52 protein-coding genes and 1 tRNA gene (2 of these 53 cut by a window edge) are annotated in these 56,072 nt (G+C 70.8%); 24 read left to right on the top strand and 29 right to left on the bottom strand.

Annotation, left to right across the window (positions count from 1 at the left end; all coding sequences use genetic code 11):
• Positions 1 to 57, bottom strand: partial view of an NHL domain-containing thioredoxin family protein gene (locus tag OIU81_RS18375; protein WP_329149232.1) — the 5' portion only. It extends 1,752 nt beyond the left edge of the window; only the first 57 of its 1,809 coding nucleotides appear in the window; it begins with the start codon at positions 55 to 57; the stop codon falls past the left edge of the window.
• Positions 58 to 121: 64 nt separating this feature from the next.
• On the opposite strand from OIU81_RS18375, the gene OIU81_RS18370 reads away from it, so the two are divergent.
• Both OIU81_RS18370 and OIU81_RS18365 read left to right on the top strand, forming a co-directional pair.
• Positions 122 to 652, top strand: coding sequence for an LURP-one-related/scramblase family protein (locus OIU81_RS18370; protein WP_329149229.1), 531 nt, complete (start codon positions 122 to 124; stop codon positions 650 to 652).
• 150 nt (positions 653 to 802) lie between these two features.
• Positions 803 to 1,627 (top strand): maleylpyruvate isomerase family mycothiol-dependent enzyme, encoded by an 825-nt coding sequence (locus OIU81_RS18365; protein WP_329149226.1) that lies wholly within the window; start codon positions 803 to 805, stop codon positions 1,625 to 1,627.
• Between the two features lie 157 nt (positions 1,628 to 1,784).
• Here OIU81_RS18365 and OIU81_RS18360 read toward each other — a convergent pair whose 3' ends face one another.
• Together OIU81_RS18360 and OIU81_RS18355 are read right to left on the bottom strand one after the other, a co-directional pair.
• Positions 1,785 to 3,038, bottom strand: a complete 1,254-nt coding sequence (locus OIU81_RS18360) for an MFS transporter (protein ID WP_329155213.1) — start codon at positions 3,036 to 3,038, stop codon at positions 1,785 to 1,787.
• A 95-nt stretch (positions 3,039 to 3,133) separates the two neighbouring features.
• Complete coding sequence (locus OIU81_RS18355; protein WP_329149224.1) at positions 3,134 to 3,817, bottom strand: GntR family transcriptional regulator; 684 nt, start codon at positions 3,815 to 3,817, stop codon at positions 3,134 to 3,136.
• Between the two features lie 495 nt (positions 3,818 to 4,312).
• Between OIU81_RS18355 and OIU81_RS18350 the strand changes: the two genes are divergently transcribed.
• On the top strand, positions 4,313 to 4,489 hold the full coding sequence (locus OIU81_RS18350) for a hypothetical protein (protein WP_329149222.1): 177 nt from the start codon (positions 4,313 to 4,315) through the stop codon (positions 4,487 to 4,489).
• Positions 4,490 to 4,509: 20 nt separating this feature from the next.
• On the opposite strand, the gene OIU81_RS18345 is transcribed toward OIU81_RS18350, so the two are convergent.
• The 4 genes from OIU81_RS18345 to pdhA (OIU81_RS18330) form a co-directional block, all read right to left on the bottom strand.
• Positions 4,510 to 4,923, bottom strand: coding sequence for a VOC family protein (locus tag OIU81_RS18345; protein ID WP_329149220.1), 414 nt, complete (start codon positions 4,921 to 4,923; stop codon positions 4,510 to 4,512).
• A gap of 196 nt (positions 4,924 to 5,119) precedes the next feature.
• Positions 5,120 to 6,592: a dihydrolipoamide acetyltransferase family protein gene (locus OIU81_RS18340; protein ID WP_329149218.1), complete on the bottom strand. Its 1,473-nt coding sequence runs from the start codon at positions 6,590 to 6,592 to the stop codon at positions 5,120 to 5,122.
• Positions 6,593 to 6,615: 23 nt separating this feature from the next.
• Entirely contained in the window at positions 6,616 to 7,599 is a 984-nt protein-coding gene (locus OIU81_RS18335; RefSeq protein ID WP_329149216.1) for an alpha-ketoacid dehydrogenase subunit beta, read from the bottom strand.
• A 2-nt stretch (positions 7,600 to 7,601) separates the two neighbouring features.
• On the bottom strand, positions 7,602 to 8,819 hold the full coding sequence (gene pdhA / locus OIU81_RS18330; protein WP_329149214.1) for a pyruvate dehydrogenase (acetyl-transferring) E1 component subunit alpha: 1,218 nt from the start codon (positions 8,817 to 8,819) through the stop codon (positions 7,602 to 7,604).
• 328 nt (positions 8,820 to 9,147) lie between these two features.
• Between pdhA (OIU81_RS18330) and OIU81_RS18325 the strand changes: the two genes are divergently transcribed.
• From OIU81_RS18325 to OIU81_RS18315, 3 genes are all read left to right on the top strand, one after another.
• The gene (locus OIU81_RS18325) at positions 9,148 to 9,807 is read left to right on the top strand and encodes a response regulator transcription factor (RefSeq protein ID WP_329149211.1); all 660 of its coding nucleotides are present in this window, start codon (positions 9,148 to 9,150) and stop codon (positions 9,805 to 9,807) included.
• Between the two features lie 121 nt (positions 9,808 to 9,928).
• A complete protein-coding gene (locus OIU81_RS18320; protein ID WP_329149209.1) occupies positions 9,929 to 10,345 on the top strand; it encodes a pyridoxamine 5'-phosphate oxidase family protein in 417 nt (138 codons plus the stop codon).
• Between the two features lie 52 nt (positions 10,346 to 10,397).
• Positions 10,398 to 11,441 (top strand): phosphotransferase, encoded by a 1,044-nt coding sequence (locus OIU81_RS18315; protein WP_329149207.1) that lies wholly within the window; start codon positions 10,398 to 10,400, stop codon positions 11,439 to 11,441.
• An 18-nt stretch (positions 11,442 to 11,459) separates the two neighbouring features.
• Here OIU81_RS18315 and OIU81_RS18310 read toward each other — a convergent pair whose 3' ends face one another.
• Positions 11,460 to 13,079 (bottom strand): protein kinase domain-containing protein, encoded by a 1,620-nt coding sequence (locus tag OIU81_RS18310; RefSeq protein WP_329149204.1) that lies wholly within the window; start codon positions 13,077 to 13,079, stop codon positions 11,460 to 11,462.
• A gap of 317 nt (positions 13,080 to 13,396) precedes the next feature.
• On the opposite strand from OIU81_RS18310, the gene OIU81_RS18305 reads away from it, so the two are divergent.
• Positions 13,397 to 15,058 (top strand): protein kinase domain-containing protein, encoded by a 1,662-nt coding sequence (locus tag OIU81_RS18305; RefSeq protein WP_329149202.1) that lies wholly within the window; start codon positions 13,397 to 13,399, stop codon positions 15,056 to 15,058.
• A 122-nt stretch (positions 15,059 to 15,180) separates the two neighbouring features.
• Here OIU81_RS18305 and OIU81_RS18300 read toward each other — a convergent pair whose 3' ends face one another.
• The 3 genes from OIU81_RS18300 to OIU81_RS18290 form a co-directional block, all read right to left on the bottom strand.
• Complete coding sequence (locus tag OIU81_RS18300; RefSeq protein WP_329149199.1) at positions 15,181 to 15,744, bottom strand: bacterial proteasome activator family protein; 564 nt, start codon at positions 15,742 to 15,744, stop codon at positions 15,181 to 15,183.
• Between the two features lie 138 nt (positions 15,745 to 15,882).
• Positions 15,883 to 16,782 carry a hypothetical protein gene (locus tag OIU81_RS18295; protein WP_329149197.1) on the bottom strand — a complete coding sequence of 300 codons (900 nt, stop codon included), beginning with the start codon at positions 16,780 to 16,782 and terminating at the stop codon, positions 15,883 to 15,885.
• Positions 16,783 to 16,924: 142 nt separating this feature from the next.
• Entirely contained in the window at positions 16,925 to 17,902 is a 978-nt protein-coding gene (locus OIU81_RS18290; protein ID WP_329149195.1) for an NAD(P)H-quinone oxidoreductase, read from the bottom strand.
• 506 nt (positions 17,903 to 18,408) lie between these two features.
• On the opposite strand from OIU81_RS18290, the gene OIU81_RS18285 reads away from it, so the two are divergent.
• The gene (locus OIU81_RS18285; RefSeq protein ID WP_329149193.1) at positions 18,409 to 19,518 is read left to right on the top strand and encodes a potassium channel family protein; all 1,110 of its coding nucleotides are present in this window, start codon (positions 18,409 to 18,411) and stop codon (positions 19,516 to 19,518) included.
• A 50-nt stretch (positions 19,519 to 19,568) separates the two neighbouring features.
• Here the strand turns inward: OIU81_RS18285 and OIU81_RS18280 are convergent, their stop codons facing one another.
• The 5 genes from OIU81_RS18280 to pdhA (OIU81_RS18260) form a co-directional block, all read right to left on the bottom strand.
• A complete protein-coding gene (locus tag OIU81_RS18280; RefSeq protein WP_329149191.1) occupies positions 19,569 to 21,245 on the bottom strand; it encodes a molybdopterin molybdotransferase MoeA in 1,677 nt (558 codons plus the stop codon).
• Positions 21,242 to 22,180: an NTP transferase domain-containing protein gene (locus OIU81_RS18275; RefSeq protein WP_329149189.1), complete on the bottom strand. Its 939-nt coding sequence runs from the start codon at positions 22,178 to 22,180 to the stop codon at positions 21,242 to 21,244. Before OIU81_RS18275 ends, OIU81_RS18280 begins: the two co-directional genes overlap by 4 nt.
• Positions 22,181 to 22,407: 227 nt before the next feature.
• On the bottom strand, positions 22,408 to 23,991 hold the full coding sequence (locus tag OIU81_RS18270) for a dihydrolipoamide acetyltransferase family protein (RefSeq protein WP_329149187.1): 1,584 nt from the start codon (positions 23,989 to 23,991) through the stop codon (positions 22,408 to 22,410).
• Positions 23,991 to 25,025 carry an alpha-ketoacid dehydrogenase subunit beta gene (locus tag OIU81_RS18265; protein ID WP_329149186.1) on the bottom strand — a complete coding sequence of 345 codons (1,035 nt, stop codon included), beginning with the start codon at positions 25,023 to 25,025 and terminating at the stop codon, positions 23,991 to 23,993. Before OIU81_RS18265 ends, OIU81_RS18270 begins: the two co-directional genes overlap by 1 nt.
• On the bottom strand, positions 25,022 to 26,215 hold the full coding sequence (gene pdhA / locus OIU81_RS18260; RefSeq protein WP_329149184.1) for a pyruvate dehydrogenase (acetyl-transferring) E1 component subunit alpha: 1,194 nt from the start codon (positions 26,213 to 26,215) through the stop codon (positions 25,022 to 25,024). The genes OIU81_RS18265 and pdhA (OIU81_RS18260) overlap by 4 nt, the downstream gene beginning before the upstream one ends.
• 227 nt (positions 26,216 to 26,442) lie before the next feature.
• Between pdhA (OIU81_RS18260) and OIU81_RS18255 the strand changes: the two genes are divergently transcribed.
• A complete protein-coding gene (locus tag OIU81_RS18255; RefSeq protein ID WP_329149182.1) occupies positions 26,443 to 26,979 on the top strand; it encodes an Lrp/AsnC family transcriptional regulator in 537 nt (178 codons plus the stop codon).
• Positions 26,980 to 27,050: 71 nt separating this feature from the next.
• On the opposite strand, the gene OIU81_RS18250 is transcribed toward OIU81_RS18255, so the two are convergent.
• On the bottom strand, positions 27,051 to 27,641 hold the full coding sequence (locus OIU81_RS18250; protein ID WP_249634294.1) for a TetR/AcrR family transcriptional regulator: 591 nt from the start codon (positions 27,639 to 27,641) through the stop codon (positions 27,051 to 27,053).
• Positions 27,642 to 27,652: 11 nt separating this feature from the next.
• Positions 27,653 to 29,164: a 3-hydroxyacyl-CoA dehydrogenase gene (locus OIU81_RS18245; RefSeq protein WP_329149179.1), complete on the bottom strand. Its 1,512-nt coding sequence runs from the start codon at positions 29,162 to 29,164 to the stop codon at positions 27,653 to 27,655.
• A gap of 147 nt (positions 29,165 to 29,311) precedes the next feature.
• On the opposite strand from OIU81_RS18245, the gene paaN reads away from it, so the two are divergent.
• Positions 29,312 to 30,994, top strand: coding sequence for a phenylacetic acid degradation protein PaaN (gene paaN, locus OIU81_RS18240; RefSeq protein ID WP_329149176.1), 1,683 nt, complete (start codon positions 29,312 to 29,314; stop codon positions 30,992 to 30,994).
• 57 nt (positions 30,995 to 31,051) lie between these two features.
• On the opposite strand, the gene OIU81_RS18235 is transcribed toward paaN, so the two are convergent.
• The 3 genes from OIU81_RS18235 to OIU81_RS18225 are packed head-to-tail and all read right to left on the bottom strand — an operon-like array spanning position 31,052 to position 33,803.
• Positions 31,052 to 31,726 (bottom strand): TrmH family RNA methyltransferase, encoded by a 675-nt coding sequence (locus OIU81_RS18235; protein WP_329149174.1) that lies wholly within the window; start codon positions 31,724 to 31,726, stop codon positions 31,052 to 31,054.
• Positions 31,723 to 33,135, bottom strand: a complete 1,413-nt coding sequence (locus OIU81_RS18230) for an HTTM domain-containing protein (RefSeq protein WP_329149172.1) — start codon at positions 33,133 to 33,135, stop codon at positions 31,723 to 31,725. The genes OIU81_RS18235 and OIU81_RS18230 overlap by 4 nt, the downstream gene beginning before the upstream one ends.
• A complete protein-coding gene (locus tag OIU81_RS18225) occupies positions 33,132 to 33,803 on the bottom strand; it encodes a DUF5819 family protein (protein ID WP_329155210.1) in 672 nt (223 codons plus the stop codon). The genes OIU81_RS18230 and OIU81_RS18225 overlap by 4 nt, the downstream gene beginning before the upstream one ends.
• A 170-nt stretch (positions 33,804 to 33,973) precedes the next feature.
• Here OIU81_RS18225 and paaA point away from each other — a divergent pair, with 170 nt between their 5' ends.
• The 6 genes from paaA (at position 33,974) to OIU81_RS18195 (ending at position 38,813) form a co-directional block, all read left to right on the top strand.
• Complete coding sequence (gene paaA / locus OIU81_RS18220) at positions 33,974 to 34,924, top strand: 1,2-phenylacetyl-CoA epoxidase subunit PaaA (RefSeq protein ID WP_329149171.1); 951 nt, start codon at positions 33,974 to 33,976, stop codon at positions 34,922 to 34,924.
• Entirely contained in the window at positions 34,921 to 35,259 is a 339-nt protein-coding gene (gene paaB, locus OIU81_RS18215) for a 1,2-phenylacetyl-CoA epoxidase subunit PaaB (protein ID WP_329149169.1), read from the top strand. Before paaA ends, paaB begins: the two co-directional genes overlap by 4 nt.
• Positions 35,256 to 35,975: a 1,2-phenylacetyl-CoA epoxidase subunit PaaC gene (paaC, locus tag OIU81_RS18210; protein ID WP_329149167.1), complete on the top strand. Its 720-nt coding sequence runs from the start codon at positions 35,256 to 35,258 to the stop codon at positions 35,973 to 35,975. Before paaB ends, paaC begins: the two co-directional genes overlap by 4 nt.
• Positions 35,969 to 36,466: a 1,2-phenylacetyl-CoA epoxidase subunit PaaD gene (gene paaD / locus OIU81_RS18205; RefSeq protein ID WP_329149165.1), complete on the top strand. Its 498-nt coding sequence runs from the start codon at positions 35,969 to 35,971 to the stop codon at positions 36,464 to 36,466. The genes paaC and paaD overlap by 7 nt, the downstream gene beginning before the upstream one ends.
• Entirely contained in the window at positions 36,466 to 37,509 is a 1,044-nt protein-coding gene (paaE, locus tag OIU81_RS18200) for a 1,2-phenylacetyl-CoA epoxidase subunit PaaE (RefSeq protein WP_329149163.1), read from the top strand. Before paaD ends, paaE begins: the two co-directional genes overlap by 1 nt.
• 170 nt (positions 37,510 to 37,679) lie before the next feature.
• Positions 37,680 to 38,813 (top strand): acyl-CoA dehydrogenase family protein, encoded by a 1,134-nt coding sequence (locus OIU81_RS18195; protein WP_329149161.1) that lies wholly within the window; start codon positions 37,680 to 37,682, stop codon positions 38,811 to 38,813.
• A gap of 372 nt (positions 38,814 to 39,185) precedes the next feature.
• Here the strand turns inward: OIU81_RS18195 and OIU81_RS18190 are convergent, their stop codons facing one another.
• The 4 genes from OIU81_RS18190 to OIU81_RS18175 all read right to left on the bottom strand — a co-directional run bounded on the left by OIU81_RS18190 (position 39,186) and on the right by OIU81_RS18175 (position 44,297).
• On the bottom strand, positions 39,186 to 39,530 hold the full coding sequence (locus OIU81_RS18190) for a rhodanese-like domain-containing protein (RefSeq protein ID WP_329149159.1): 345 nt from the start codon (positions 39,528 to 39,530) through the stop codon (positions 39,186 to 39,188).
• 10 nt (positions 39,531 to 39,540) lie between these two features.
• Positions 39,541 to 40,650, bottom strand: coding sequence for a hypothetical protein (locus OIU81_RS18185; protein WP_329149157.1), 1,110 nt, complete (start codon positions 40,648 to 40,650; stop codon positions 39,541 to 39,543).
• Between the two features lie 421 nt (positions 40,651 to 41,071).
• Positions 41,072 to 42,514, bottom strand: a complete 1,443-nt coding sequence (locus OIU81_RS18180) for a DUF2252 domain-containing protein (protein WP_329149155.1) — start codon at positions 42,512 to 42,514, stop codon at positions 41,072 to 41,074.
• 337 nt (positions 42,515 to 42,851) lie between these two features.
• On the bottom strand, positions 42,852 to 44,297 hold the full coding sequence (locus OIU81_RS18175; protein ID WP_329149153.1) for an ABC transporter permease: 1,446 nt from the start codon (positions 44,295 to 44,297) through the stop codon (positions 42,852 to 42,854).
• Between the two features lie 120 nt (positions 44,298 to 44,417).
• Between OIU81_RS18175 and OIU81_RS18170 the strand changes: the two genes are divergently transcribed.
• The gene (locus OIU81_RS18170; RefSeq protein WP_329149151.1) at positions 44,418 to 44,852 is read left to right on the top strand and encodes a MarR family winged helix-turn-helix transcriptional regulator; all 435 of its coding nucleotides are present in this window, start codon (positions 44,418 to 44,420) and stop codon (positions 44,850 to 44,852) included.
• A gap of 58 nt (positions 44,853 to 44,910) precedes the next feature.
• Here OIU81_RS18170 and OIU81_RS18165 read toward each other — a convergent pair whose 3' ends face one another.
• The gene (locus tag OIU81_RS18165; protein WP_329149150.1) at positions 44,911 to 45,273 is read right to left on the bottom strand and encodes a winged helix-turn-helix transcriptional regulator; all 363 of its coding nucleotides are present in this window, start codon (positions 45,271 to 45,273) and stop codon (positions 44,911 to 44,913) included.
• 126 nt (positions 45,274 to 45,399) lie between these two features.
• Between OIU81_RS18165 and OIU81_RS18160 the strand changes: the two genes are divergently transcribed.
• Positions 45,400 to 46,050 carry an FMN-dependent NADH-azoreductase gene (locus OIU81_RS18160; protein WP_329149148.1) on the top strand — a complete coding sequence of 217 codons (651 nt, stop codon included), beginning with the start codon at positions 45,400 to 45,402 and terminating at the stop codon, positions 46,048 to 46,050.
• Between the two features lie 355 nt (positions 46,051 to 46,405).
• Here the strand turns inward: OIU81_RS18160 and OIU81_RS18155 are convergent.
• Positions 46,406 to 46,489, bottom strand: a tRNA-Leu gene (locus tag OIU81_RS18155).
• 533 nt (positions 46,490 to 47,022) lie between these two features.
• Here OIU81_RS18155 and OIU81_RS18150 point away from each other — a divergent pair.
• From OIU81_RS18150 to pknB, 6 genes are all read left to right on the top strand, one after another.
• On the top strand, positions 47,023 to 47,856 hold the full coding sequence (locus OIU81_RS18150) for a DUF3662 and FHA domain-containing protein (protein ID WP_329149146.1): 834 nt from the start codon (positions 47,023 to 47,025) through the stop codon (positions 47,854 to 47,856).
• Between the two features lie 10 nt (positions 47,857 to 47,866).
• On the top strand, positions 47,867 to 48,397 hold the full coding sequence (locus tag OIU81_RS18145) for an FHA domain-containing protein FhaB/FipA (RefSeq protein WP_249634310.1): 531 nt from the start codon (positions 47,867 to 47,869) through the stop codon (positions 48,395 to 48,397).
• A gap of 132 nt (positions 48,398 to 48,529) precedes the next feature.
• Positions 48,530 to 50,101 (top strand): PP2C family protein-serine/threonine phosphatase, encoded by a 1,572-nt coding sequence (locus OIU81_RS18140; RefSeq protein WP_329149142.1) that lies wholly within the window; start codon positions 48,530 to 48,532, stop codon positions 50,099 to 50,101.
• Positions 50,102 to 50,124: 23 nt separating this feature from the next.
• The gene (locus tag OIU81_RS18135) at positions 50,125 to 51,510 is read left to right on the top strand and encodes an FtsW/RodA/SpoVE family cell cycle protein (RefSeq protein ID WP_329149140.1); all 1,386 of its coding nucleotides are present in this window, start codon (positions 50,125 to 50,127) and stop codon (positions 51,508 to 51,510) included.
• On the top strand, positions 51,507 to 52,976 hold the full coding sequence (locus OIU81_RS18130; RefSeq protein WP_329149138.1) for a peptidoglycan D,D-transpeptidase FtsI family protein: 1,470 nt from the start codon (positions 51,507 to 51,509) through the stop codon (positions 52,974 to 52,976). Before OIU81_RS18135 ends, OIU81_RS18130 begins: the two co-directional genes overlap by 4 nt.
• A gap of 146 nt (positions 52,977 to 53,122) precedes the next feature.
• The gene (pknB, locus tag OIU81_RS18125; protein WP_329149136.1) at positions 53,123 to 55,123 is read left to right on the top strand and encodes a Stk1 family PASTA domain-containing Ser/Thr kinase; all 2,001 of its coding nucleotides are present in this window, start codon (positions 53,123 to 53,125) and stop codon (positions 55,121 to 55,123) included.
• A 97-nt stretch (positions 55,124 to 55,220) separates the two neighbouring features.
• Here pknB and OIU81_RS18120 read toward each other — a convergent pair whose 3' ends face one another.
• Together OIU81_RS18120 and OIU81_RS18115 are read right to left on the bottom strand one after the other, a co-directional pair.
• Positions 55,221 to 55,961 (bottom strand): class E sortase, encoded by a 741-nt coding sequence (locus OIU81_RS18120; RefSeq protein WP_329149134.1) that lies wholly within the window; start codon positions 55,959 to 55,961, stop codon positions 55,221 to 55,223.
• 25 nt (positions 55,962 to 55,986) lie between these two features.
• Positions 55,987 to 56,072 carry the 3' portion of a class E sortase gene (locus tag OIU81_RS18115; protein ID WP_329149132.1) on the bottom strand. 1,375 nt of this gene lie beyond the right edge of the window, so the window shows 86 of its 1,461 coding nt (coding positions 1,376–1,461); the start codon falls outside the window, past its right edge; the stop codon is at positions 55,987 to 55,989.

Raw genomic sequence — 56,072 nt, 5'->3', positions numbered from 1 at the left:
CAGCCAGCCGCCCTTGCCGATCAGCTCGGGGGCGCGGACGCGTGCACGGGAAGCCATGGAGACATTCAACGTCACTCCGGTGCGTGCGCATTCCGCAGGTCCCGGGGGGAACACGTCACCCATGCTGCAATCTCCCGGGGAGCCGGCCCCGCCTTCGCGTAAGTACCTGGTCCGCGATCGCATCTTCGGCATCGGTGACGACTACTGGATCGAGGACGAGCACGGGCGGCACGCCTTCCTCGTCGACGGCAAGGCGCTGCGGCTGCGGGAGACCTTCGAGCTGAAGGACCCCGAGCGGCGGGTGCTGATCACCATCCGCAAGAAGATGCTCAGCCTGCGCGACACGATGACCATCGAGCGGGACGACCGGCCGCTGGCCACGATCAAGCGCAAGCGGCTCTCGCTGCTGCGCAACCACTATCGCGTCGAGCTGGTGGACGGCACCGAACTCGATGTCAGCGGCAAGATCCTCGACCGGGAGTTCGCGGTCGAGTACGAGGGGGAGCTGCTCGCCGACATCTCACGTCGCTGGCTGACCGTGCGGGACACCTATGCGGTCAGCGTCGTGCGGGAGGACGCGGATCCGGCGCTGCTCATCGCCATCGCGGTCTGTGTGATCCGGCTGGCGGAGCGGGAGCGCGGCGAGGACTGAGAAGCGGGCGTTCCGCCCCGCGGTGCACCCCTCTGCGGCCGGGGCACATCGGCCTACGATGGTCACCCGAAAGCACTGCCGGGGTGCCCGTGCGCAGCGTAACTTAACTGCACAGACAGCAGCCCGCGTACGAACCGTCCGAGGGGTCCCGTGACCGTCCATCCCAGCCTTCAGTCCTCCGTCGATGCCTGGACTCACTCCATAGAAGCGATAACCGAGCTGGTGACTCCGCTCGTCGAGGGCGAGTGGAACCGGGCGACGGGCCTGCCAGGATGGTCCGTGCGCGATGTCGTCTCCCATGTCATCGGCCTGGAATGCGAAATGCTGGGCGACCCGCGACCGATCCACACGCTGCCGCGCGATCTCTACCACGTCCGCAGCGAGTCGGCGCGGCGTATGGAGGTGCAGGTCGACGTCCGCCGGCACCACACCGCGCCGGAGATGCTCAGCGAACTCGAGTACACCGTCATCCGCCGCTCCCGGCAGCTGCGTAACGAGTCCCGTCAGCCGGACGCCGTGGTGCGCAGCCCGCTCGGTGAGGACCGTTCCCTGGAATTCGTCCTCCAGCAGCGGGCATTCGATGTCTGGGTACATGAGCAGGACCTGCGCCGGGTGCTCGGCAAGCCCGGCAACCTCGACTCCCCCGGCGCCCATGTGACGCGCGATCTGCTGGTGAAGGCGCTGCCCGGCATCGTCGCCAAGAGGGCCCAGGCACCGGCCGATTCGGCAGTGGTCTTCGACATCAGCGGGGCACTGGAGTTCCTGCGCACGGTCCGTCTCGACGCCCAGGGCAACGCCACGATCGACGGCAGTGTCTCGCTCGGCCCGACCGTGACGCTCGCCCTGGACTGGGACACCTTCCACCAGCTGGCCTGTGGCCGGGTCCGTGCGGCGGCCGTCGCCGAGCAGATCAAGATCGACGGGGACCGCGAGCTGGCCGACGCGGTCCTGGCCAACTTCGCCGTCACGCCGTAGCGGCGGCCCGGCCGGCGAAGAACCGGCCGACTTCCCTCACCCCCACCGGCCGGCCGGCGCGCGGGGAGTGGGTCCCGGAGCGAGCTGTTTCACGTGAAGCCGCGCTGTCCGTTTCACGTGAAACGGGCCCGCCCGACGGCCAGTTGACCGTCCGGCGTCACGCCGGAACGTGCACCGCCTCGACCCGGCTGACCACCAGCCGTTCGCGCTCGCGGCGTACCGCACGCCGGCGCAGCCGCAGCATCTGCGAGACACCGAGCGCCTCCACCACGAAGAGCGAGGCGAAGGCGATCCGGTAGTTGTCGCCGGTGGCGTCCAGCAGGACCCCGATGGCGAACAGGGTCGTCATCGAGGCGGTGAAGCCGCCCATGTTGACGATGCCGGAGGCGGTGCCCAGGCGCTCGGGCGGATTGGCGGGCCGCGCGAAATCGAAGCCGATCATCGAGGCGGGACCGCAGGCACCCAGCACCGCGCAGAGCGCGATCAGCAGCCCCATCGGCGCATGGTCGCCCGGCCAGCTCAGGACGATCGCCCACATCAGCGCCGTGGCGAGGACCGTGCTCAGGGCCAGCGGCATCCGGGCCGCGTGATGGCGGGCGATGACCTGGCCGTAGATCAGACCCACCGCCATGTTGGAGAGCACCACCAGGGTGAGCAGTTCACCGGCGGTGCCGCGGGACAGCCCCTCGGCCTCGACGAGGAACGGCAGGCCCCAGAGCAGCAGGAACACCATCGCGGGGAACTGGGTGGTGAAGTGCACCCACATGCCCAGCCGGGTGCCGGGCTCACGCCAGGACTCGGCGATCTGCCGGCGGACGAAGCCCGGACCGGAGTGCTCGGCGGAGGGTGGCGGCGGGGCGAAGCCCTCCGGGTGGTCCTTGAGGAACACCAGCAGCACGATCAGCACGACGATGCCGCCGGCGGCACTGGAGAGAAAGGTCGGGGTCCAGCCGAAGCTGTGCAGGAACCGGGCGAGGACGAGCGTGGAGACCAGGTTGCCCGCCATGCCGACCAGCGCGGCGATCTGCGCGATCATCGGGCCGCGGCGGGCCGGGAACCACCGGGAACCCAGCCGCAGCACGCTGATGAACGTCATGGCGTCCCCGCAGCCGAGCAGCGCACGGGAGCCGAGCGCCATGGCGTACGACGAGGAGAGCGCGAAGCCGAACTGGCCGACGGTGTAGAGCACCACGCCGAGGGTCAGCACCTTCTTGGCACCGAGGCGGTCGACCAGCAGCCCGACGGGAATCTGCATCCCCGCGTACACCAGCAGCTGCAGGATGGAGAAGGTCGACAGCGCCGAGGCGTTGATGTGGAAGCGCTCGGCGGCGTCCAGACCGGCCACACCGAGGCTGGTGCGGTAGGTGATGGCGACGAAGTAGACCGCGACGCCGATGCCCCAGACGGCTATGGCCCTGGAGCCGCCGGGCGGGTCCGCGGGCAGCAACCGGGCGCCGCCGCCTATGCCGGAACCGCCGGCCCCGTCGGCACCCCCCGTGCCGGCGCTCATCGCACATCCCCCTGCGCGAGGTGACGGACCCAGCTGACGTGGCGCTGCACGACGTCGGTCGCGGCCTCCGCGTCCCCGGCCCGCAGCGCCTCCAGGATCTCCGCATGCTCGGAGATGTTCTTGGCGATCCGGTCCGGGTGGGCATGCATCACCGCGACGCCCATCCGCAACTGCCGGTCGCGCAGCTGCTCATAGAGACGGTCCAGGATCTGATTGCCGGCGCTGCGCACGATGGCGGCGTGGAAGGCACGGTCGGTGACGGAGACGGCGGCCAGATCGCCGGCGGCGGCCTGCTCCCGCATCGTCTCCAGCAGCTCGGTCAGCTCGCCGATCAGTGCCTCGTTCGCGGGCACCGCCTTGGCCGCGGCGTGCTTCTCCACCAGCAGCCGGGTCTCGACGACATCGGCGATCTCCTGCGCGGAGACCGGCAGCACCAGCGCACCCTTCTTGGGATAGAGCTTGATCAGCCCCTCGACCTCCAGCCGCAGCAGCGCCTCCCGCACCGGGGTCCGTGAGACCCCGACGGCCTCGGCCAGTTCGCCCTCGGTGAGCAGCATCCCGCCCTCGTAGCGGCGGTCCAGGACGGCGTCCTTGATATGCGCATAGACCCGCTCGGCGGCGGGCGGCTGTTTGGCGGCGGACTCCCGGACAGGGGCGGTGGGCGCGGAGGCGGAAGGCATGCACACATGATAGATACAACAGGTATACGTGCGAAACCTCGGTCCGCGATACGGACATGTCCTGCCTGGCCGGGCGGACCGGTCCCCGCAGCCACCCGCCGCCCCCGCTCCGCACCCCGGTCCTCCGCCTGGGCGGGGTACACCTCATGACGGACCGGGCCCGTTCGCCTCCGCCCTCCCCCGCAAGAAACGGGGGCGCCTGCCACACCGCCCGGGACCACCCCCAGGCCGGGGACGATGTCCTGGTCAGCGGCCCGGCTGCGCCTGGCTATCCGGTCGTGGACCGAGGTGCCGACCGTGAGCGGCGCGCGGTCGGCGGCATTCCGCTTTCCCCTGGCGGGCCCGGCCCCTGCCGGAAGGCAGACCACAGGCGGATGCCGTGTCCACCTCAGGACTGACACGAGTCCGTACCTGCCGCGTACGGAGGGGCGCGCATCTCATGGGTGAATAGAGGCAGGGAGCCGGGGAGGCTCCGACAGCCAAGGGGAGTGGACCATGCAGCCCAGGACGAACGCCGGCCGCCGTACGCGGAACACCGTCGTCGTGGCCCTGATCGTGGCCGGCCTGTGGGCCGGCGTCACCCTGACCCGCGGCGCCGCCCGCGCCGAGGAATCCGGCACGAACGGCCCGGTGGGACACTTCAGCCGCGCGGTCCAGCTCATCCACGGCTGACCACCGGCCCGGACCGCTCGCTACCCCGTCCGCGGCTCCCCGCGATAGGTCCCGAACGACCAGCGGTTGCCCTCGGGATCGCGCGCGCCGAAGCCCCGTGAGCCGTAGTCGGTGACCGCCGGCTCATCGGTGATCTCCGCGCCGGCCGCGGTGGCGCGGGCGTACAGCTCGTCGGGGTGATCGGTGACGACATAGGCCCCGAAGGTCCCCGGCCGCAGCGGCCAGTGGTCATCCTTCTCGTCCCCGGCGGAGCCGAGCATGATGCCGCCGCCCTCCGGCCAGGAGAGCTGGGCGTGCGCGATGCGCTCACCCTCGCCGGGGATGACCTCGGTCTCCTCGAAGCCGAACGCATCGACCAGGAACCGGATCAGCGCACGGGCATCGCGAGCCCGCAGCGTCGGCCATACCTGCGGCGCGGGTGTGGTGTCGGACATGATCGCCGGACCTCCTGCCTCGGATGGGCGGCCCCTGGCAGGCCACTGACCTCAGCTTCCTCGCAGCGCCCCGGCTGGAACCTTTCGGAACTCCTCGGCGAGCCTTTCGCGGACGTGCGGCCGCGGAGCCCGGACGGGGCCCGGGCGGCGTTTCACGTGAAACGCCGCGTCGCACCGCCCGGCCCCGCGTCTCGGCTCATCCCCAGGTGATCAGCCGCTTGGGCCGTTCCAGCACCGCGGCGATATCGGCGAGCAGCTTGGAGCCCAGCTCGCCGTCGATGAGGCGATGGTCGAAGGACAGCGCGAGGGTGGTGACCTGACGCGCCTTCACCTTGCCCTTGTGGACCCACGGCTGGAGCTTGACCGCGCCGAAGGCGAGGATCGCCGACTCCCCCGGGTTGAGGATCGGCGTACCGGTGTCGACGCCGAAGACGCCGACGTTGGTGATGGTGACCGTGCCGCCGGACATCGCCGCAGGGGAGGTCTTGCCGTCGCGGGCGGTGGCGACCAGGTCGCCCAGTTCCGCGGCGAGCTGGGGGAGCGTCTTGGATCCGGCGTCCTTGATGTTCGGGACGATCAGCCCGCGCGGGGTGGCCGCCGCGATCCCGAGATTGACGCCGTCCTTGTAGACGATCTCCTGGTTCACCTCGTCCCAGGCCGCGTTGACCTCCGGGTGGCGCCTGAGGGCGACCAGGAGGGCCTTGGCGACGAGCAGCAGGGGGTTGACCCGCAGCCCCGCCATGTCCGGGTCCTGCTTGAGCTCCTGGACGAGCTTCATCGTGCGGGTCACATCGACGGTGATGAACTCCGTGACATGCGGCGCGGTGAAGGCGCTGGCGACCATCGCCTGTGCGGTGGCCTTGCGTACGCCCTTGACCGGCACCCGCCGCTCGCCGCCGGCGGTCCCGGCCGGGACCGCAGCCGGGGCCACGGCCACCGGCCCGGGGGTGGCGGCCACGGACGGCGCCGCTGCCGGTGCGGCGGCGGCATGCACATCCTCGCGGGTGATGATGCCCTCCGGCCCGGTCGGCGCGATCGTCGCCAGGTCGATACCGAGGTCCTTGGCGAGCTTGCGCACCGGCGGCTTGGCCAGCGGACGGCCGCCGGCCACCGCTCCTGCGACCGGGACCACGGGAGCGGGAGGTGCGGCGGGCACGGGCACCGGGGTGACCATCGGCACGGGCGTGGCCCGCCCGTTCAGCTCCGCCTGGAGCGCGGCGCCCGCGGACTCCGGCTGGGCCGGCACCGCGGGCTGCTTGCGTGCCCGGCGCTTGGTCGAGGACGGCGCGGCGCCGTAGCCGACCAGCACCGCCTGACGGCCCTGCGGCTCGGCGTCCTCCTCGGCGGACGGCGCGGCCTCCTGCGGTGCGTCCGCCGCCGGCGCCGCGGCGGGCCCGGCTCCGGGGTCGGTGTCCACCGAGATGATGACGGTGCCGACATCGACGGTGACGCCCTCGCCGAAGTTCAGCTCGTGCACCACCCCGTCGTAGGGAATGGGCAGTTCGACGGCCGCCTTGGCGGTCTCGACCTCACAGACGACCTGGCCGTCGGCGACGGTGTCGCCCGGCTGGACGTACCACTTGAGGATCTCGGCCTCGGTGAGCCCCTCGCCCACGTCGGGCATCTTGAACTCGCGGAAGCGCTGAGTGCGGGCGGGACTTGCAGTCATGGTCACGAACTCTCCTCAAACCCTCAGTACGCCAACGCACGGTCAACGGCGTCGAGCACCCGGTCCAGCCCCGGAAGGTACTCGTCCTCCAGACGGGAGGGCGGATACGGGGAGTGGAAACCGCCGACCCGCAGAACCGGAGCCTCCAGGTGGTAGAAGCACCGCTCGGTGATCCGGGCGGCGATCTCCGCACCTGCGCCGAAGAAGACCGGGGCCTCGTGGACGACGACCAGCCGGCCGGTCTTCTCCACCGACGACTGCACGGTGTCGAAGTCGATCGGGGAGAGCGAGCGCAGGTCGACGACCTCGACCGACTTGCCCTCCTCCGACGCGACCTTGGCGACGTCCAGGCAGACCTTCACCATCGGGCCGTAGGCGGCCAGCGTGAGGTCGGCGCCGCTCTGCGCGATCCGGGCCTTGTGCAGCGGGTCCGGGATCGACTCGGTGTCCAGCCGCGACTTGTCGTGGTAGCGGCGCTTGGGCTCGAAGTAGATGACCGGGTCGTCTCCGGCGATGGCCTGCTGGAGCATCCAGTAGGCATCGGAGGAGTTCGAGGGGGTGACGATCTTGAGGCCCGCGACATGCGCGAACAGCGCCTCGGGGGACTCGGAGTGGTGCTCGACCGCGCCGATGCCGCCCGCGTACGGGATGCGGATGACGACCGGCACCTTGACCTTGCCCAGCGCGCGGGCGTGCATCTTCGCGAGCTGGGTGACGATCTGGTCGTAGGCGGGGAAGACGAAGCCGTCGAACTGGATCTCGACGACCGGGCGGTAGCCGCGCAGGGCCATGCCGATCGCGGTGCCGACGATGCCGGACTCGGCGAGCGGGGTGTCGATCACCCGGTCGTCGCCGAAGTCCTTCTGCAGGCCGTCGGTGACGCGGAAGACGCCGCCGAGCTTGCCGACGTCCTCACCCATGACGAGGACCTTGGGGTCGGCCTCCATGGAGGCACGCAGCGATTCATTGATCGCCTTGGCAATGGTGATCTTCTCGAAGACGGCCATGGTCAGTTCCCCTCCGCGGCGGCGTCGGCATCGACGAACGACGCCTGGTAGGCGGCGAACTGCGCGCGCTCCTCATCGACGAGCGCATGCCCGTCGGCATAGACATTCTCGAAGATCGCCATGTCGTCCGGGTCGGGCATGGCACGGACCGCGTCGCGGACCCGCTTGCCCAGGGCGTCGCTCTCCTTGTCGATCGAGGCGAGGTAGGCCTCGTCGACGATGCCCTCGGACTCCAGGTAGGTCCGCAGCCGCAGGATCGGGTCCTTGGCCTCCCAGGCCTCCCGCTCCTCGTCCGCCCGGTACTTCGTCGGGTCGTCGGAGGTGGTGTGGGCACCCATGCGGTAGGTGAACGCCTCGATGAGCATCGGGCCCTGGCCGGTGCGCGCCCGCTCCAGCGCCGCCCGGGTCACCGCCAGACAGGCCAGTACGTCATTGCCGTCGACCCGTACACCGGGGAATCCGAAGCCGCGGGCGCGCTGGTAGAGCGGCACCCGGGTCTGCTTCTCGGTGGGCTCGGAAATCGCCCACTGGTTGTTCTGGCAGAAGAACACGACCGGGGCGTTGTAGACCGCGGAGAACGTGAAGGATTCCGCGACATCTCCCTGGCTGGACGCACCGTCACCGAAATACGCGATGACCGCGGAATCCGCGCCGTCCTTCTGCACCCCCATCGCATAGCCGGTCGCGTGCAGCGTCTGCGAACCGATGACGATGGTGTAGAGGTGGAAGTTGTTGGTGTTGGGGTCCCAGCCGCCGTGATTGACGCCGCGGAACATGCCCAGCAGATTCGTCGGGTCGACGCCGCGGCACCAGGCCACGCCGTGCTCCCGGTAGGTCGGGAAGACGTAGTCGTCGTCGCGCAGCGCGCGGCCGGAGCCGATCTGGGCGGCCTCCTGGCCCAGCAGCGAGGCCCACAGGCCCAGCTCGCCCTGGCGCTGGAGGGTGGTCGCCTCGGCGTCGAACTTCCGCGTCAGCACCATGTCGCGGTAGAGACCGCGCAGCTCGTCGGGGGACAGGTCGATCGAGTAATCGGGATGCTCGACCCGCTCCCCTTCGGGGGTCAGCAGTTGTACGAGCTGATCCTGCTCCGCCTGCTCGGTCCGGCCGGAATTCCGGTCCTGGGCCGGGGACGCCTTCTTGGCCGGCGTCGCCTTTTTGGCGGCGGTGCGCTTGCTGCTGCCGCGGGTGTTTTTCCGCTGCGCAGTGCCTTCCACGGTCACGTGCTGCTCCTCCGTCTGTCCGGCCCCCGGGGTCCGCCGGTGGCCGTATTGCGGCTCACCCGGTATCCGATACGGCGCACGGGGTGTGTGCGATCGCGGCCCGGCTCCGGGTGGAACAAAGCTCCCGGACAGTGGCCTGCTCATTGCACGTTACCCATTGTCAAAGCCGAAGTGGAAACGGCGCTGACCTGCGATTTTGCTTGGATTTCCAAGTAAATCGCTAAGGCTTGGAACAACTCCTGGTCACAGCGTTGCAGGCCGCCGGGACAACGGCACGTTATATCGGTGACCTGGAGCACGGGAAGACTTGATGTGTGAGACTGGGGTCGTGCGCGAAGACGGAAAAATCACGGTATTCCTGCTCGATGACCACGAAGTTGTCCGGCGTGGCGTCCACGAAATGCTCTCGGTCGAGGACGACATCGAGGTGGTCGGCGAGGCGGGTACGGCGGCAGATGCCCTGGTCAGGATCCCGGCGACCCGCCCGGACGTGGCGGTGCTCGATGTCCGGCTGCCCGACGGGAGCGGTGTGGAGGTCTGTCGCGAGATCCGTTCGCAGGATGAGGACATCAAATGCCTGATGCTCACCTCGTTCGCGGATGACGAGGCCCTCTTCGATGCGATTATGGCCGGTGCGTCCGGATACGTCCTCAAGGCCATTCGGGGCAACGAACTCCTCTCCGCGGTGCGCGATGTGGCGGCCGGGAAGTCCCTGCTCGACCCCGTGGCCACCGCCCGGGTGCTGGAGCGGCTGCGCGACGGCAGCACCACCAAGGGTGACGACCGGATGGCGAACCTCACCGACCAGGAGCGCCGGATTCTCGATCTGATCGGCGAAGGGCTGACCAACCGCGCGATCGGCGAAAGGCTGCATCTCGCCGAGAAAACGATCAAGAATTATGTCTCCTCCCTGCTGTCCAAGCTCGGCATGGAACGGCGCTCCCAGGCCGCCGCGTATGTCGCGCGCATGCAGGCGGAACGGCACTGACACAGCCCAGGGGGTGAGACGGACGCCTCGCCCGGCTCATGGTGATTCAGGACCATTGACCCCGCCGCACGGGGCTGCTGGCCCCTACGTGCCGGTCGTTTCCGCCCGGCAAGGTGGTCCCATGCCCACCGACAACTACCGTGCCATCGAGCTGCTGAGCCGCACGCCGTACGGGCGCGTCTCCGCCAGTCGGCGGGCACTGCCCTTCACCACCGTCGCCCGGCACCTCGTCCTCGACGGACGACTGGTGCTGCGGCTGCACCAGGGCTACGACTACCACCAGGCCCTGGACGGCAGCGTGGTCGCCTACGAAGCCGACAACGTCAACAGCGGCGAGAACGACACCTGGTCGGTGCAGTTCACCGGCACCGCCCGGGTCGTCGAGCCCACCCCCGTCGAGCGGGAGCTCTTCGGCCGCACGCCCCTGCTGGCCGACGGCGTCCCCTTCGCCCCGGTGTTCCTGCGCATCGAGCCGGAGTTCGTGACCATGCACTGCCTCAGCGACGTGCCGGCCTTCCGGGGCGCGCACTCTGTGTGAGGCTCTCCGGCGCGCCCGCTCCGACGGATGCCGTTGATCTAACATCTGGTGGGTGCTGCGCTCATCTGTAGTCCGGACGGCGGCGACGCCCGACAAAGACACCCTCGGAGCCCTGCTCCGCCACTACACCGGCGCCGGCGCGCCGCTGTCCTGTGAGCCCGTCGCCGAGGGTCTGCTCAACCACGGCTACTTCCTCGCCACCACCCGCGGCCGCTACTTCCTCAAGCATCACCTCGACGGCGACCACGCCGCGCTCACCCGCCAGCACCGCGCCACCCGCCGGCTCGCCGCGCTCGGCCTGCCGGTCGCGCCGCCCCTCGCCGACGCGGACGGCCGCACCGTCACCGTCCTCGACGGCCGCTGCTACGCCCTGCACCCCTGGGTCGAGGGCCGGCACCTCGGCGGCGCGGCGCTGACCCGCGGCCAGTCCCGGCGGCTGGGCGCGCTGCTCGGGCTGGTCCACACCGCCCTGGCGCAGGTCATGGCCGACGAGCCGCATCCGCCGCGGCCGCCCTGCACGGACGCCGGCGCCGACCCGGAGCGGACCTTCGAGACGATCGAGGACCTGCTGGCCCTGGCCCGTGGCGCCCGTCCGCGCACCAGCTTCGACGAACTCGCCGAGCACCGTCTGCTGGAGCGCCGGGCCCTGCTGGCCGAGCAGGCGCACCACCGCCCGGCGCCCGGTGCCGAGCCCCCGGCGGGCTGGGTGCACGGCGACTTCCACCCGCTGAACGTCCTCTACCGCGGCGCGGAACCGACCGCGATCGTCGACTGGGACCGGCTGGGCGTCCAGCCGCGCGCCGAGGAGGCGGTCCGGGCCGCCGCGATCTTCTTCGTGCGCCCCTGCGGGACCCTGGACCTGGCCAAGGTGGCGGCGTACGCGGGCGCCTACCGCAGCGCCTGCGGAGCCGGCGCCGGGGAGCTCGCCGCGGCCGTCCACCGGGTGTGGTGGGAGCGGCTGAACGACTTCTGGATGCTCACCTGGCGCTACCAGCTCGGCGACCGCCGCACCGACCCCCAGTTCCCGGCGGCGGCCGCGCTGGCCGTGTGGTGGACCCGCGAGTACCGGGCCGTACGGAACGCCTTCACCCGCTGAACCGCGGCGGGGCGCCGGTCAGCCGGCCGGGCCGAGCGTCGAGCCGGCGTCCGTGCCGGTGCCGGTGGTGGTCCCGCTGTCCGTGCCGGTGGTCGTGCCGCCGTCGCTCGTGCCCCCGTTCGAGGTGCCCCCGTCGGCGGTCCCGCCGTCCGCGGTGCCGCCGTTCGCCGTCCCACCCGTGGAGTCGGTGGGCGGCTCGGACGTCGGGGGTTCCGACGACGGCGGCTCGGAGGTGGGCGGCTCGGACGTCTTGGGCGTGCTGGGCTGCTGCGGCGGCGGATTGCTGTACGTGCCGCCGTCACCGCCCGTGGTGCCGGGGTCGGTCGCCGGGGTGCTCGGCTCGTCCGTCTGCGGCTCGTCCGTCTTGTCGTCCTTGGACGGCGACGGGGATTGCGTCGCGGGGGTTTCCTTCTTCTTGTCCTGGCCGCTGGTGTTCTGCAGCGCGAAGGCCACACCCACCGCGATGGCGATCACCGCGAGCGCCGCGATCAGCCAGATCTTGCCGCGGCCGCCGCCCCGGGCGGACCGGGGACCACCGTCGAAGCCGCCGTCGTCGTCCCGCATGCCGGATGTGAAGATCGGCTGCGCCGTGGTCTGGCCGGTGTCGGGGTGCGGCAGCGCCGTGGTGGCCGCGGCGCCCATGGCCCCGGTGTGACCGCCCTCGTGCAGGGCGACCGGGCCGGTGTTCCAGGTGCCGGTGTGACCGCCCTGCTCGTGCAGCATCTGCAGCGAGTACTGGACCAGGCCGCGCATCTCCTCGGCGGACTGGAACCGGTCGTCGGGGTCCTTGGCCAGCGACCGCATGACCAGGCCGTCCAGCTCCGGCGGCACCGCGTCGGCGACCTCGGACGGCGCCACCGGCATGTCCTGGACATGCTGGTAGACGACCGACAACGGTGTCTCGCCGGTGAACGGCGGCCGCAGCGTGAGGAGTTCGTAGAGCAGACAGCCGGTGGCGTAGAGGTCGGAGCGGGTGTCGACGGTCTTGCCGAGCGCCTGCTCCGGGGAGAGGTACTGGGGCGTTCCCATGACCATGCCGGTCTGGGTCATGGTCGACTGGGCGCCGTGCAGGGCACGGGCGATGCCGAAGTCCATGACCTTGACGGCGCCGCTGTTGGTGATGATCACGTTCGCGGGCTTGATGTCACGGTGCACGATGCCGTGCTGGTGGCTGTAGGCCAGCGCCTCCAGCACCCCGGAGACGATGATCAGCGCCTGGTCCGCCGGCGGGGCGTCGGCGTTGAGCAGCAGATCGCGGATGGTGTGGCCCTCGACCAGCTCCATCACGATGTACGGCACGGTGTTGCCGCCGACCAGATCCTCGCCCGAGTCGTAGACCGCCACGACCGCGTGGTGGTTCAGCCCGGCCACGGACTGTGCCTCACGCGTGAAGCGGGCCTTGGAGACCGGGTCCTCGGCCAGGTCGGAGCGCAGCAGCTTGACGGCGACGGTGCGGCCAAGACGTACGTCCTCGGCCGCGAACACCTCCGCCATACCGCCGCGGCCGAGCCGTCGCGTGAGCCGGTAGCGGCCGTCGCCGACCAGCCCGCCGTTGCCCCACATCTCCGGTGCGTCGGGGATATTGGAGCCGGTGGCGTCAGGATCGGACGGGCCCTGGGGGCTCTGCGTCGGTGCCATCGGTCCTCGCCGTCGAATCGATCCGCATGAGAGCGGTAGGGTCATCGGTCTTCGCTAGAGCACGCTACAGGTTCCGCGGCATCCACCGGTCCGTCGTGGACAGGCCGGGAAACCGGCCGGAAGCCAATGAGGGCACGTTCACCAGGGACGATCCGGTGCCGAAATCGTCTGGACGCCGTGATGGGATCTTGCGCATCTGGTCACGGAACGGGCACACAGCTTGACGTGTCCGGGCCCTGCGGCAGACTTGGCTGCGGAATTCCAGATTTTGATCACTATCCGTACGGGATAGTGCGCGCGTAGGGGGAAGCGGAACGATGAGCCAGGACGGCGCTCAAGGCCAATTCGAGGGCCGTTCGGTCGGCGGGGGACGTTACCAGCTTCGTGATCTTCTTGGGGCGGGCGGCATGGCCTCCGTGCACCTCGCCTACGACAGCGTGCTCGATCGCGAGGTCGCGATCAAGACCCTGCACACCGAGCTCGGCCGCGAGCAGGCCTTCCGTGAGCGCTTCCGCCGTGAGGCGCAGTCCGTGGCGAAGCTCACGCACACCAACATCGTCTCGGTCTTCGACTCCGGCGAGGACGAGCTCGACGGCGGCATGGTGCCGTACATCGTCATGGAGTACGTCGCGGGCCAGCCGCTGCGCTCCGATCTGGACACCGACGTCGCCCAACATGGCGCGATGCCGACGGAAAAAGCCCTGAAGATCACGGCCGATGTGCTCGCCGCGCTCGAGGTCAGCCATGAGATGGGCCTGGTCCACCGGGACATCAAGCCCGGCAACGTGATGCTGAACAAGCGCGGCGTCGTCAAGGTCATGGACTTCGGCATCGCCCGGGCCATGCAGTCCGGCGTGACGTCGATGACGCAGACCGGGATGGTTGTCGGCACCCCGCAGTACCTCTCGCCCGAGCAGGCGCTGGGCCGCGGTGTGGACGCCCGCTCCGACCTCTACTCCGTCGGCATCATGCTCTTCGAGCTGGTGACGGGCCAGCTGCCGTTCGACGCGGACTCCCCGCTCGCCATCGCCTACGCCCACGTCCAGGAAGAGCCCCCGGTCCCGTCGAGCATCAACAGCGCGCTGCCGGCGGCCGTGGACGCGCTGGTGGCCCGGGCGCTGAAGAAGAACCCCAACGAGCGGTTCCCCACCGCTGAGGCGATGCGGGACGAATGCCTGCGGATCGTCGGGTCCGGACAGTCCGGTGCGACGCCGCTGATCATCGGTGGCGGCCCGCCGGCCCGCACGAGCGGTTCCTCGGTCTCCTCCGCGGTGTTCCCCACCGCTTCCGGCGCCCCGCACACCCCGGCCCCGCCGAGCGTGCAGCAGCCGTATCAGCCGACCCAGGCGGCCGGTTTCGGGCCGTCGACGCCCCCGCCGCCGAACAACGCCTATCCGACGCCCACGCCCGGTCCCATCCCTGCGCCGTACACCACGGGCGGGTTCCAGCCGCCGCCGGCGTACACCCCGCCGCCCCCGCCCGTGACGGCCTCGATGCCGCCGGCCGGCGGCCCGGGCGGCCGCAAGAGCAACTCCGCGGTGATCGTCGTCTCGGCGATCGTCGGTGTGGTCGTGGTCACCGCGATCGCGATCGGTATCGGTCTGAGCGCCGGCTCCAGCGAGGACAACGGCGGGGATGTGACCCCGACCTCGACGTACTCGCCGTACTCCTCGCCCACCGAGAGCGTCCGGCCCGAGGACAAGACGGCGACGATCCTGACGTCCGACTGCACCAGCCCGACCAAGAGCTACAGCGACAAGGGCAAGATCCTCGTTCCGTCGTTCCGCTTCAAGAACCTGGACTCGGTGAAGAAGTGCATCGAGGCGGCGGGCTGGAAGTACAAGATCGTCAAGGAAGAGGACAGCTCGATCTGGGGCAAGAACACCGTCACGGATCAGACCCCGGCCGCCATCAGCTGGTGGTACCCGAGCAAGAGCGACACCATCGAGCTGACCGTCTCGACCGGCCGCAGCGGCTGACGGCACGCAGCCCACGGGTCCCCGGAGCCTGAGAAGGGGCCGGCACGCGCACTGCGTGCCGGCCCCTTCCGACCGTCTCGGTGCGGAACGCCGGCGGCCCGGCCGGCGTTCTGGGGAATTCCCTAGAGATACGGGCCCGAGCGGGCGCCGCCCTGACCGGGCTGGCCTTCCTCGCCGTCCATCGACACGGCGCCGGGCGGCAGCGCACGGCGCATCGACTCCAGCTGGGCACGGGCCGCCATCTGCTGGGCGAACAGCGCGGTCTGGATGCCGTGGAACAGGCCCTCCAGCCAGCCCACCAGCTGGGCCTGGGCGATCCGCAGCTCCGCCTCCGTCGGCACCGACTCATGGGTGAAGGGCAGCGACAGCCGCTCCAGCTCCTCGACCAGCTCGGGTGCCAGGCCGTCCTCCAGCTCCTTGACCGAGCTGGAGTGGATCTCCTTGAGCCGGACCCGGCTCGCCTCGTCGAGAGGCGCGGCCTTCACCTCTTCCAGCAGCTGCTTGATCATGCTGCCGATGCGCATGACCTTCGCAGGCTGTTCGACCATGTCCGTCACCGGCGTCTCGCGGGGCTCATCGCCGTTGTCCCCGCCACCGGAGCCGGCGCTGCCGAGCGCCATGCCGTCCGGGCCGACAACCAGGACGTGCGGGTTCTCCTGCGACCGTTCGTTCATCGGCATATCCATGCCGCCATTCTCTCGCACAAGGGGTTATGAACGGTGGTGCCCCCTGGAGAAGGTGATCCACCCTTCTGAGGAGATCCGGCTGTCACGGTTTCACGTGAAACAAGCGGTTCCCGGCCGTTTCACGTGAAACCGCAGGCGTCAGCTACGGCGCAGCCGCAGGGCGAAGAAGGCCAGCCCCAGGCCGGTGAGGGCAAGGCCGGCGCCCATCGGCAGAACCCGCTCCACCGGGGCTGCCGGCGTTTCCAGGGCGTTGGGGCCGCCCGTCGCGGCCGCTTCGCCGTCCGCGCCGTCCGGTACGGAGCCGCCGTCCTTCTTCGGGATGGCGGGCGGAAGCGGCGGCAAGCTCTCGTAGGAGCGCACCAGGCGCCGGTCGGCGACGTTGTGCCGGTGCGAGGCCGCCGACCCCGCCGGAGCGGCCGCCGCACGGGATGCGGACGCCGAGGGCTTGTGGTGCTTCCGCGCCGGCGTGTGCCGGCCGGGCTGGGCGTGCGCACGGTCGGCGCCGGGCGGGCCCGGAGGACCGGGCGGCCCGTGGTGCCCTCGCCGGGAGAGGTCCCTGCCCCCGTCATCGGGGCCAGGGAGGCCGAACGGCGGCATCGGACCGAGGAAATCGGGGCCGAACGGGTGATGTGGGTGATGACGCCACTCGCCATGGCCCCACCGCCCGCCGGGGTGATGGTGCGGAGACCGGTGCGGGAAACCCGGGAAGGCGTACGGCAGGCCCGGGATACGGTCCGGCAGCTCGCGCGCGGACGACCCGGAGTGCCCGTGACGCACCCGGCCCCGCCCGTCGGCCGGCGGGGGCCCGGGCGTCAGATCGTCGGCACCGAAACCGTCCGGCCCGAAGTCGTCGGCTCCGTAGTCGTCCCCGCCGTCGTCGTGCTGATCGTCCTGGCGGGCGAGGTTCGACGGGCGGTCGACCGGAGTGGCCCGTCGGTCCGCAGCCACCGCGGAGGTGACGCCCAGAGGAACGGGCAGGACGACAGAGGCCACCAACAGGCCGGTGGCAATGCGCGAACGGAATCCTGGAGCGACCACGTGCCCCTCCCGTGCCGAGCCGTCGAGTGACCCGTCCAGCGTCACATGTGATGAGATTCACGGCATCTCGGACATATCAGGCGGGTTACCCGTCAGGCACGCGGGAGGGGCGGGCGCGCGCCGGGTGATCGTTCCGGTCGGCTCAGACGGTCAGCACGACCTTGCCGACGTGCGCACTCGCGTCCACGACGCGGTGCGCCTCGGCGGCCTCGGCCATGGGGAGCGTGCGGTCCACGATCGGCCGGACCTGACCGTTGGCGATCAGCGGCCAGACGTGCTCCCGTACGGCGGCGACGATGGCCGCCTTCTCGTTCAGCGGGCGGGCACGCAGCCCGGCGCCGGTGATCGCGGCGCGCTTGGCCATCAGCGCGGCGAGATTCAGTTCCGCCTTCACCCCGCCCTGCAGCCCGATGACCGCCAGCCGTCCGCTGACCGCCAGCGCCTTGACGTTCCGCTGCAGATATTTCGCCCCGATGATGTCGAGGATGACGTCCGCGCCCGCGCCGTCGGTGGCCTTGCGGATCTCCTGGACGAAGTCCTGCTCGCGGTAGTCGATGAGGATGTCGGCGCCCAACTCGGCGCAGCGCGCCAGCTTTTCGGGACCGCCCGCGGTGACCGCGACCCGCGCGCCGACGGCCTTGGCGAGCTGGATCGCCATCGTGCCGATACCGCTGGCCCCGCCGTGGACCAGCAGGGTCTCACCGGGCCGCAGGTGCGCGATCATGAAGACGTTCGACCAGACCGTGCAGGTCACCTCGGGCAGCGCCGCGGCCGTGACCAGGTCCAGGCCGGCCGGCACCGGCAGCACCTGCCCGGCCGGGACGGCGACCTTCTCGGCATAGCCGCCGCCCGCGAGCAGCGCGCACACCTCGTCGCCCACGGCCCAGCCGTGCACACCGGGTCCGAGCGCGCTGATCCGCCCGGAGCACTCCAGCCCGGGGTACGGGGAGGAGCCGGGCGGCGGGTCGTAGAAGCCCTGACGCTGGAGCAGATCCGCGCGGTTCACGGCGCTGGCCGCGACCTCGATCAGGACCTCGCCCTCGGCGGGCTGCGGATCGGGCACATCCGCCCAGACAAGTGCTTCGGGGCCACCGGGCTCCGGGATAGTGATCGCTCGCATGGCGCGAGGCTACTCGCCGTGCGCGTGCGGGGCGACGGTGCGGGGGCCACGGATCACCACCGGGCCGGCCTTCCCACCTGCGCAGAGCCCGGCGACCCCGCCGCCCGGGGCACCGGGTACCGCGGGGGCCATGACGGAGCGGTACGGCCGGGACCCGTGAATTCCCGCCGCGCCGGCACGACGGCCACTCCCCTGGGTGACCACCCCTGCATTGCCCCACGACGGCCCCACGGGCGGCGATATCAACAACCCGTGACCGATACGACCGTCCACACCCACGCCGGTACGTGCCCCGCCGTGCCGCCCCGTCCCGGTGCCGGCAGGGGTCACGCCGACACCCTCGGCCGTCCCGGCGGCGCGGCACCACCGCCGGCCACGCGGCGCCACCGCCCACCGCCGTTCCCGGCGACCGCCGTGTGCGCACGAGCGTCGGCATCGCGGACCATGGGAGGTATGTCCCCCTCACAAACCGCCGCAGAGCGGGCCGTTCCCCGAGAGGCGGCCGGATGAGCGACGCGCAGCAACCGCGCCGCAGGCCCGGCAGATTCCCGATCCTGCGCTCGCTCTGGTCGCTTTCCCACGCCGAGGCCAAGGACGACACGGAGGCCGGCCGCTCCATCGTGCTGCCCGCGCAGGGCATGACCCCGCCGCTCCAGCAGGTGCTGCGCCGGCTGCTCATGGCGCTGGCGGTGCTGGCGCTCACCACCCTGCTCGTCTGGCTCGAGCGCGACGGGTACCGCGACAACGCCCACGACGAACTCACCTTCCTCGGCGCGGCCTACTACGCGACGGTCACCCTCTCGACCACCGGCTACGGCGACATCACCCCGGTCAGCGACGGCGCGCGCCTGACCAACATCCTGCTCATCACGCCCCTGCGGGTACTGTTCCTGATCATTTTGGTCGGCACCACACTCGAAGTCCTCACCGCACGCACCCGCCACCAGGTGCGCATCCACCGCTGGAGATCCCGTATGCGAGATCACACCGTCGTCATCGGATACGGGACCAAGGGCCGCCACACCATCGAGACCCTGATCGTCCAGGGCGTCCCCAAAGACCAGATCGTCGTGGTCGATCCGCAGCAGTCCGCCGTGGACGCCGCCAGCAGCGACGGTTTCGTGGCGGTGCACGGAGACGCGACCCGCTCCGACACCCTGACCAGGGCCGAATTGCAGCGGGCCGCACGCGTGGTCGTGGCGACCCAGCGCGACGACACCGCCGCACTCGTCACCCTGACGGCGCGCCAGCTCACCCGGCACGCCACGATCGTGGTGGCGGTCCGGGAGGACGAGAACGTGCCGCTGCTCAAGCAGAGCGGCGCCGACCTCGTCATCACCAGTTCCAGCTCGGCGGGCCGGCTGCTGGGGATGTCGATGGCCAGCCCCAACGTGGGCACCGTCCTGGAGGACCTGCTGACGTACGGGCGCGGGCTCGACCTCGACGAACGGCCGGTGACCCGGAGCGAGGCGGGCCGCTCCCCCCGCGAGCTCGACGATCTGGTCGTGGCGGTCGTACGGGGCCACCGCGTCCTGAATTACACCGACCCGCAGGCCGCCACCCTGGAACTCACCGACCGCGTGATCACCATCCGGCAGGCGGTGCCGAGCGGCTGACCCGCCGGACCGGCCGCATCCGCGCGTGGCCTCCGGGGACGGCAGCGGGCCTATCGCTCCCCCGAGGCGTTCCAGTCCGTCGGCGCATCGGCATCGGGTGTCCAGCCCGCCGACCAGCCCGCCGGCCAGGGAAGTTCCAGGAGTTCGAGCTCGTCTCCGCGCCGCGCGCCGCCGGGCGGGACGACCGCCAGCGCGTCGGCGGCGGCGATCCCGCGCAGCATGGCGGGGCCGTGGAAATGCAGCGGCGCCGCCATCAGGCCGTACCGCTCGTCGTCGCGGTAGGCCACCGGAACGAGCCGGGTGTCGTGCGGATGCCCGTGAACGGCAGCGGCCAGCGGCACACGGTACGGCGGGGCGGGGCGGCGCGCGGCGAGTGCGGACAGCAGGGGCTCGGCGAGCGTGCACAGCCCGGACACCGCCGCGAGGGGGTTGCCCGGCAGGCCGACGAGGTGCCGGCCCGGGGCCAGGCGGGCGAGCAGCATGGGGTGCCCGGGACGGACCGCCACCCCGTCCACCAGCACCTCGGCGCCCAGCCGGCGCAGGGTGGGGTGCACATGGTCGACGGGGCCCGACGCGGTGCCGCCGGTGGTGATCACCACGTCCGCGGTGGATGCCGCGAGAGCGTCGTACAAGGTGCCGGCGTCATCGGCGAGCGGGCGCGCCGCGGCCGTCTCGACGCCCAGCGCATGCAGCCAGGGGGCGAGCATCGGGCCGAGCGCATCACGGATCCGGCCCTCCTCGGGCAGTCCGCGGTCCAGCAACTCGTCGCCCAGGACGAAGACTTCGGCACGCGGCCGGGGATGGGCGGTCAGCTCGTCGTAGCCGGCCGCCGCGGCCAGGCCGAGGACGGCGGGGGTTACCAGGGCGCCGGCCGGCAGCAGCTGGTCGCCGCGACGGCACTCCTGGCCGCGCGGGCGGATGTCCTGGCCGGGCGGCACCGGCCGCGGTGCGTACAGCCGCCGCCCGCCGCCGCTGGGCGCACGGACCTGACCGTGTTCGCTGCGCAGGACGGCGGTGGCGCCGGACGGGACGCGTGCGCCGGTGGCGATCGCGATCGCATGGCCGTCGAGGAGCACGTCGGTGGACGCGTGACCGGCGAGGATGCCGGTCGGGGGGACGGCTTCGGGGGCCTCGGCGGGGTGGTCGAGGCGCCAGGGGCCGGGGCCGGCGACCGCCCAGCCGTCCATCGCCGAGGTGTCGAACGACGGCAGGTCGGTCAGTGCGGTGAGGGGGGCGGCGAGCGTACGGCCGAGCGCCGCGCCGAGCGCCGAGGTGCGCGGCGCGGGCGGCTCGGTCACGGCCCGCCGGGCGATGTCCCGGGCGGTGTGCCAGGGGACGGCGGCGGCAGGGGTGGGGTCTGTGGGGCGGGGGCGGTTGCCGGTGGGGTCGGGGTCGTGGGAGGCGAAGGGATCACCTGGGGCGAACGGGTCGTCGGGCGCGTAGGGGACGTCGGGGGTGCTGGGGACGTCGGGGGTGCTGGGGACGTCGGGGGTGCCGGGGGCGTCGGGGGTGCCGGGGATGTCACCGCCGTCGTCGGCTGTGGTTCCGCGGGCGGTATACGGCACCCGGACGGTCGCGGCCTCGGCGCCGGGGCGTTTGCGCGGCTGCCCCGGGCCGTTGACCAGCGCGAGCGCATCGTCGAACGGGTCGCCGCTGCCGGAGCACCCCTCGTCCGGGGCGGCGCCCGCCGCCCCTCCCACCGTGCCGTCCGGCTGCCCGTCGGTCATTCCGCGGGCTTCGCTTCGTCGCCGCCGGCGGCGCCGCCCGGCCGGGCGGCGCCCTCGGGCTCCTCGGACTCCTCGGCCTCCGCCGCCCAGCGGTGGGCCAGCGCGGCGGCCCGGTCGGACAGCTCCTGCACCTCCCGGCCCTGCCGGCCCGCGGCATAACCGATCAGAAAGGTCGTCAGCGGGGCGGCCGGGCGGGCGACGCCGTGCGCCGCGTCCCGCGCGAGGTCGAGAAGCGCTGCCGTGTCGACATCGAGCTCGATGCCCAGTTCGGCCTTGACTGCGGTGATCCATTCGTCCAGCACGGTGCCATGCTCCCTGATACGGGCACGTGCCGCGCTGATGTCTTCCCAGGTGTCGCAGTCGAAGGAGGCCGTGGACCGGGCGTCCGGGACCCGTACGAGCAGCAACTCGGCCCCCAGGGCGCGCAGCGGCAGTCCGGCCAGGGTGCCGTGCCCGGCCCGCAGCCGCGCCAGCTCGCGGCGCAGTGGACCGGCCCGGTAGGCGGCCACGAGCGGCTGGTCCCGGCCCGAGGCGTCCCGGAGCATCGCCCCGTCGCACGGCGCGTCACCCCCGCCCGGTCCGGGGCCGTCGGCCGTCGCCGTCGCCAGGAGGCGGTGCACGGTCGCGGTGGTCAGGAACGGGAGGTCGGCGGAGAGAACCAGCACCACCGCGGCGGTGGTGTGCCGCAGCCCGGCTTCCAGCGCGGCGAGCGGGCCGCCCCCGGGCGGGTCCTCCAGGGCACGGACGACGGGCCGGACGGTCGGGCGGCTGGGGCCGACGACGACGGTGCGCGCCGCATCGGGGCAGGCGGCGAGCACCCGGTCCAGGAGAGGGCGGCCGCCGACGGACAGCGCGGGTTTGTCCGCCCCGCCGAGCCGCCGGGCCGCACCTCCGGCCAGCACGATGGCGTCGTAGTCGGTGATGTGGTCGTTCACTCCTTGAGTATCGCCAGGGGTACGGGGGTCACACCGCTGCCGGAGCCCCGACGGATGTCAGATCTGCCACAGCGGCACCGATCCCGGCGTCAGCGGGACCGATCCCGCCGTCGGTACGACCGTCGGTACCGCCGTCGGCACCGGTCCCGCCGTTGCCGGCCGGCTCACCCTCGCCGGCCGGCTCACCCTCGTCGGCCGGCTCGCCGTTGCCACCGGCCGCCTGTCGGTCACAGCGTCCGCAGCAGCAGTGCGGGCTGCTCCACGCAGTCGGCCACGAACCGCAGGAAGCCGCCTGCCGTGCCGCCGTCGCACACCCGGTGGTCGAACGTGAGCGAAAGCTGCACGACCTGCCGGACGGCCAACTCACCTTCGTGCACCCAGGGTTTGGCGGCTATCCGGCCGACGCCGAGCATCGCCGCCTCCGGGTGGTTGATGATCGGCGTGGAGCCGTCGACGCCGAAGACCCCGTAGTTGTTGAGGGTGAAGGTGCCGTGCGTCAGCTCGGCCAGGGAGAGCCCGCCGGCCCGGGCGGTTTCCGTGAGCCGGGCGATCTCCGCGGACAGCTCCTCGGCCGTGCGGGTGTGCGCGTCCCGTACGACCGGCACCACCAGGCCACGGTCGGTCTGCGCCGCGAAGCCCAGGTGCACGGCGGGCAGCCGCACGATCTCCTGGGACGTGGTGTCGACGGTGGCATTGAGCTGGGGGAAGCGGGCGAGGGCAGCCGTACTGATCCGGGCCAGCAGGGCGAGCAGCGACACCTTGGGGGCGCCCGCCGCATTCATCGCCCTGCGGGCGGCGAGGAGTTCGGTGGCATCCGCGTCCACCCAGCAGGTCGCCTCGGGGATCTCCCGGCGGCTGCGGCTGAATTTCTCCGCGGCCGCACCGAGCATCCCCTTCAGCGGGATCCGCTCCTCGCCCGGCATGACAGCGGCCTCGGCGGCAGACCCGGCGGCAGACCCGGCGGGCGTCACAGCCCCGACTGCCGACCCGACGGGCGCCACGGCCCCGGGGGCGGGCACGGCACCCGTCAGCTCCCGGTCCCGCTCGCGGATCGCGCACTCCACATCCGTACGCAGAATCAGCCCGTCGCGTCCGGAACCCGTCAACTCATGCAGATCCAGGCCGTGTTCCCGCGCCATCCGGCGCACCAGCGGCGAGATGACGGCCACCGTACGGCTGTCGGCATCTTCCACCCCGGTTCCGGCGGACCCGTTCGCCCCGGTGGTACCGGGGCCCCCGGCCTGCGCCGTCCCCGAGCCACCGGGCCTGTCACCGGCCACCGCGGTCCCGGCCGGTCCGTGCGCCGCCCGTCCCGGCGGCCGCTGTGCTCCGCCGATGGGGCTCGCTCCCCCGGGACGGATCCGGCGCCGCCGGGCCGCCGCCGCAGCCGTGCCGTATCCGACGAGCACATTCCCGGAGCCGGAATCCGCCGCGTCCTGCGCGGACGCACCGGGGGCCGTCGCGGAAGCGGGCGTGGCGGCCGCACCGCCGGGCGCACCGCCCTGTGCCCCCGTCCCGGAGCCCGGCCCCGCGCCCGGACCGGCTCCTGCCAGATCGTCCGGCACGGCCCCCACCGCGACCGTCACCAGCGGGTCGCCGACCGGAACTTCCGTCCCCTCCTCGCCGAAGCGGGCGGTCACCACGCCTCCGTAGGGGCAGGGCACCTCCACCATCGCCTTGGCCGTCTCGACCTCCACCACCGGCTGGTCGATGGCCACCACCTCGCCGACCTCGACCAGCCAGTGCACGATCGTCGCCTCGGTCAGGCCCTCCCCCAGGTCGGGCAGGGTGAATTCGCGGACCACGGCCATCACTCACCACCTCCGTCAGTCCGGTCCGACTCCCACTGGAGGCGGGCGACGGTGTCCAGGATCCGGTCCACGCCCGGCAGATGGTGCCGCTCCAGCATCGGCGGCGCATAGGGAATGTCGAACCCGGCGACGCGCAGTACCGGCGCCTCCAGGTGGTGGAAGCAGCGCTCGGTGATCCGTGCGGCGATCTCCCCTCCGGGACCGCCGAACCCGTTGGACTCATGGACGACCACGGCCCGGCCGGTGCGCCGCACCGAGGCGCAGACCGTGTCATCGTCGAACGGCATCAGCGAGCGCAGATCGACCACTTCCAGGTCCCAGCCCTCGGACCGGGCGGCCTCGGCGGCCTCCATGCAGACCGGGAGCGACGGGCCGTAGGTGATCAGAGTGGCGCTGCTGCCGCGCCGCCGGACCGCGGCGCGCCCCAGGGGGGCGACCTCGGTGGGTGCGTCGGGCGACCAGTCGGCCTTGGACCAGTACAGCCGCTTGGGTTCCAGGAAGACGACCGGGTCGTCGGAGGCGATGGCCGCCCGCAGCAGCCCGTAGGCGTCCTCGACGGTCGCCGGGGTGACGACCTGGAGGCCCGCAGTGGCGAGGTAGTAGGCCTCGGAGGAGTCGCTGTGGTGCTCGACCCCGCCGATCCCGCCACCGTAGGGGACGCGAATGGTCAGCGGCATCGTCAGGGCGCCGCGGGTGCGGTTGCGCATCTTGGCGACATGGCTGATCAGCTGCTCGAACGCCGGGTAGGCGAACGCGTCGAACTGCATCTCGACCACCGGCCGCAACCCGTACATCGCCATGCCGACGGCGGTGCCCAGGATGCCGGCCTCGGCGAGCGCGGTGTCCGTGCAGCGGTCCTCGCCGAACTCCTTGGCGAGACCGTCGGTGACCCGGAAGACACCGCCCAGGGTGCCGACGTCCTCGCCCATGACATGGACGGACGGATCGTCGGCCATCGCGTCGCGCATGGCGCGGGTCAGCGCCTGCGCCATGGTGGCGGGCTTGCGCGCGGTCGCCGGAACGGTGGTCGTCATGGCCTGGCCTCCTCGGCAAAGCCGCCGGCGCCCACCGCGTCCTCGGTGTGTCCGGCGGCCTCGGCGTCCAGTTCGGCGCGCAACTGGGCCGCCTGGGCGCGCAGTTGGCTGGTCTGCTCGGCGAATACGTGGGTGAACAGGTCCATCGGGTCCAGCTCGGGGTCGGCGTTCATCCGCTCCCGGAGGTCGGCCGCCAGCTGCTCGGCGCTCTCCTTGGTGTCGCCGACGAACGCGTCGGTCAGCAGCTCGCGGGCTGCCAGCTCGCGCTCCAGGAGAGCTATCGGGTCGTGCGCCCGCCAGGTCTCGACCTCGGCCGCGCTGCGGTAGCGGGTGGCGTCGTCGGCGTTGGTGTGTGCCTCGATGCGGTAGGTGACGGCCTCGACCAGGGTGGGGCCGCCGCCCCGGCGGGCCCGCTGCACGGCCTCGGTGAGCACCTCGTACATCGCGGGTGCGTCGTTGCCGTCGACCAGGCGGCCCGGCATGCCGTATCCGACCGCCTTGTGGGCGAGGGACGGCGCGGCGGTCTGCTTGGCCAGCGGCACGGAGATCGCGAAGCCGTTGTTCTGGACGAGGAAGACCACCGGCGCCTGCCAGAGGGCCGCGAAATTCAGCGCCTCGTGGAAGTCGCCCTCGCTCGTGCCGCCGTCGCCGACCATCGCCAGCGCCACCACCTCGTCGCCCATGAGGCGGGCGGCGTGCGCCAGGCCCACGGCATGCGGGAGCTGGGTGGCGAGCGGGGTGCACAGGGGGGCGATGCGGTGTTCGTGCGGGTCGTAGCCACTGTGCCAGTCGCCGCGCAGCAGGGTCAGTGCCTGGACGGGGTCGAGGCCGCGGGCCACTGCGGCGAGGGTGTCGCGGTAGCTCGGGAAGAGCCAGTCCCGCTCTTCGAGGGCCAGCGCCGCGGCGATCTCGCAGGCCTCCTGTCCGGTGGAGGACGGGTAGACCGCCAGGCGTCCCTGCCGGGTCAGGGCCGTGGCCTGCGCGTTGTACCGGCGGCCGCGCACCAGCTGGGTGTACAGCCGGGTCAGCAGTCCGGAGTCGAGCCGGGCGGCGGCGTCCGTCCCCAGGAGGCGGTACGGCTCCTGGTCGGGCAGGAGAGGCGCGGGGTCGGTGCGCGGCCGCCAGGAGGGCGGCGGGCCGGCCAGGCTGCTCGTGTTCCTGCTGCTGCCGGGCTGCTCAAGGACCGTCATGTCGAGCACCTCCTCTGATCGAAGGGGTGGCGCGATGCGCCTCATGTGGGTGGTGGGCGGACGGCGGGTGGGCAGGATGCATGCGGTCAGGACGACGGGATCGCCCTGCCCTACCGATTGTTCGGTCGCTGATGCATTTTGGCTACGGGTGGGTTCAGCCTGTGGACAAACGGTTCTCCACAGCTTGAGATGAAGGCAGGGCGTCCACAAAGGGGAGGCGGGAGCACATGCCGGACGAACAGATGGCCAATTCCGGTGGGCAGACACCGTCCGGCGGGCAGCCGCCCGCGGACGGCGCACCGCCCGTCCCGCCCGCACGCCCGCTGGACACCATCGACCGCTCGATCCTGCGCATGCTCCAGACCGACGGACGCGCCTCGATACGCTCCGTGGCCGACCGGGTGCACGTCTCGCGCGCCAACGCCTACGCCCGGATCAACCGGCTGCTGGACGACGGGGTGATCCGCGGCTTCAGCGCCCTGGTCGACCAGGAACGAGCAGGTCAGGGCGCCTCCGCGTACATCACGCTGAAGATCGTGCAGAACTCCTGGCGCACCGTGCGCAAGCAACTCACGGCGCTGCCCGGAGCCACCCACATCGCGCTGGTCAGCGGCGATTTCGATGTACTGCTGCTGGTCCACACCAAGGACAACCGCGAGCTACGCGAACTCGTTCTCACCCGGATCCAGTCGATCCCGGAAGTGCTGAGCACCCGCACGCTGCTGGTCTTCGAGGAGACCGACCTCGGGCCCGAGGGAGACTGACCGCCGAGGCCTTGCCCGTGGGGCCCAAGGGGGTGCCCCGACGGGGGCACGGGGACGCCCCGGCGGGCGTCTCAGGCCTTGCGCAGCCCCGCGAACGCCGTACGCACCACGGCCTCGGCGACCTCGTCACGGCGCGCCGCACCGCCCCGCCCCGGCCGATACCACTCCACGATCGAGTTGATCATGCCGAAGAGGAGCCGGGTGGCCAGCCGGATGTCCACGTCGTCCCGCAGGTCGCCGTCGGCGGCGGCCCGCTTGAGCAGATCCGCGACCTCGTGATCGAACTCCCGGCGGCGCTCCATGGCCCACCGCTCGGTGTCCGTATTTCCCCGCACCCGCAACAGCAGCGTCACATAGGGGAGTTCGTCCATCAGCACCTCGGCCACCCGCCGGGTGACGTGCTCCAGCCGCTCGATCGCCCGCCCCTGGAGCGCACCCGGCTCCTCCAGCACACCGAAGAGCCCGTCCAGGGCGCGGCTTATGGCGCGGCGCAGCAGCTCTTCCTTGCTGCGCACATGGTGGTAGATCGAGGACTTCGAGATGCCGGCCGCCTTGGAGAGGTGCTCCATGGAGGTGCCGTCGTAGCCGCGCTCGATGAACACCTCGACGGCGACCGCGAGCAGCGAATCGGGCGTATAGGTGTCGCGCTTGGCCATGGTCATGATTAGAGCACCTACTCCTCGAGGTCCGCACGGCGCCGTAGTGCCCAGGACGGTACATAGCGTCCGCCGGCGTTGTGGTGATACATCGCGTCCAGCAGATCCCACACCCACCGGGCGCCGAGCCGCTCGGCCCACTCCATGGGGCCGCCGGGATAGTTCACGCCCAGCCGCATGGCCGTGTCGATGTCCTCAGGGGTCGCCACCCCTCGGGCCGCCGCGTCCACGGCGAAGTCGATGATCATCGCGACCGTCCGGGCGGCGATCATGCCGGGTACGTCGTCGATCACACTGACCTGCTTGCCGAGCGCCTGGAAGAGCCCCACGGCCTCCGCGAGGTCCGCTTCGGAGACCTGCGCCGAGGCGGCCAGGGCGATCCGGGTCGCGGACCGGTAGTCGAGCGACAGATCGAAGCAGAGGTACCTGCCGTCGGCCCGGCTCATCGCCGGACGGCCGTCGGTCGGCGCCAGGCGGGCCCCTCCGGGCAGCCGGAGGAAGCCCTCCGGCCCGTACGGCGTGCCCTCCTCGGTGACCTTGATGCCCGCTTCCTCGATCAGCTCCCGCAGCACCGCCGCCGGACCGGGCAGCCCCGCGTGCAGGACGACGGACCCGGGTGCCGGGCAGGGGCCGGCGGTCCGCGGTTCGGGCCGGCGGGCGCCCTCGGAGTAGTCGAACCAGCCGCGCCCCGCCTTGCGGCCGTGCAGTCCGGACTCCACCAGGCGGCGCTGCGCCAGGGAGGGCATGAACTTCGGGTCCTGGAAGAAGGCGTTCCACACGGAGTGGGTGACCGCCTCGTTCACGTCCTGCCCGATGAGGTCGGTCAGCTCGAAGGGCCCCATCTTGAAGCCGGTGCCGTCACGCAGCACCGCGTCGATGGTGGCGGGGTCGGCGGTCCGCTCCTCGTAGGCACGCAGGGCCTCGGCGTAGAAGGGGCGGGCGATGCGGTTGACGAGGAAACCGGGGGTGTCGGCGCAGCGCACCGGCTTCTTCCCCCAGGCCGCGGCGGTGTCGTACGCGGTGGTGGCGGCCGTCTCGTCGGTGGCGAAGCCGCTGATCACCTCGACCAGGGGCAGCAGCGGCGCGGGGTTGAAGAAGTGCAGGCCCACACACCTGCCGGGGTGGCGCAGCCGTCCCGCGACGGCCGTCACGGACAGCGAGGAGGTGTTGGTGGCCAGCAGGCAGTCCGCCGCCACGATATCCTCCAGGGCGGTGAACAGCTCCTGCTTGGCGGGGAGTTGTTCCAGGATCGCCTCGATGACCAGCGCCGCGTCGGCCAGCTCCGCGAGATCCACCGCGGGGGAGAGCCGGCCTGCGGCGGTGTCCCGTTCGGCCGCAGAGATCCGGCCTTTTTCGACGAGCCGGTCCAGACGCCGGGCGATCGACCCGGCGGCCTGCCCGGCGCGCCCGGGGGCCGTGTCGTAGAGGCGTACGCGGTGGCCGGCGACCAGCGCCACCTGCGCAATGCCCTGTCCCATGGTGCCGGTACCCACCACTGCCACGGTGCTGTTGGTCCCGATTGCCGTCATACCAGCTGATCCTCCCCGCCCGACTTTTCCACAGCCTGGCCGGGCCCTCTTGCCCCGACCGATCGTTCGGTTACTCTAACTCTGTTGCCCTGTGCGCACCCAGCCCCTGTCCACTCTCCGCCCGGCTCGACGAGGAGTTGGTCTTCGATGGCCGCCGAAATGACCGCAGCGCAGTTGATCGAGAAGCACCGCCCGACCCTCGACCGGACGCTGGAGGCGATCAGCACCCGCGCGTACTGGTCCCCGCACCCCGAGCACCCGAAGGCGTACGGCGAGACCGCCGCTCCCGACGGGCTCGCCGCGTTCGAGGCGCTGCGCGGCAAGCGGTTCGAGCTCGACCAGCCCGGCACCGACGACTGGACGGGCGGCGAGGTCTCCCCGTACGGACCGGAGTTGGGCATCACCTATCCGCATCCGGATGCGGAGGTCCTGCTGCCGGCCATGCGCGCCGCGCTCCCCGTCTGGCGGGACGCCGGCCCCGAGGCGCGGGCGGCGGTGTGCCTGGAGATCCTGGCCCGGATCAGTGCGCGCACCCATGAGTTCGCCCAGGCCGTGATGCACACCAGCGGTCAGGCCTTCATGATGGCGTTCCAGGCGGGCGGGCCGCATGCCCAGGACCGCGGCCTGGAGGCGGTGGCGTATGCGTACGCCGAGCAGGTCCGCACCCCGCAGCAGGCACCGTGGTCCAAGCCGCAGGGCAAGCGCGATCCGCTGGAGCTGAGCAAGAGCTTCACGCCCGTGCCGCGCGGCATCGCCCTGATGATCGGCTGCAACACCTTCCCGACGTGGAACGGCTATCCGGGCCTGTTCGCCTCCCTGGCGACCGGCAACCCGGTGCTGGTCAAGCCGCATCCGCGGGCCGTGCTGCCGCTGGCGCTGACCGTCAAGGTGGCCCGCGAGGTCCTCGAGGACGCCGGCTTCCCCGCCGATCTGGTGTGCCTGGCGGTGGACAAGCCGGGGGAGGGCCTGGCCAAGACCCTGGCCGTCCGCCCCGAGGTCCGCATCATCGACTACACCGGCTCGACCGCCTTCGGCGAGTGGCTGGAGACGCATGCCCGGCAGGCGCAGGTCTTCACGGAGAAGGCCGGTGTCAACACCGTCGTCATCGACTCCACCGACGACTACAAGGGCATGCTCGGCAACCTCGCCTTCTCGCTGTCGCTCTACAGCGGCCAGATGTGCACCACCCCGCAGAATCTGCTGATCCCGCGCGAGGGCATCACCACGGACGCCGGTCCCAAGTCGTACGACGAGGTCGTCAGCGATCTCGCGGCCGCGGTGGGCGGGCTGCTGGGCGACGACGCCCGGGCCAACGCCCTGCTGGGTGCCCTGGTCAATCCGCAGGTCAAGGAGCGGCTCGAGGCCGCGGCCGGGCTCGGCGAGGTGGCGCTCGCCTCCCGTGAGGTGACCAACCCCGAGTTCCCCGGAGCCACGGTCCGCACGCCGGTGATCGTCAAGCTGGACGGCGCCAAGCCGGATGCCGAGGCGGCCTATCTGTCGGAGTGCTTCGGCCCGGTGTCCTTCGCGGTGGCCGTCGATTCCGCGGCCGACGCGGTGGAGCTGCTGCGGCGCACGGTCCGCGACAAGGGCGCCATGACGGTCGGCGCGTACACCACCTCCGCCGACGTCGAGCAGCTGGTGGAGGAGGCCTGTCTGGAGGAGTGCGCCCAGCTGTCGCTGAATCTGACCGGCGGGGTCTATGTGAACCAGACCGCGGCGTTCTCGGACTTCCACGGCTCGGGTGGCAACCCGGCGGCCAATGCGGTGCTGTGCGACGGCGCCTTCGTGGCGAACCGCTTCCGGACGGTGGAGGTGCGCCGGCAGGCGTGAGGGCCGCCAGGACCGGACGGGGGCCCGGAGCGTTCTTCCGGGCCTCTCACCGTTCGGTCAGTGGGCCGGTGGCCCCTCGATCCGCGCATGGCGGCCGATCCAGGCATGCATGGCGATGGCGGCCGCGGCCCCCGCATTGATCGAGCGGGTCGAGCCGAACTGCGCGATCGAGCAGACCAGCGAGGCGTGCCGGCGCGCCTCCTCGGTCAGCCCCGGCCCCTCCTGGCCGAACAGCAGCACACAGCGCCGCGGCAGCTCGGTCGTCTCCAGCGGCACGGAGCCGGGGAGATTGTCGATCCCGATGATCGGCAGCTCCTCGGCCGCCGCCCAGGCGGTGAGGTCCGCGGTGTCCGGGTGGTGGCGGACATGCTGGTAGCGGTCGGTCACCATCGCGCCGCGGCGGTTCCAGCGGCGCTGCCCGACGATATGGATCTCCTTGGCCAGGAACGCGTTGGCGGTCCGTACCACCGAGCCGATGTTGAAGTCGTGGCTCCAGTTCTCGACGGCCACATGGAAGTCGTGGCGCCGGGTGTCCAGATCGGCGACGATCGCCTCCCGCGTCCAGTAGCGGTACCGGTCGACGACGTTGCGGCGGTCGCCGTGCGCGAGCAGCTCGGGGTCGAACCGCTCGTCCTGCGGCCAGGGCTCGGGGTGCGGACCGACGCCGATCTGGGTCCCGTACCCCTCGTCGTACTGAAGGGATTCGGCGGGGGCGGTGTTCTCGCTGCTCACCCCACGAGCGTATGGCCCCCGCCGCCGTGCTCCGTACGGGCCGGCGGCTCTCCGCCCCCGGCCCCGGGGGCGGGCCCGGTCTTCCGGCCGCGCGGGAAGAGCCGTTCCCGCAGGCCGGAGAGGCGCCCGGAGAGCCAGGTCAGGAAGTTCGTCGGCAGGAAGACCGCGTCCGCGGTGATCATCGCGAGCGAGAAGAACGGCAGTCCCAGCAGGAACGCGATCGAGAGGTGCTCGCAGATCATCGCGACCAGCAGCACATTCTTCAGCCGGCGGTTGAAGAGCGTGAACGGGAACGCGACCTGCACGATCACCGTGCCGTAGGTGATCAGCATGACCATCACGCCGTTGCTGCCGAGCAGCTCGGACAGCCCGGGCCAGGGGGAGAAGTAGTCCAGGTGCATCGGGTAGTAGACCGCGGTGCCGTCCTGCCAGCGGTTTCCCTGGATCTTGTACCAGCCGGCGGTGGCGTAGATCAGGCACACCTCGACCATGATCACCAGCAGTGCGCCGTTGTGGGCGAGCTTGGCGAGGGTGTCCAGGACGATCCGCGGCTCACCGGGCGCGTACCGCTGCACCGCCCACCACAGGCCGTGGGTCAGCCACAGCCCCCACAGGACCAGGCTCCAGCCGATGTGCGGGAACGGGCCGTGCCCGAACCAGGTGAGGCCGTAGCCGCCGGTCAGCTGGGCGACGGCCAGAGCGAGGCCGAGCACGGCCCACAGCACGACTCCGGTCAGGTCACGGGAGGCGGTGGGGCCGTCGGCGGTTTCGTCCGTACCCAAGGCCGAGGCGCCGGCCGCGGCCCGCCTGGCGCGGCGCGCGTCCAGCGACCAGACCTGCCCGCACCGGGTCAGCACGAGATACATCGACATCAGGTGGATGACGTTGTCGCCGCCGTCCCCTATGAAGATGCTGCGGTTCTGCAGCGAGAGCACGCCCACCATGAAAAGCACCGACATGGTGCGGGTGCGCCAGCCGAGCATCAGCAGCGCGGCGGCTACGACCGCCAGGAGGTAGACGCACTCGAACCAGCCGCGGCTGTCGGACCATGGCAGCACGGAGAAGGCGTGGTTGCCGGCCAGGAGCCGGCGCGCCATGTCCAGACTCCAGGGGCTGTCGGGCCCGTAGAGCACCGCGCGGTGCGGCCATTCGCGCAGCAGGAACAGCAGCCAGGTCGCCGAGAAGCCGATCCGGATCAGGGCGGTCTGGTACGGGGCCAGCGCCCGTGCGGTGACGAACCCGAAGCCACGGCCTATGGCGCGCTCTATACGGGTCTCCTCGTACGGGGAGGCTTCCTGGGGCGTCTGTGGTGCCTGTGCTTGCTGAGGCACGTCGGTCGGCTCCGTGGTGTGCGGGGGCTGCCGGTCGTCCGGCGCCTGCTGAGGCTGCTGGGGCGTCGGTGATGTCACTGCTGCTTCGCCCCCTCGGGCAGGTCGTCTGCGGTGACCTGCCACCAGGGCAGTACGCGGTACACGGGCTTGTCGCTGATCTTCTCGGAGCTCCACGGCGGCGGGGTGACCGCGGTCGTCTGCGAGCGGACCTGGATCTGCTCGACGCGGCCGCCGCCCCGGGTCCACTCGCCCTCCATCCGCAGCAGCACCAGCCGCCGGATGTAGCGCTCGGACAGCTCACCGCGGGAGCCCACCGGGCGGTTCTGCGCGTTGTGACTGCTGCTGAAGAGCTCCCAGGCCCGGCGCAGCTGGTTCTGCTGGGTGTGGCTGGGAAGCGGGTTGTGGAGGATGGCGCGGCCGTCGCGGGCGGTCAGATCGGTCCAGCCCGTGGTCCGCACGGCGCCGTCCCCGGTGCGCAGCTGCCCGCGGACCTGGACCGCGATGTTCTGCTGAAGGGGATTGGGCGCGAACAGCTTCCAGTTCTGTTCGTACTCGGGATACACATAGTCGCTGATCAGGGCGCCCTGTTGCTTGCTGAGCGTGTTCGACGGCGCGACGTGCAGAAACATCATGGCGAGATGGATCGCGACGACGGCCGCGACGGCGCACGCCGCTACCCCGATGATGATCCGCGAGGGCAGCGAGAGCGCGGCCAATGGCCGCGGTTCGTCCCCGTATGACTGCATTCCCGCCCCGTTCCCAGAATCCATGCGGTCAACTCCGCTCCGGAACGGTACCTACGCGGCCCCGCCGGGCACACCCTCACCCGCCTTATCCACAGGCTTGACACCCGAGGTCCGCCCACTCACCATTGAACCGAACGATCGGTCGGTCGGGAGCAGCGAGGGGGCACCACATGACGACGATCGCGCCGGAGGACACGGCCCGAGAGGCCGTATTCGACGCCACCGTGGCCGCGGACGAGCGCATCGAGCCGCGGGACTGGATGCCGGACGCCTACCGCTCGACTCTCGTGCGGCAGATGGCGCAGCACGCCCACTCCGAGATCATCGGCATGCAGCCGGAAGCCAACTGGATCACCCGCGCGCCGTCCCTGCGCCGCAAGGCGATCCTGATGGCGAAGGTGCAGGACGAGGCCGGCCACGGCTTGTATCTCTACAGCGCCGCCGAGACCCTGGGCACCAGCCGCGACGAGCTGCTCGACAAGCTGCACTCCGGCCGCCAGAAGTACTCCTCGATCTTCAATTACCCGACCCTGACCTGGGCCGACGTCGGAGCCATCGGCTGGCTGGTGGACGGCGCGGCGATCACCAACCAGGTGCCCCTGTGCCGCTGCTCGTACGGCCCCTACGCCCGCGCGATGGTCCGCGTCTGCAAGGAGGAGTCCTTCCACCAGCGACAGGGCTACGAACTCCTGCTGGCCCTCAGCCGCGGCACCGACGCCCAGCACACCATGGCGCAGGACGCGGTGAACCGCTGGTGGTGGCCGTCGCTGATGATGTTCGGCCCGCCCGACGACGAGTCGTCGCACTCCGCACAGTCCATGGCCTGGAAGATCAAACGGCACTCCAACGACGAGCTGCGCCAGCGCTTCGTGGACATCTGCGTCCCCCAGGCCGAGGCCCTCGGGCTCAGCCTCCCCGACCCGGATCTGACGTGGAACGACGAGCGCGGCCACTGGGATTTCGGCCCGATCGACTGGACCGAGTTCCACGAGGTCCTCAAGGGCAACGGCCCCTGCAACGCTCAGCGGATCAACCGCCGGCGGCAGGCGCACGAGGAAGGCGCCTGGGTGCGCGAGGCAGCCGCCGCACACGCGGCCAAGCACGGGAAGGCCACCCGATGACCACACCCCGCCCCACCGAGACCCCCGCAGCCGCAGCGGACACCGCTCCCCGGCCCGGCGACTGGCCCCTGTGGGAAGTCTTCGTGCGCAGCCGCCGCGGCCTCTCGCACACCCACGCCGGAAGCCTGCATGCGCCGGACGCCGAGATGGCGCTGCGCAACGCCCGGGATCTCTACACCCGCCGCTCGGAAGGCGTCTCCCTCTGGGTGGTGCCCTCCGCGCAGATCACCGCCTCCTCGCCCGACGAGAAGGACACGTTCTTCGAGCCGGCCGGCGACAAGCCCTACCGTCACCCGACCTTCTACGAGATCCCGGACGGGGTGCATCACCTTTGAGGAACGTCACCGCCACCCCGGCCCTGCCCCTCGGGGACGACGCCCTGATCCTCTCCCACCGCCTGGGCGAGTGGGCCGGAAACGCCCCGGTCCTGGAGGAGGACGTCGCGCTGGCCAATATCGCGCTGGATCTGCTCGGTCAGGCCCGCGTCCTGCTCTCCCTGGCCGGCGATGAGGACGAGCTGGCCTATCTGCGCGAGGAGCGGCAGTTCCGCAACCTCCAGCTCGTCGAGCAGCCCAACGGCGACTTCGCCCACACCATCGCCCGCCAGCTCTACTTCTCCACCTACCAGGAGCTGCTGTTCGAGCATCTCGCCTCCACGGAAAGCGAGTTGGCTCCCCTGGCCGCGAAGGCCGTCAAGGAGGTCGCCTACCACCGCGACCACGCCCACCAGTGGACCCTGCGCCTGGGTGACGGCACCGACGAGAGCCATGTCCGGATGCAACGCGCGCTGGACGCCCTCTGGCGCTTCACCGGCGAACTGTTCGAGCCGGTGGAGGGGCTGGAAACGGTGCCCTGGGCGGCTCTGCACGACAGCTGGACCACACGCATCACCCGCACCCTGGAGCAAGCGACCCTCACCGTCCCCGACGGCCCCCGGCGCGGCGGCTGGACGGCCGGCGCGGGCCGCCAGGGACTGCACACCGAATCGTTCGGACGGATGCTCGCCGAGATGCAGCACCTCCACCGCAGCCACCCGGGGGCGACATGGTGACCACCACCGCCCTCGAAGCGGAACTACTGGCGCTGGCCGGTTCCGTCCCCGACCCCGAGCTGCCCGTGCTCACCCTCGCCGAGCTGGGCGTTCTGCGCGGTGTGCAGCTGACGGCCCCGGGCCGGGCCGAGGTGCTGCTCACGCCCACCTACACAGGCTGCCCCGCCATCGAGGCGATGTCGGCCGACATAGAGCAGGTGCTGCACGACCGCGGCATCCCCGAGGTAGAGGTCCGCACGGTCCTCAGCCCCCCGTGGACCACGGACGCGATCACCGCCGAGGGCCGCCGCAAGCTCGCCGAGTTCGGCATCGCACCCCCACGCCCCACGGGACCGGCCGGCGGACCGGTCGCCGTCGACCTCACCCTGCGCTGCCCGCACTGCGGATCGACCGACACCACCCTGCTGAGCCGGTTCTCCTCCACCGCGTGCAAGGCCCTGCGCCGCTGTGAGTCCTGCCGTGAACCCTTCGACCACTTCAAGGAGTTGTGATGTTCCACCCGCTCCAGGTCCGGGAGATCGAGCGGCTCACGGACGATGCGGTGGCCGTCACCTTCACGGTCCCGCCCGAGTTGCACACCACCTTCCGGCATACCCCCGGACAGCACATCGCGCTGCGCCGCTCGGTCGACGGCCAGGAGATCCGCCGTACGTACTCCATCTGCACCCCGGCCACCGACCAGCCGGTACTGCGCGTGGGCATCCGCCTCGTCGAGGACGGCGCCTTCTCGACCTACGCGCTCAAGGAACTCGCGGTGGGCGACACGGTGGAGGTCATGGCCCCGGCCGGCCGGTTCACCCTCGACCCGCGCCCCGGCCACTTCGTCGGCATCGTCGGCGGCAGCGGCATCACCCCCGTGCTGTCCATCGCCGCCACCCTGCTCGCCCGGCAGCCGGACGCCCGCTTCTGCCTCATCCGCAGTGACCGCACGGCGGCATCGACGATGTTCCTGGAGGAGGTGGCCGACCTCAAGGACCGCTATCCCCAGCGCTTCCAGCTCCTCCACACACTCTCCCGCGAGGAACAACAAGCCGGCCTGCCCTCCGGCCGCCTGGACGAGCCCCGGCTGCGCTCCCTCCTGCCCGCCCTGCTGACGATCGACTCCGTCGACGGCTGGTACCTCTGCGGCCCCTACGGCCTGGTCCAAGGCGCCGAACGCGCCCTCCATGCTCTGGGCGTGCCCCGCACCCATATCCACGAAGAGATCTTCCACGTCGACAACGGCACCGCAACGGCCCCCGCCGTCGCCACCCCCGCGCACAGCACCGTGACCGCCACCCTCGACGGCCGCTCCGGCACCTGGCCGGTCCACGACAGCGAATCGCTGCTCGAAGCGGTCCTGCGCAACCGCGCTGATGCCCCCTACGCCTGCAAGGGCGGCGTCTGCGGCACCTGCCGCGCCTTCCTGGTCAAGGGCGAGGTCCGGATGGACCGTAACTTCGCCCTGGAATCCGACGAGGTCGACGCGGGATACGTCCTGGCCTGCCAGTCCCATCCGGTCACGGAAAAGGTCGAGCTGGATTTCGACCGCTAGGGCGCCTCGGCCCGCCGGCCGGGCGCCGGCCCCTCACCCGTCGTCGCCCGGTCCGAGAGGCAAACTCCCGCACCCTGCCACCGCATTCGCTTCTCACCATTCCCAATTCCTGGAACTTGTTCTACCTTGACGCTTCGTCAGGACGAGGCGCCGCGTGGGAGGACAAACCAGTGGACTTCACCTTCACCGAGGAGCAGCAGGCCGCCACCGAAGCCGCGAAGGCCGTCTTCTCCGGGGTCGCCCCGGACAGCGTGCCCAGCCCCGCGCTCACCCCCGGTGCGGTCGCCGACGACTTCGACCGGACGCTGTGGCGCAAGCTCGCCGACGCCGATCTGCTGAGCCTGCTGATCGCGCCCGAGCACGGCGGCGCAGGTCTGGACGCGATCGCGCTCTGCCTGGTCCTCCGCGAGTCGGCCAAGGTTCTGGCGCGGGTCCCACTGCTGGAATGCGGCGCCGCCGCGCTCACCCTCCAGCGCTATGGATCCGATGAGCTACGGGCGGAAGTCCTCCCCCGGATCGCCACCGGCGACCTCGTCGTGACCGTTGCCACCGGCGGCCACACCGGGCACGAACCGGCCGAACTCGCCGTGCAGGCCCGCCCGGAGGGCACCGACTGGATCATCGACGGCATCCAGACCGCCGTCCCCTGGGCCCAGACCGCGGACCGGATCCTGCTGCCCGCCCACACCCCCGACGGCCGTGCCGTCCTCGCACTCGTCCCCCGCACCCACCCCGGCGTCACACTCGACGACCAGATATCCACCAGTGGTGAGCGCCTCGCCGAGGTCCGCCTGGACTCCGTACGCATCAGCGCCCAGGAAATGATCGGCGACGCCACCGCCTGGTCGTCACTGCGCAACGTTCTGACCACCGGCACCTGTGCACTCGCCCTGGGTCTCGGCGAGCGCGTCCTTGCCATGACCAGCGACTACACCAGCAAGCGCGAACAGTTCGGCTTCCCGGTGGCCACCTTCCAGGCCGTCGCCGTCCAGGCCGCCGACCGCTTCATCGACCTGCGCGCCATGGAGGCCACCCTCTGGCAGGCGGCCTGGCGCATCACCACCGACGCGACCGCCCCGCTACCGCCCGCCGGAGATGTGACGGTCGCCAAGATCTGGGCCTCCGAGGGCATCCGCCGCGTCGTCCAGACCGCCCAGCATCTGCACGGCGGCTTCGGCGCCGACACCGACTACCCGCTGCACCGCTACCACGCCTGGGCCAAACATCTCGAACTCTCCCTCGGCCCCGCCGCCGCCCACGAGGAAGCCCTCGGCGACCTGCTCGCGACCCATCCACTGGGCTGAGACGAGAGACTCCGCACGCGCACCGGGCATCGGGCACCGGGCATCGGGCCCTCGGAGCTGGGTTTCACGTGAAACCGACGGCGGGTTCAGGGAGACACCGCCGCCGGGAGGCAGGCCGCGCCAACGGCGGCCGCTCTCGTTCCGAGGGCTCGCAGCCGCGGCGGGTCTGCTGGATGTCAATCGCCGCCCGAGACCGCTGACCGAGACCGCTGGTTGAGGTCACCAAGAACCGGAAGACCTGTCCGGCGGCTTCCCTCAGCGTCCGGCAGGCCTCCGCCGACGCCACCAGCGGCTGTCCGACGGCAGCCTCCGCCGGGTACTTCGCCGCCCGTCCGCGCGGGCCGGCGCCCCGTAAGGCTCTCCGACTCCCTGCTAGACGACCGACCCCGAGCCGCCCTTGCCGTCCGAGACGGGCCGGCCGGCGGCTTCCCAGGCCTGCATGCCGCCGGCAACGTTCACCGCGTCGACGCCCTGCTGGATCAGGTACTGGGCGACCTGTGCCGAACGCCCACCGACCCGGCACAGCACATACACCTTGCCGTCTCCAGGAGCCGCCTCGGTCAGCTCCCCGTATCGGGCAACGAATTCGCTCATCGGGATGTGCAGCGCGCCCTCGGCGTGCCCCGCCTCCCACTCGTCGTCCTCGCGCACATCGAGAAGGAAGTCTTCCGACGTGAGCGCATCGACACCGACCGTGGGCACAGAACCAAAATGCATGGGTCCGACGCTACCCGACCAGCTGCGCGAGGTAAGTCTCGCGTTCTGCGACATCGGCGAGCAGCTTCTCGGCGATCTCCTCCAACAGCCTGTCCGGGTCCTCCGGCGCCATCTTGATCATCGCGCCGATCGCGCTCTCCTCCAGTTCGGCGGCAGCGGCAGCCAGCAGTTCCTTGCGCTCGGCCAGCCACTCCAGCCGGGCGTAGAGCTCCTCGCTCTCGCTGAGCCGCTCCTCGGGCGCGGGACCTGCCTCCCACTCCCGCGCCAGCTCACGCAGCAGCGCCTCGTCGCCCCGCGCATACGCGGCATTGACCCGCGCGATGAACTCATCCCGCCGTGCCCGCTCCGCGTCCTCCCGTGCCAGGTCAGGGTGAGCCTTGCGCACCAGGTCGCGGTAGACCTTGCGGGCTTCCTCGCTGGGTCGCACCTTCTGCGGCGGCTGCACCGACTGTTCGGTGAGCATCGCCTGCGCCTCCGGGAACAGCCCGTCCGGCCCCATCCAGCCGTGGAACAGCTCTTCCACCTCCGGCATCGGCAGCACCGACGCCCGGGCCTCCTGCGCCTTGCGGATGTCCTCGGGAGCGCCCGTACGCGCTGCCACCGCCTCGGCGATCTGCGCGTCCAGCTCGTCCAGCCGCGCGTACATGGGGCCGAGACGCTGGTGGTGCAGGCGGGAGAAGTTCTCGACCTCCACCCGGAAGGTCTCCACCGCGATCTCGAACTCGATCAGCGCCCGCTCAGCAGCCAGCACCGCCTTTGCCAGCCTCTTGGTCGCCTCGTCCTGCGCCGCCTGCTGATCCTGCGCGCCGTCCTGCTCGGCTCTTGGATCGTCCTGACTGTCGCCGGGCCCAGGCACCGCCCCTGCCCCGTCCGAGCCGGCGGGCGTCTCGGCGCCTGCCCCGGCGTGGCCGGCGGGCGGACCGGCCGTCTCGCCCTGGCCCGTACCGACCCCCTCGGGGCTCGCGAGCTGATCTTCCGGGCCGCCGCCGTCACCGAGCGGGGCGCCCTGACCGCCGCCGCGGGCGTCCGTTGCCTGCGGGTCGGCCTGGTCGTCCGGGGTGCCCGATACGTCCGGTCGGTGCTGGCCGTCCTGCGCGTTCTCCGCGTGCGAGTTCGTCACCCGGTCAGCGTACGGCCCATGCCGGACCGGGGCTTCCACAGTCGTCCGACCCTTTCCTGACCGGGGCCCCCCCGCCCCACCCCTCCTCCCCCTCAATCAACCGGCCGATCACCTGAGCAGCCGGGCAACCAACCGACCAGCTGAAGTCAGCCACCGACCATCCGACAGCAGACACCCGCGGCGGCGGTCAGCGATCAGCGATCAGCGATCAGCGATCAGCGGAAGGCTTCCAGTGGACGACCGACGGCCGTTAGGCGGTACTCGGTACCCAGCCGCCTTCACCCGCGCCCGAGCCCACCACCCGGCACCAGCCCAGCCCGGCCCGGCCCAGCCTCCGCAGCTGATACCCAGCCCCCTGGCTCCCGTACCAGACAGCCCCCCCGAGCCCGGCCTCCAAGCCGGACTCCAAGCCAGCCCGCTCTCAGACCCCCGTCTCCGCCGCGATCCGGCCGTTCTTCACCGCTGCGGCGAGCGCTGCGTGGTCGGCTTCCGTTCGGTCCGCGTAGGAGATCGCGAAGTTCGCCATGGCCTCGTCGAGTTCCTCGTTCTTTCCGCAGTAGCCGGCCACCAGACGGGGGTCGGCGCTGTGTGCGTGGGCTCGGGCCAGGAGGGCGCCGGTCATTCGCGCGTAGTCGTCCAGCTGATCGTTGGAGAGCTGCGCCGGGTCCACGCTGCCCTTACGGTTTCTGAACTGGCGGACCTGGAAAGGCAGTCCGTCCCGTCGGGCGGTGCCCGAGGTCTCGCCGCCCGAGCCGGGCGAGGCTATGTCCTGCACCGTCGTCCAGCCCAGCAGGATGTCGCTGACCACCTGCATCCGGCGCTGTCCGAGCACTATCCGGCGCCCCTCATGTATTACCGGCGGCACCGGGAAGCCGGCCTTCTCCACATACGGCGCCAGCACCGAGCCGCGTGCTTCCTTCACCTGCAGGACCAGCGGCTCGCCCCGGTGGTCCAGGAGCAGCACCACATAGGACCGCAGGCCCACGCTGCCCGTGCCGACCACGCGGAATGCCACGTCATGCACGGCGTACCTGGCCAGCAAGGGCAGCCGGTCCTCAGGAAGCGTGTCCAGATAGCCGGCCAGGGAAGCGCCCACGGCTGCGGCTTCGGCATCCGGCACCCGCCGCAGCACCGGCCGGGCGTCCACGAACCGCCGTCCGCCGTCCGCCGTCCGCTCCGTCGCCTTCGCCGCGAACCGCGCGCTGGTGTTCTTGCGCGCCTTGTCCGCGACCCGCTCCAGCGTCCCCACCAGATCCCGGGCGTCGGTGTGCGAGACCAGTTCTTCGTTGGCGATCGCGTTCCACGCCTCGGTCACCGGAAGCTTGGCCAGCAGCCGCATCGTGCGCCGGTACGCGCCCGCCACATCCTGCGCGGCCTTGCGGCAGTCGTCCTCGCTCGCGCCGGTCTCCCGGCCCGCCAGCACCATCGAGGTGGCGAGCCGTTTCACATCCCACTCCCACGGGCCGTACAAGGTCTCGTCGAAGTCGTTGAGATCGATGACCAGGCCGCCCCGGGCGTCGCCGTAGAGACCGAAGTTGGCGGCGTGCGCATCTCCGCAGATCTGCGCGCCGATGCCGGTGGTGGGGTCGGCCGTCAGGTCGTACGCCATCAGCCCCGCCGAGCCGCGGAGGAAGGCGAAGGGGCTCGCGGCCATCCGGCCGACCCGTATCGGCGTCAGCTCGGGCAACCGGCCGGCATTGGACGCCTCGACCGCTGCCACCGCATCCGGCCGCCCGGCCGCGGTCGACAGTGCGGCCTGCTCGGAACGCGGAAGGCGCTCCCGCAGCGCCTTCCCTACTGCCTTGGGCGACGGCCCTTGTGCCTCCGCCTTCGCAAACCCCGGTACGTACGGCACACGCGACATCGCGGCCACCTCCCCCTTCACGAACTGCGCTCTGGTGTCCCTGTTTTCGCCCTCATCGGCCCGACCGGCAGCGGACGGCCCGGCGCTCCGACGGCAACGACGACAATGACGGCAATGACGTTACCGAGATCCCCGCGCGGCTTGCAGGGCCTGTGGATAACTCTTCGGAACGGCCGGACCCGACCGGACTGGACCAAACCCGACCGACCGTTCCGACCTGACGGCTCATCAAGGCCGTCGGCCCCAGCCCCAGCCCCACCACAACCCCCAGGAAACCGGGCCGAGTCTCCACCCACCGACGGCGCACAGCACACCGCAAAGGCAGCCGGCCCCTTCCCTACACCCCCACAGCCTCTTCCATCTCCTCTTCCCTCTCCTCTTCCCTCGCCCTCTCCTCAGCTACGACCGCACCCCGGTCACCCGTCCCCGCCCCGGCCGCCCCGCCACTCCGCTCCCACGACGCAGCCGATGCCGGAGCGGACGCCAGAGCGGACGCCAGAGCCGGCACCGCAACAGGAGCCGGTGCCGGACCCGGCTCCGGCACCGTCGCCCGCACCGCGGCCGCCGCCACCGCCGCGGCGTTGGCCACCGCCTCCGCCTCCGCGCGGCGCCGCCGCCTCTCGGCCGGCGCCGCCACACCGACCGTCACCACGCCGGCGACCAGCCACCACACCAGCGTCCAGACATGTCCGGACAGGCCGTAGCCGCCGAAGTAGACATGGCTGCGGGTGCCTTCCACGAAGCCCGCACCGTTCCAGAACGAGTGCAGCGCCGCGAAGAATCCGTTCTGCATCTCGGGGCGGAAGATCCCGCCGGAGGAAGTGAAATTGAGCATCACGAAGAGGGCCATCACACCGAGCGTGGTCCAGCGCTTGAGGAAGGTGTGCAGTCCGGTGCCGATCAGCAGAATGCCGGCGGAGTAGAGCCAGGCCATGCCCCACAGGCCCTCGAGGCCGTGGTCGACGAGGTGGAAGACCGGACCGGCGAACGCCGTGCCGATCAGGCCGACGACGAAGGACATACCGAGCGCCAGCGCCGCCCGCAGCCGCATCGGCAGCACGGCTCCGGCACCGCCGATCACCGCGACCGACGCATAGGAACCGATGCTGATCGCGACCAGCAGGAAGAAGATGCCCTGCCCCGTCGGGTCGTCCTCGGCCGTCGGCACCACGTCCGTGACCTTCAGCGGCGCGCCCTGGTGCGCCGCGATCGGGGTGAAGACCTTCTGTACGACGGTGGCGCTGGTGTCGGACCCGGCGGTCGCCACCAGCAGCTCGGGGGCCGGCCGCGCGGAGCCCGCGGCCCTGTCGGCGCCGGCCCGCGCCGCCGCCGCGCCCGGCGAATCCGCCCCACCCGGTGTGCGCACCCCACGCGCAGCACCCTGGACGCCCGAGTCCGCTGCCGTGCCCGCCACGCCGGAAACGCTGTTCGCGCCGTGAGGGTTGCTCACATACGCGCCGAAGAACTCCTGGTGCTTGAGCCCGTCGACCGCCGCCGACCGGTCGCCGACGGTCCGTACCTCCAGCGCGCCGTCCGCCTTGTCATTGATCGACTGGGCGAGCAGCTGCGCGCTGCGGCCCGACCCGACGACCGCGACGGGCAGGTGGTGCGGCGCCGGGTTGGCGAAGGCGCCCAGATACGCCAGCCCCATCCCGACGCACATCAACAGCGGGGTGATCAGGTGCGTCAGGACGTGCCGCAGCCCGGCGGAGTGCGGGGATCGCGCGAAACGGTGGCCGCGCGGGTGATCGCTTCGGTGGTCGGGACGTCGGTCCGTACTCATGGGGGCAGGCCTTCTCAGCTCGTCGGCTCAGCTGTCGCCACTGGCCGGCTGGGCCAGTAGTTGGCTATTACAACTCTCAATCACGTTGTACTATACAACTAGCTCTACGAAAGGCAACCCGTGGCCCACCGCGACGACTCCGTCGAGACCATCCAGCAGGAGATGACCGCGTTCGCCCGCCGGGCCCGCGCAAGTGCCGCCCGGATGCACCCCGAGCTGTCACTGGTCTCCTACACCTTGCTGGCCCACCTCGATGACCAGCAGGGATGCCGCGCCACGGACCTCGCCGCGCACTACCTCCTGGACAAGTCCACGGTCAGCCGGCAGATCGCCGCACTGGAGAAACTCGGCTTCGTCGAGCGCCGCATCGACCCGGACGACCACCGCGTCCAGGTACTGCACCCCACCGAGAAGGGCGCCCAGGTGCTCGCCAACGTCACCGCCAGCCGCCGCCTGGCGTTCCGCGACCGGCTGGCGGACTGGAACGAGGACGACCTCGACCGCTTCGCGACCTACCTACAGCGCTACAACGCCGCCCAGGAACGACAGGGGTAGGACCAGGGCCAGGATCAAGCCCGCGAAGCCCCCCGCCCGTCCCGACGCGCCCGTCCGCCTACTTCCGGAACCGCTCCGGACACTGGCCGCCGTCGGTGAGATACGTCTCCGCCCACCGCGCCAGCTCCTTGAGCGAGGGCTCCATGGCCAGACCGGCCTCCGTCAGCCGGTAGGAGACCCGCAGCGGCGGCCCCGCGTCCACCTCGCGCACGACCAGGCCGGTCGCCGACAGCTCCATCAGGCGGTCGGAGAGCATCCGCTCACTGATCCCGGGGATGGCCCGCCGCAGCTCGGCGAAGTGCACCGGGCCCGGCATGAGAGTGGCGACGATCAGCCCTGTCCAGCGCTTCCCGAACACCTCGAAGACGCGCGTCATGCCGCCGTCGACCTGCCTGCACATCGCCTCGCCGTGGTCCGCCATACGCCCAGAGTACCGCTCTCTCGTTTGCTACTGCGGAAAAGTAAGCTCCTGTGCTATTAATAGTGACGTACGGAATTCAACCAGTGGTCGCGCACCGCCCGGCCGCGTACCGAAGGACCGATCCTCATGGCCACGCTTCTGCTCATCGACTCCTCCGTCTTCCCCGAGGGCGGCTCCGCCTCCCGCTCGGTCACCGCGGCCTTCCGCAAGGCCTGGGAGGCCGAGCACCCCGACGGCACCGTCATCCACCGCGATCTGGCCGCCGACCCGCTGCCGCACCTCGACGCGGTCGCCGCCTCGGCCGGCTTCTCCGACCCGGCCACCCACTCCCCCGAGCAGCAGGCGGCCTTCGCGCTGCGCGTCGAGCTCGCCGAGGAACTGGAGCAGGCCGACGCGATCGTCATCGGCGCACCGATGTACAACTTCACGATCCCCTCCACCCTCAAGGCGTGGCTCGACCAGGTGATCCTCATGGGCCGCACGGCGGGCGAGCAGCCGTCCGCCAAGGGCACCCCGGTCACCGTCGTCGCCAGCCGCGGCGGTTCCTACGCCCCGGGCACGCCCCGTGAGCCCTTCGAGTACGTGCAGAACTACCTGGAGGCCGTGCTGAGCGGCGGGCTGGGCCTCGACGTCGACTTCATCGTCCCGGAGCTGACCATGGCCCCCAACAACCCGGCGATGGCCGAGCTGGTGCCGCTGTACGAGACCTCCCGCGAGAAGGCACACGAGGACGCGCAGGCCAAGGCCAAGGCCCTCGCCGGGCGCCTCGCCGCCTGAGCCGGCCCGGCGCCCGGGGGAGAGCGAACGGGGACGGGACCGGGGGCCGGGTGAGCACTGCCGGACACGGTCGCTCACCCAGGCCCGCAGGCCTGCAGACCCCAACTCCCGCACCCGAAAGCCCGGTTCACCCACGCCACCCGGCCCCGGGGGGCGCCCCGGCCTCAGAAACCGCTGCCTCGCCCGCGTCCACGCGCACCCAAGATCAAATATGTGACGTAGGCCTCACACCGCCCCACCCGCCCCCGGCCACCCATCACGCACCTCCCCTACGCGTGACACAGGCAACAACGTGACAAAGACAACGAAAGACCCCCGGTCTCCGGATTTCTCCGGAGACCGGGGGTCTCATCTGTGCGCGAGGGGGGAGTTGAACCCCCACGCCCTTTCGGGCACTGGAACCTGAATCCAGCGCGTCTGCCTATTCCGCCACCCGCGCATGGGTGCTGCCGGTTGATTCTCTCACGTGATCCGGGCTGTTCGTCCGGGTCTTGTGCGAGCGCCTGCCGACATCCAGAACATTAGCACGCTGACGGGGGTGCCTTCACACGCCTTTCCCCCGGTCCCCGCCCTGCGGAGACCTCCGGGCGGCACCCCGCCGTGCCTCGGACATTGGCCGTGCACTGCCCCGAGGGGTCACACTCGCGGTAGCCGCAACCGGAGCAAGCGCACCGGCCTGCCTCCGGGCCGGCCGGAAGGGCAGGCTCCGTGCCATGACCGACTCCGGCCCCCGCCCGGCCGGACCGGTCGGCGGTTGCGGGACACTGTCCACGGGGCACATCTACGATCGCAGTGCACGAGCAGTGGGCAAGGAGCAGACAAGCACCGGGCAACCCTGTGAGGGGCGACACTCGTCCTCAAGGCGGGAAAGGGGAACCAGCCGATTTCCCTACGCGTGGATACGATCAGTAAGCAGTATCAGGACGACTCGATCAGGACGACCCCGACGAAGACTGAGGAAGGAGGTGCCCCGTGGGAGTACTGAAGCGTTTCGAGCAGCGGCTCGAAGGTCTCGTCAACGGCACCTTCGCCAAGGTGTTCAAGTCCGAGGTGCAGCCCGTTGAGATCGCCGGCGCCCTGCAGCGCGAGTGCGACAACAACGCCACCATCTGGAACCGCGACCGCACGGTCGTCCCCAACGACTTCATCGTCGAGCTGAGCACGCCTGACTTCGAGCGGCTGAGCCCCTACAGCGGGCAGCTCGGCGACGAGCTCTCCAGCATGGTCCGCGACTACGCCAAGCAGCAGCGCTACACCTTCATGGGCTCGATCAAGGTCCATCTGGAGAAGGCCGACGATCTCGACACCGGCCTGTACCGCGTCCGCAGCCGCACGCTCGCCTCCAGCTCGTCCCAGGAGCCCGCGGGCCCGGCGGCCGCCCAGCGCGCCGCCTCGGCGCCCCGCGGCAGCCAGCCCGGGGGCGGGCACGTGAGCCCGCCCCCCATGCCTTCGTCCCCGCCTGCCGGCGGCGCACAGCCCGTACCCCGTACGGCACCGCCCGGTGCAGGACCGCAGCCCCACGCACAGACCCGGCGCTGGATCGAGATCAACGGCACCCGCCACCAGATCTCGCGTCCTACCCTCGTGCTGGGCCGCAGCACAGACGCTGACGTACGGATCGACGACCCGGGTGTCTCCCGGCGTCACTGTGAGATCCGGGTCGGAACGCCCCCCATGGTCCAGGACCTGGGCTCCACGAACGGCATCGTGGTGGACGGGCAGCACACCACTCGCGCTAATCTCCGCGACGGCTCGCGGATTGTCGTGGGCAGTACCACCATCGTTTACCGGCAAGCCGAAGGGTGAAGCGGGGGCAATGTCAGAGCTGACCCTCACGGTCATGCGGTTGGGTTTCCTCGCCGTACTGTGGCTGTTCGTCATCGTGGCCGTTCAGGTCATCCGCAGCGATCTGTTCGGCACGCGCGTCACACAGCGCGGTGCCGCGCGGCGCGGCGGACAGGAAGCACGTACGCAGCGACAGGCGGCCGCACCGCCACCACAGCAGCAGCGCCGCCAGGAAGGCGGCCGCGGCAACAACCGGCAGCGCCGAGGAGCCCCCACCAAGCTGGTGGTCTCCGAGGGCTCACTGACCGGCACCACCGTCGCCCTCCAAGGCCAGACCATCTCCCTGGGCCGTGCGCACGACTCCACGATCGTGCTGGACGACGACTACGCGTCCAGCAGGCATGCCAGGATCTACCCGGACCGTGACGGCCAGTGGATCGTCGAGGACCTCGGTTCCACCAACGGCACGTACCTGGACCGGACCCGACTGACGACCCCGACACCGATTCCGCTGGGAGCCCCGATCCGCATCGGCAAGACCGTCATCGAGCTGCGGAAGTAGTACGACAATGAGCGAGCGGAGCGAGCGAGCCGCGGCGGTCCACTCGACGGACCACGGTGTGCTCCCGACCGGAGGGTGGGCAGTGTGGCTCGACGAGACCGGCTGTACCCCGAGCCGACGGGTGAGGTGCGCATGAGTCTGTCACTGCGCTTCGCCGCCGGATCGCACAAGGGCATGATCCGCGAGGGCAACGAAGACTCCGGCTATGCCGGGCCACGGTTGCTCGCCATCGCGGACGGCATGGGCGGCCAGGCCGCCGGTGAGGTCGCCTCCTCCGAGGTGATCTCCACCCTCGTCCAGCTCGACGACGACGTACCCGGCTCCGACCTCCTCACCTCCCTGGGCACGTCGGTACAGCGCGCCAATGACCAGCTGCGGGTGATGGTCGAGGAGGACCCCCAGCTGGAGGGCATGGGCACGACCCTGACCGCCCTGCTGTGGACCGGACAGCGGCTCGGCCTGGTCCATGTCGGCGACTCGCGCGCCTACCTGCTGCGCGACGGCGGACTGACCCAGATCACCCAGGACCACACCTGGGTGCAGCGGCTGGTCGACGAGGGCCGGATCACCGAAGAGGAAGCCACCACCCACCCGCAGCGGTCACTGCTGATGCGGGCGCTGGGCAGCGGCGATCATGTCGAGCCCGATCTGTCGATCCGTGAGGTGCGGGCCGGCGACCGGTATCTGATCTGCTCGGACGGACTGTCCGGGGTGGTCAGCCACCAGACGCTGGAAGAGACCCTCGCCAGCTACCACGGGCCGCACGAGACCGTGCAGGAGCTGATCCAGCTCGCTCTGCGCGGTGGCGGACCCGACAACATCACCTGCATCGTCGCCGACGTCCTGGACGTGGACGGCAACGACACGATGGCCGGGCAGCTCAACGACACCCCGGTCGTCGTCGGCGCCGTCGCGGAGAACCAGCACCAGCTCAGCGACCCGAGCACGATGCAGACGCCCGCCGCCCGGGCCGCCGAGCTCGGCCGGCCGGGCGGGCAGCCGCCCGCGCCGGGCGGCTTCGGGCCGCCGGGCAGCGGTGATCCGGAGGTCGGCGGTCCGCCGCAGGGCTCGTTCGGCGCGTTCATGGACGAGGACTTCGTCAAGCCCCGCCCGCGCGGACGGTGGATCAAGCGGTCCCTGTTGATCGCGCTGGCGCTGGCGGTCGTCGGCGGCGGGCTCTACACGGGCTACCGCTGGACGCAGACCCAGTACTTCGTCGGCACCAAGGACGACCACGTCGCGCTCTACCAGGGCATCAGCCAGGACCTCGCGTGGATAAAGCTCAACGACGTGGACCAGGACCACCCCGAGATCGAACTCAAGTACCTGCCGCTGTACCAGCGCAACCAGGTCAAGGAGACGATCGCGGTCGACAGCCGCACCCAGGGCGGCGAAAAGGTCACCGAGCTGAGCCGGCAGGCCAACGCCTGCCGCAGCAAGGAACAGCGGGAGGCCGCCGAGCGCGAGGCCGCGCGGCACCCCGGCAAGGGCCAGACGGGTACGCCGTCCAAGCCCGGCACGCCGTCCAAGTCCGGTGCCCCGAGCACCCGGCCCGGCTCCACCGACAAGACGGACAAGAACAGCGGCACCAGCACGGCAGGCACGCTTGCCGCGCCCGTGTCCCCGTCTCCCACAGCCACTCCCAGCCAGGCCCCCTCCGAGGAACAGCTGAAGCTGGAAAAAAATTGCAGCACCCAGCAGTGAGGGCGTAGGGGGCCGTAGATCTCATGAGCAGCAGTACCACCAACACCACCACTATCGGCACCATCGGAGCTCCGAGCCGCCGCAACACCGAATTGGCGATGCTCATCTTCGCGGTGCTGATCCCGGTGTTCGCGTACATCAACGTCGGCCTGGCCAAGGAAGGCACGGTGCCGGCCGGTGTGCTCGGCTACAGCCTGGGCCTCGGCCTGCTGGCGGGCGTCGCGCATCTCGTCGTCCGCAAGTGGGCGCCGTACGCCGACCCGCTGATGCTGCCCATCGCCACCCTGCTCAACGGCCTGGGCCTGATCTTCATCTGGCGGCTGGACCAGGAGCCCTCGCTGGGCAAGGCGATGGCGCCCAACCAGCTGATGTGGTCGACGTTCGGCGTCGCGCTCTTCCTGGCCATCCTGATCTTCCTCAAGGACCACCGTGTCCTGCAGCGCTACACCTACATCTCGATGGTGGTCGCGCTGGTGCTGCTGGTGGCGCCGGTGTTCTTCCCCGGGGTCAACGGCGCGAAGATCTGGATCACGATTCCGGGTCTCGGCTCGCTGCAGCCCGGTGAGTTCGCGAAGATCATCATCGCGATCTTCTTCGCCGGCTATCTGATGGTGAAGCGCGACGCGCTGGCGCTGGCCAGCCGCCGCTTCATGGGGCTCTACCTCCCGCGCGGCCGCGACCTCGGCCCGATCCTCGTCATCTGGGCGCTGAGCCTGATGATCCTGGTCTTCGAGACCGACCTGGGTACCTCGCTGCTCTTCTTCGGTCTGTTCGTCGTGATGCTGTACGTCGCCACCGAGCGCACCAGCTGGATCGTGTTCGGTCTGCTGCTCAGCGCGGGCGGCGCGGTCGCGGTGGCGACGTTCGAGTCGCACGTCCAGACGCGTGTGCACAACTGGCTCAACCCGCTGGAGCTGTCCAACGGCGGTGTCACCGAGACCGCCCAGGCGATGTACTCCTTCGGGTCCGGCGGCATCCTCGGCTCCGGTCTGGGACAGGGCTACTCCCGCCTCATCCTGGGCATCGCGCCCAAGAGCGACTACATCCTCGCCACGGTCGGCGAGGAGGTCGGTCTGGCCGGCCTGATGGCCATCCTGCTGCTCTACGGCCTGCTGATCGAGCGCGGTATCCGCACGGCGCTGGCCGCCCGTGACCCGTTCGGCAAGCTGCTGTCGATCGGTCTTTCCGGCGCCTTCGCCCTGCAGGTCTTCGTCGTCGCCGGCGGTGTGACCGGCCTGATCCCGCTGACGGGTATGACGATGCCGTTCCTCGCCCAGGGTGGCTCGTCCGTGATCGCCAACTGGGCACTCGTCGCCATCCTGCTGCGGATCAGCGACACCGCGCGCCGTCCGGCGCCGGCCCCCGCCCCGTCCACCGACGCCGAGATGACCCAGGTGGTCCGCCCGTGAACAAGCCCCTGCGCCGGGTCGCGATCTTCTGCGGCCTGCTCGTCCTCGCCCTGCTGGTACGCGTCAACTGGGTGCAGTTCGTCCAGGGTGACGAGCTCAAGAACGACCCGCACAACCGCCGGGTCGCCATCGAGCGCTACAGCACCCCGCGCGGCAACATCATCGTGGACGGCAAGGCCGTCACCGGGTCCACGACCACCGACAGCGGCGACTTCAAGTACAAGCGCACGTACAAGAACGGCAAGATGTGGGCGCCGGTCACGGGCTACGCCTCGCAGGCCTTCGACGCCAACCAGCTGGAGAAGCTGAACGACGGCATTCTCACCGGCACCGACGACCGCCTCTTCTTCAGCCGCACGGTCGACATGTTCACCGGCGGCAAGCAGAAGGGCGGCGACGTGGTGACCACGCTCAACGCCAAGGCCCAGAAGGCCGCCTTCGACGGGCTCGGCAAGCAGAAGGGCGCGGTCGCCGCGATCAACCCGGAGACCGGCGCGATCCTGGCGCTGGCCAGCACCCCGTCGTACGACCCGTCCTCGTTCGCCGGGATGAGCAACAAGGACGCCGAGGCGTACAACGCGCTGCAGAAGAAGAACGACCCCGACGAGCCGATGCTCAACCGGGCGCTGCGCCAGACCTACCCGCCCGGCTCCACCTTCAAGGTCGTCACGGCCTCGGCGGCCCTGGAGAACGGCCTCTACCACGACGTCGACTCCAAGACCGATTCCCCGCTGCCCTACACGCTCCCCGACACCTCGGGCCTGCAGCTGAAGAACGAGGGCAACATCCCGTGCAAGGACGCCACCCTGCGTGAGGCGCTGCGCTGGTCCTGCAACACCGTGTTCGGCAAGATCAGCGCCGACCTCGGCAACAAGAAGATGAAGGCCGAGGCGGAGAAGTTCGGCTTCAACGACCCGGGGATCAACACCCCGGTCCGCGCCTCGGAGTCGATCTTCCCCAAGGACAACCGGCCGCAGAACGCCATGGCGGGCATCGGCCAGGCCTCCAACCGCGCCACGCCGCTGCAGATGGCCATGGTCGCCTCTTCGGTCGCCAACGGCGGCAAGCTGATGAAGCCGTACATGGTCGACCAGCTGGTCGCGCAGAACCTCAATGTGGTCCAGCAGCACACGCCGCAGGAGATGAGCCGGCCGCTCAGCCCGGAGAACGCCCAGAAGGTCCAGAGCATCATGGAGACCGTCGTCAAGAACGGCACGGGAACCGCCGCTCAGATCCCCGGCGTGACCGTCGGCGGAAAGACCGGCACCGCGCAGCACGGCGAGAACAACAAGGACAACCCCTACGCCTGGTTCATTTCCTACGCGAAGACCGGCAAGGGCACCCCCGTCGCGGTCGCCGTCGTCATTGAGGGATCCGACACCCTCCGCGACGACATCGCCGGCGGCAAACTCGCTGCTCCGATCGCAAAGCGCGTGATGGAGGCAGTACTCGAAGGCCAGAAGTGACGCGGGTCATGCCAATACCGGTCACGTATCAGGTTGCGGCTCCGGCCCGGTCCGGTAGGGCGTGCCGGGTACGGTATGCCCGGACAGCACACCGCCGGACCACACACCGGTGCGGTCGGGACTGACGGAGAGGGCTGGAGAAGCTTATGGAAGAGCCGCGTCGCCTCGGCGGCCGGTACGAGCTGGGCTCGGTGCTCGGCCGCGGTGGCATGGCCGAGGTGTACCTCGCGCATGACACCCGCCTGGGCCGTACCGTAGCTGTGAAGACGCTGCGGGTGGATCTCGCCCGTGACCCGTCCTTCCAGGCCCGGTTCCGCCGTGAGGCCCAGTCGGCCGCCTCGCTGAACCATCCGTCGATCGTCGCGGTCTACGACACCGGCGAGGACTACGTCGACGGCGTTTCCATCCCGTACATCGTGATGGAGTACGTCGACGGCTCCACTCTGCGTGAGCTGCTGCACTCCGGAAGAAAGCTGCTGCCCGAGCGTTCGCTGGAGATGACCACCGGTGTCCTCCAGGCGCTGGAGTACTCCCACCGGGCCGGCATCGTCCACCGCGACATCAAGCCCGCCAACGTCATGCTGACGCGCACCGGCCAGGTCAAGGTCATGGACTTCGGCATCGCCCGCGCCATGGGCGACGCCGGTATGACCATGACGCAGACCGCGGCCGTCATCGGCACGGCGCAGTACCTCTCTCCCGAGCAGGCCAAGGGCGAGCAGGTCGACGCCCGCTCCGACCTGTACTCCACCGGCTGTCTGCTCTACGAGCTGCTGACGGTGCGGCCGCCGTTCGTCGGTGACTCACCGGTCGCGGTGGCCTATCAGCATGTCCGTGAAGAGCCGCAGAAGCCGAGCAACTTCGACCCCGAGATCACGCCGGAGATGGACGCCATCGTCCTGAAGGCGCTGGTCAAGGACCCGGACTACCGCTATCAGTCGGCGGACGAGATGCGTGCCGACATCGAGGCGGCGCTGGAGGGCCAGCCGGTCGCGGCGACCTCCGCCATGGGCGCGGGGGGCTACGACCAGGACCAGCCGACCACGATGCTGCGCCCGCAGGATCCGGCCGGCCAGACCTCGATGCTGCCGCCGATGAACCCCGACGACGGGGGCTACGGCTACGACGACCGCGGCGACCGGCGGCGCGGCGGTGGCCAGAAGAAGAGCAACACCTCGACGATCCTGCTGGTGCTGGCGGCCGTCCTCGTCCTGATCGGTGCGATCTTCATCGGCAAGGCGATGTTCACCCACGGCAACAAGGGCGGCACGACACCGGTGCCCAACCTCGTGGGCAAGACCCTCAGGGAGGCCAAGGAGTCCGGCCGCAACGGCAGCTTCAAGGTCGACGAGGGGGGCCGCAAGGCCTGCGACAACGTCAAGAAGGGCCAGGTCACCGAGCAGGACCCGGCAGCCGGCGGGGAGATCCAGAAGAACGACACGATCACCGTCACGCTGTGCTCCGGGGCCGCAGAGGTGACCGTGCCCGACGTCAGCAGCCTTTCGTACGCGAACGCTTTCAAGGAGCTGAGCAAGAAGGGCTTCACGAACGTCAAGCAGAAGCAGGAGGTGTCCGACCGTACGCCGGGTACCGTCATCGACCAGGACCCCCCTGCGCAGAGCAAGGCAGCCAAGAGCACCGAGGTCACGCTGACGGTGGCCCAGGCGAGCCCGAAGGTGAGCGTCCCGGACGTCACGGGGCAGGACGCCGCCGCGGCGGAGAAGCAGCTGACGGACCAGGGCTTCCAGGTCACCAAGACCGAGCAGGAAGTCACCGACCCCAACCAGGTCGGCAAGGTGCAGTCCCAGAGCCCGCAGGGCAACACGCAGGCCAAGAAGGGCTCCACGGTGACCCTCACGATCGGCAAGGCGGGCGCCCAGACGCCGGTGCCCAGCGTGATCGGCCAGACCGTGAAGCAGGCCAAGCAGGCGCTCCAGCAGGCCGGGTTCAAGAACATCCAGTTCGCCGGCGGCAGTTCGCCGGACGACAACGCCCGGGTGGTCACGCAGGACCCGGCGGCCCAGACACCGTCCGACCCCGCGAACACCACCGTCACGCTGACCACCATCGGCGGCGGTGGGGGCGGCAACGGTAACGGCGGAAACGACGGCGGGGGCGGCATCTTCGGCGGACCGTTCGGCGGCTAGCGGCCCGTACGACGAGGCAAAACGGAGCCCCGGCACCCAGGAATGGGTGCCGGGGCTTTCCGTTGTCCGCACACCGGGCCGGCGGGGCCCCTGGCGGCTAGCCGAGCTCCTTCGGGGGTGTGCGGTCCGCGTTGACCTTCTCGGTGCGGACCAGCTCGCCCCAGACGATGTAGCGGTAGGTCGAGGTGTAGACCGGGGTGCAGGTCGTGAGGGTGATGTAGCGGCCCGCCTTGTGCTTGCCGGATTCCTTCGGGACCTCGTCGAGGACGTCCACGTTGAACTTCGAGGTCTCGGGCAGTGTCGCGAAGACCTTGTAGACGTACCAGGTGTCCTTGGTCTCGAAGACGATCGGGTCGCCGTCCTTGAGCTTGTCGATGTTGTGGAACTTCGCGCCATGGCCGTCGCGGTGGGCGGCGAGGGTGAAGTTGCCCTTCTTGTTCTTCGGCAGCCCCGACTTGACCGGCTTGGTGTAATAGCCGGCCACGCCCTCGTTGAGGACCTCGGCGTCGGTGCCCTTCTTGACCAGCACCTCGCCGTTGTCCATCGCCGGTACGTGCAGAAAGCCGATGCCGTCCTTGGTGTCGAGCTCCCCCGGCCCCTTGGGACCGCTGCTCGCCCAGTGCTTGCGCACCTGGTCGCCCTGCTGGTGCGCGGCGCGGTCGGCGAGGACGTTGGTCCACCACAGCGAATAGGCGACGAACAGCCCCAGGATCAGCCCGGCCGTGATCAGCAGCTCACCGATGACGCTGACGACGGAGGCGACGGCTCTGCGCACCCGACGCGGCTTGAGTGGCGGCGCGGACCGGTCGCATACCTGGTCGTTTCCGGTGGCAGTCACCGCGTAGCACCCCTCTTTTGTTCACTCAGCCGGTGAGCACATCCGGTTCGCCCTTGCTCCGCGGCCGCTCGTCGACCATCTTGCCCCAGACGATCATCCGATAGGTACTGG

The sequence above is a fragment of the Streptomyces sp. NBC_01454 genome (assembly GCF_036227565.1).
Lineage (GTDB): Bacteria > Actinomycetota > Actinomycetes > Streptomycetales > Streptomycetaceae > Streptomyces.
The sequence above is the reverse complement of the archived record's forward strand: the minus strand, read 5'-3'. Positions and strand labels throughout refer to the sequence as shown.

What these genes read in the sequence shown, in the direction of transcription:
- OIU81_RS18335 (WP_329149216.1), bottom strand. Translation starts at nt 7,599, where the DNA reads ATGGCCGTCTTCGAGAAGATCACCATTGCCAAGGCGATCAATGAATCG.
- OIU81_RS18175 (WP_329149153.1), bottom strand. Translation starts at nt 44,297, where the DNA reads ATGAGTACGGACCGACGTCCCGACCACCGAAGCGATCACCCGCGCGGC.
- OIU81_RS18280 (WP_329149191.1), bottom strand. Translation starts at nt 21,245, where the DNA reads ATGACCGACGGGCAGCCGGACGGCACGGTGGGAGGGGCGGCGGGCGCC.
- OIU81_RS18265 (WP_329149186.1), bottom strand. Translation starts at nt 25,025, where the DNA reads ATGACGACCACCGTTCCGGCGACCGCGCGCAAGCCCGCCACCATGGCG.
- OIU81_RS18225 (WP_329155210.1), bottom strand. Translation starts at nt 33,803, where the DNA reads ATGCAGTCATACGGGGACGAACCGCGGCCATTGGCCGCGCTCTCGCTG.
- OIU81_RS18320 (WP_329149209.1), top strand. Translation starts at nt 9,929, where the DNA reads ATGCCCACCGACAACTACCGTGCCATCGAGCTGCTGAGCCGCACGCCG.
- OIU81_RS18250 (WP_249634294.1), bottom strand. Translation starts at nt 27,641, where the DNA reads ATGACCATGGCCAAGCGCGACACCTATACGCCCGATTCGCTGCTCGCG.
- OIU81_RS18300 (WP_329149199.1), bottom strand. Translation starts at nt 15,744, where the DNA reads ATGGATATGCCGATGAACGAACGGTCGCAGGAGAACCCGCACGTCCTG.
- OIU81_RS18290 (WP_329149195.1), bottom strand. Translation starts at nt 17,902, where the DNA reads ATGCGAGCGATCACTATCCCGGAGCCCGGTGGCCCCGAAGCACTTGTC.
- OIU81_RS18345 (WP_329149220.1), bottom strand. Translation starts at nt 4,923, where the DNA reads ATGTCCGACACCACACCCGCGCCGCAGGTATGGCCGACGCTGCGGGCT.
- OIU81_RS18190 (WP_329149159.1), bottom strand. Translation starts at nt 39,530, where the DNA reads ATGCATTTTGGTTCTGTGCCCACGGTCGGTGTCGATGCGCTCACGTCG.
- OIU81_RS18165 (WP_329149150.1), bottom strand. Translation starts at nt 45,273, where the DNA reads ATGGCGGACCACGGCGAGGCGATGTGCAGGCAGGTCGACGGCGGCATG.
- OIU81_RS18160 (WP_329149148.1), top strand. Translation starts at nt 45,400, where the DNA reads ATGGCCACGCTTCTGCTCATCGACTCCTCCGTCTTCCCCGAGGGCGGC.
- paaA (WP_329149171.1), top strand. Translation starts at nt 33,974, where the DNA reads ATGACGACGATCGCGCCGGAGGACACGGCCCGAGAGGCCGTATTCGAC.
- OIU81_RS18370 (WP_329149229.1), top strand. Translation starts at nt 122, where the DNA reads ATGCTGCAATCTCCCGGGGAGCCGGCCCCGCCTTCGCGTAAGTACCTG.
- OIU81_RS18180 (WP_329149155.1), bottom strand. Translation starts at nt 42,514, where the DNA reads ATGTCGCGTGTGCCGTACGTACCGGGGTTTGCGAAGGCGGAGGCACAA.
- OIU81_RS18145 (WP_249634310.1), top strand. Translation starts at nt 47,867, where the DNA reads ATGTCAGAGCTGACCCTCACGGTCATGCGGTTGGGTTTCCTCGCCGTA.
- paaB (WP_329149169.1), top strand. Translation starts at nt 34,921, where the DNA reads ATGACCACACCCCGCCCCACCGAGACCCCCGCAGCCGCAGCGGACACC.
- pdhA (WP_329149184.1), bottom strand. Translation starts at nt 26,215, where the DNA reads ATGACGGTCCTTGAGCAGCCCGGCAGCAGCAGGAACACGAGCAGCCTG.
- OIU81_RS18305 (WP_329149202.1), top strand. Translation starts at nt 13,397, where the DNA reads ATGAGCCAGGACGGCGCTCAAGGCCAATTCGAGGGCCGTTCGGTCGGC.
- OIU81_RS18310 (WP_329149204.1), bottom strand. Translation starts at nt 13,079, where the DNA reads ATGGCACCGACGCAGAGCCCCCAGGGCCCGTCCGATCCTGACGCCACC.
- OIU81_RS18135 (WP_329149140.1), top strand. Translation starts at nt 50,125, where the DNA reads ATGAGCAGCAGTACCACCAACACCACCACTATCGGCACCATCGGAGCT.
- paaE (WP_329149163.1), top strand. Translation starts at nt 36,466, where the DNA reads ATGTTCCACCCGCTCCAGGTCCGGGAGATCGAGCGGCTCACGGACGAT.
- OIU81_RS18255 (WP_329149182.1), top strand. Translation starts at nt 26,443, where the DNA reads ATGCCGGACGAACAGATGGCCAATTCCGGTGGGCAGACACCGTCCGGC.
- OIU81_RS18270 (WP_329149187.1), bottom strand. Translation starts at nt 23,991, where the DNA reads ATGGCCGTGGTCCGCGAATTCACCCTGCCCGACCTGGGGGAGGGCCTG.
- OIU81_RS18355 (WP_329149224.1), bottom strand. Translation starts at nt 3,817, where the DNA reads ATGCCTTCCGCCTCCGCGCCCACCGCCCCTGTCCGGGAGTCCGCCGCC.
- OIU81_RS18285 (WP_329149193.1), top strand. Translation starts at nt 18,409, where the DNA reads ATGAGCGACGCGCAGCAACCGCGCCGCAGGCCCGGCAGATTCCCGATC.
- paaD (WP_329149165.1), top strand. Translation starts at nt 35,969, where the DNA reads ATGGTGACCACCACCGCCCTCGAAGCGGAACTACTGGCGCTGGCCGGT.
- paaN (WP_329149176.1), top strand. Translation starts at nt 29,312, where the DNA reads ATGGCCGCCGAAATGACCGCAGCGCAGTTGATCGAGAAGCACCGCCCG.
- OIU81_RS18245 (WP_329149179.1), bottom strand. Translation starts at nt 29,164, where the DNA reads ATGACGGCAATCGGGACCAACAGCACCGTGGCAGTGGTGGGTACCGGC.
- OIU81_RS18140 (WP_329149142.1), top strand. Translation starts at nt 48,530, where the DNA reads ATGAGTCTGTCACTGCGCTTCGCCGCCGGATCGCACAAGGGCATGATC.
- OIU81_RS18350 (WP_329149222.1), top strand. Translation starts at nt 4,313, where the DNA reads ATGCAGCCCAGGACGAACGCCGGCCGCCGTACGCGGAACACCGTCGTC.
- OIU81_RS18340 (WP_329149218.1), bottom strand. Translation starts at nt 6,592, where the DNA reads ATGACTGCAAGTCCCGCCCGCACTCAGCGCTTCCGCGAGTTCAAGATG.
- pknB (WP_329149136.1), top strand. Translation starts at nt 53,123, where the DNA reads ATGGAAGAGCCGCGTCGCCTCGGCGGCCGGTACGAGCTGGGCTCGGTG.